Source organism: Flavobacterium sp. FG68 (genome assembly GCF_057808895.1).
In genome coordinates this window covers 1-57,671 of sequence record NZ_JBMDIY010000020.1, presented here as the reverse complement: position 1 = coordinate 57,671, position 57,671 = coordinate 1, and the positions used below count along the sequence as shown (strand labels likewise).

The 57,671-nt window shown below is 32.2% G+C and carries 52 protein-coding genes (1 of these 52 running past the window's edge); 20 read left to right on the top strand and 32 right to left on the bottom strand.

Features of this window, described 5'->3' with window-relative positions; all coding sequences use genetic code 11:
* The 10 genes from ACODSB_RS14005 to ACODSB_RS13960 form a co-directional block, all read right to left on the bottom strand.
* Nucleotides 1-457, bottom strand: the 5' portion of a protein-coding gene (locus tag ACODSB_RS14005; RefSeq protein ID WP_488937507.1) for a sodium:solute symporter family protein. The gene continues 1,274 nt to the left of window position 1, outside the view; only the first 457 of its 1,731 coding nucleotides appear in the window; it begins with the start codon at nucleotides 455-457; its stop codon lies off the left edge, out of view.
* A 121-nt stretch (nucleotides 458-578) separates the two neighbouring features.
* Nucleotides 579-3,113, bottom strand: a complete 2,535-nt coding sequence (locus ACODSB_RS14000; protein WP_488937506.1) for a PIG-L family deacetylase — start codon at nucleotides 3,111-3,113, stop codon at nucleotides 579-581.
* A 162-nt stretch (nucleotides 3,114-3,275) separates the two neighbouring features.
* Entirely contained in the window at nucleotides 3,276-3,800 is a 525-nt protein-coding gene (locus ACODSB_RS13995; RefSeq protein ID WP_180861893.1) for a hypothetical protein, read from the bottom strand.
* Nucleotides 3,801-3,995: 195 nt separating this feature from the next.
* Entirely contained in the window at nucleotides 3,996-5,825 is a 1,830-nt protein-coding gene (locus ACODSB_RS13990) for a hypothetical protein (protein WP_488937505.1), read from the bottom strand.
* 86 nt (nucleotides 5,826-5,911) lie between these two features.
* Complete coding sequence (locus tag ACODSB_RS13985) at nucleotides 5,912-7,012, bottom strand: AI-2E family transporter (protein WP_488937504.1); 1,101 nt, start codon at nucleotides 7,010-7,012, stop codon at nucleotides 5,912-5,914.
* A gap of 111 nt (nucleotides 7,013-7,123) precedes the next feature.
* Entirely contained in the window at nucleotides 7,124-7,654 is a 531-nt protein-coding gene (locus tag ACODSB_RS13980) for a mechanosensitive ion channel domain-containing protein (RefSeq protein ID WP_488937503.1), read from the bottom strand.
* Nucleotides 7,655-7,664: 10 nt separating this feature from the next.
* A complete protein-coding gene (locus tag ACODSB_RS13975; protein ID WP_488937502.1) occupies nucleotides 7,665-8,249 on the bottom strand; it encodes a Maf-like protein in 585 nt (194 codons plus the stop codon).
* Nucleotides 8,242-9,177, bottom strand: coding sequence for a geranylgeranylglycerol-phosphate geranylgeranyltransferase (locus ACODSB_RS13970; RefSeq protein WP_488937501.1), 936 nt, complete (start codon nucleotides 9,175-9,177; stop codon nucleotides 8,242-8,244). Before ACODSB_RS13970 ends, ACODSB_RS13975 begins: the two co-directional genes overlap by 8 nt.
* A gap of 154 nt (nucleotides 9,178-9,331) precedes the next feature.
* Nucleotides 9,332-9,859 carry a KdsC family phosphatase gene (locus tag ACODSB_RS13965; protein ID WP_180861885.1) on the bottom strand — a complete coding sequence of 176 codons (528 nt, stop codon included), beginning with the start codon at nucleotides 9,857-9,859 and terminating at the stop codon, nucleotides 9,332-9,334.
* On the bottom strand, nucleotides 9,843-10,604 hold the full coding sequence (locus ACODSB_RS13960) for a Rossmann-like and DUF2520 domain-containing protein (RefSeq protein ID WP_488937500.1): 762 nt from the start codon (nucleotides 10,602-10,604) through the stop codon (nucleotides 9,843-9,845). Before ACODSB_RS13960 ends, ACODSB_RS13965 begins: the two co-directional genes overlap by 17 nt.
* A gap of 270 nt (nucleotides 10,605-10,874) precedes the next feature.
* Between ACODSB_RS13960 and ACODSB_RS13955 the strand changes: the two genes are divergently transcribed.
* Nucleotides 10,875-14,084: a cytochrome c biogenesis protein gene (locus ACODSB_RS13955; RefSeq protein WP_488937499.1), complete on the top strand. Its 3,210-nt coding sequence runs from the start codon at nucleotides 10,875-10,877 to the stop codon at nucleotides 14,082-14,084.
* A 468-nt stretch (nucleotides 14,085-14,552) separates the two neighbouring features.
* On the opposite strand, the gene ACODSB_RS13950 is transcribed toward ACODSB_RS13955, so the two are convergent.
* From ACODSB_RS13950 to ACODSB_RS13935, 4 genes are all read right to left on the bottom strand, one after another.
* Complete coding sequence (locus tag ACODSB_RS13950; RefSeq protein ID WP_488937498.1) at nucleotides 14,553-14,870, bottom strand: DUF3667 domain-containing protein; 318 nt, start codon at nucleotides 14,868-14,870, stop codon at nucleotides 14,553-14,555.
* Nucleotides 14,871-14,879: 9 nt separating this feature from the next.
* Nucleotides 14,880-15,263: a DoxX family protein gene (locus ACODSB_RS13945; protein WP_488937497.1), complete on the bottom strand. Its 384-nt coding sequence runs from the start codon at nucleotides 15,261-15,263 to the stop codon at nucleotides 14,880-14,882.
* A gap of 88 nt (nucleotides 15,264-15,351) precedes the next feature.
* Nucleotides 15,352-16,140 (bottom strand): anti-sigma factor, encoded by a 789-nt coding sequence (locus ACODSB_RS13940; RefSeq protein ID WP_488937496.1) that lies wholly within the window; start codon nucleotides 16,138-16,140, stop codon nucleotides 15,352-15,354.
* Nucleotides 16,140-16,670 (bottom strand): RNA polymerase sigma factor, encoded by a 531-nt coding sequence (locus ACODSB_RS13935; protein WP_053473258.1) that lies wholly within the window; start codon nucleotides 16,668-16,670, stop codon nucleotides 16,140-16,142. Before ACODSB_RS13935 ends, ACODSB_RS13940 begins: the two co-directional genes overlap by 1 nt.
* A 736-nt stretch (nucleotides 16,671-17,406) precedes the next feature.
* Between ACODSB_RS13935 and ACODSB_RS13930 the strand changes: the two genes are divergently transcribed.
* Nucleotides 17,407-17,994, top strand: coding sequence for a glutathione peroxidase (locus ACODSB_RS13930; protein ID WP_488937495.1), 588 nt, complete (start codon nucleotides 17,407-17,409; stop codon nucleotides 17,992-17,994).
* Between the two features lie 185 nt (nucleotides 17,995-18,179).
* On the opposite strand, the gene ACODSB_RS13925 is transcribed toward ACODSB_RS13930, so the two are convergent.
* Nucleotides 18,180-18,677: a GNAT family N-acetyltransferase gene (locus tag ACODSB_RS13925; protein ID WP_180861865.1), complete on the bottom strand. Its 498-nt coding sequence runs from the start codon at nucleotides 18,675-18,677 to the stop codon at nucleotides 18,180-18,182.
* A 70-nt stretch (nucleotides 18,678-18,747) separates the two neighbouring features.
* On the bottom strand, nucleotides 18,748-19,923 hold the full coding sequence (locus ACODSB_RS13920) for a thioredoxin family protein (protein WP_488937494.1): 1,176 nt from the start codon (nucleotides 19,921-19,923) through the stop codon (nucleotides 18,748-18,750).
* A 175-nt stretch (nucleotides 19,924-20,098) separates the two neighbouring features.
* Here ACODSB_RS13920 and menD point away from each other — a divergent pair, with 175 nt between their 5' ends.
* The 9 genes from menD to ACODSB_RS13875 all read left to right on the top strand — a co-directional run bounded on the left by menD (nucleotide 20,099) and on the right by ACODSB_RS13875 (nucleotide 29,579).
* Entirely contained in the window at nucleotides 20,099-21,763 is a 1,665-nt protein-coding gene (gene menD, locus ACODSB_RS13915) for a 2-succinyl-5-enolpyruvyl-6-hydroxy-3-cyclohexene-1-carboxylic-acid synthase (RefSeq protein WP_488937493.1), read from the top strand.
* A 92-nt stretch (nucleotides 21,764-21,855) separates the two neighbouring features.
* Entirely contained in the window at nucleotides 21,856-22,197 is a 342-nt protein-coding gene (locus tag ACODSB_RS13910) for a DUF2853 family protein (RefSeq protein WP_488937492.1), read from the top strand.
* Nucleotides 22,198-22,331: 134 nt separating this feature from the next.
* A complete protein-coding gene (locus tag ACODSB_RS13905; RefSeq protein ID WP_256634971.1) occupies nucleotides 22,332-23,189 on the top strand; it encodes a CvfB family protein in 858 nt (285 codons plus the stop codon).
* 785 nt (nucleotides 23,190-23,974) lie between these two features.
* Nucleotides 23,975-24,808 (top strand): 1,4-dihydroxy-2-naphthoyl-CoA synthase, encoded by an 834-nt coding sequence (locus ACODSB_RS13900; RefSeq protein WP_017498510.1) that lies wholly within the window; start codon nucleotides 23,975-23,977, stop codon nucleotides 24,806-24,808.
* 167 nt (nucleotides 24,809-24,975) lie between these two features.
* Nucleotides 24,976-25,938 (top strand): 1,4-dihydroxy-2-naphthoate octaprenyltransferase, encoded by a 963-nt coding sequence (gene menA, locus ACODSB_RS13895; RefSeq protein WP_488937491.1) that lies wholly within the window; start codon nucleotides 24,976-24,978, stop codon nucleotides 25,936-25,938.
* A 28-nt stretch (nucleotides 25,939-25,966) separates the two neighbouring features.
* Complete coding sequence (locus ACODSB_RS13890; protein WP_053473249.1) at nucleotides 25,967-26,644, top strand: metal-dependent hydrolase; 678 nt, start codon at nucleotides 25,967-25,969, stop codon at nucleotides 26,642-26,644.
* A gap of 32 nt (nucleotides 26,645-26,676) precedes the next feature.
* Nucleotides 26,677-27,186, top strand: a complete 510-nt coding sequence (locus ACODSB_RS13885) for a DUF2199 domain-containing protein (protein ID WP_488937490.1) — start codon at nucleotides 26,677-26,679, stop codon at nucleotides 27,184-27,186.
* A 40-nt stretch (nucleotides 27,187-27,226) separates the two neighbouring features.
* Nucleotides 27,227-28,429 carry a tetratricopeptide repeat protein gene (locus tag ACODSB_RS13880; RefSeq protein ID WP_488937489.1) on the top strand — a complete coding sequence of 401 codons (1,203 nt, stop codon included), beginning with the start codon at nucleotides 27,227-27,229 and terminating at the stop codon, nucleotides 28,427-28,429.
* Between the two features lie 85 nt (nucleotides 28,430-28,514).
* The gene (locus tag ACODSB_RS13875) at nucleotides 28,515-29,579 is read left to right on the top strand and encodes an o-succinylbenzoate synthase (RefSeq protein ID WP_488937488.1); all 1,065 of its coding nucleotides are present in this window, start codon (nucleotides 28,515-28,517) and stop codon (nucleotides 29,577-29,579) included.
* Nucleotides 29,580-29,641: 62 nt separating this feature from the next.
* On the opposite strand, the gene ACODSB_RS13870 is transcribed toward ACODSB_RS13875, so the two are convergent.
* Nucleotides 29,642-30,196, bottom strand: coding sequence for a hypothetical protein (locus tag ACODSB_RS13870; RefSeq protein WP_180861853.1), 555 nt, complete (start codon nucleotides 30,194-30,196; stop codon nucleotides 29,642-29,644).
* A gap of 17 nt (nucleotides 30,197-30,213) precedes the next feature.
* Nucleotides 30,214-31,125: an OmpA family protein gene (locus ACODSB_RS13865; protein WP_488937487.1), complete on the bottom strand. Its 912-nt coding sequence runs from the start codon at nucleotides 31,123-31,125 to the stop codon at nucleotides 30,214-30,216.
* A 196-nt stretch (nucleotides 31,126-31,321) separates the two neighbouring features.
* Between ACODSB_RS13865 and ACODSB_RS13860 the strand changes: the two genes are divergently transcribed.
* Both ACODSB_RS13860 and ACODSB_RS13855 read left to right on the top strand, forming a co-directional pair.
* Nucleotides 31,322-31,798 (top strand): CYTH domain-containing protein, encoded by a 477-nt coding sequence (locus tag ACODSB_RS13860; RefSeq protein WP_488937486.1) that lies wholly within the window; start codon nucleotides 31,322-31,324, stop codon nucleotides 31,796-31,798.
* A 3-nt stretch (nucleotides 31,799-31,801) separates the two neighbouring features.
* Nucleotides 31,802-32,770, top strand: coding sequence for a YpdA family putative bacillithiol disulfide reductase (locus ACODSB_RS13855; protein WP_488937485.1), 969 nt, complete (start codon nucleotides 31,802-31,804; stop codon nucleotides 32,768-32,770).
* Between the two features lie 153 nt (nucleotides 32,771-32,923).
* Here the strand turns inward: ACODSB_RS13855 and ACODSB_RS13850 are convergent, their stop codons facing one another.
* Both ACODSB_RS13850 and msrA read right to left on the bottom strand, forming a co-directional pair.
* A complete protein-coding gene (locus ACODSB_RS13850; protein WP_488937484.1) occupies nucleotides 32,924-34,498 on the bottom strand; it encodes a protein adenylyltransferase SelO in 1,575 nt (524 codons plus the stop codon).
* Nucleotides 34,499-34,642: 144 nt separating this feature from the next.
* Nucleotides 34,643-35,179 (bottom strand): peptide-methionine (S)-S-oxide reductase MsrA, encoded by a 537-nt coding sequence (gene msrA / locus ACODSB_RS13845; RefSeq protein WP_488937483.1) that lies wholly within the window; start codon nucleotides 35,177-35,179, stop codon nucleotides 34,643-34,645.
* 185 nt (nucleotides 35,180-35,364) lie between these two features.
* Between msrA and ACODSB_RS13840 the strand changes: the two genes are divergently transcribed.
* A complete protein-coding gene (locus ACODSB_RS13840) occupies nucleotides 35,365-36,852 on the top strand; it encodes an aminotransferase class V-fold PLP-dependent enzyme (RefSeq protein ID WP_488937482.1) in 1,488 nt (495 codons plus the stop codon).
* A 338-nt stretch (nucleotides 36,853-37,190) separates the two neighbouring features.
* Here ACODSB_RS13840 and ACODSB_RS13835 read toward each other — a convergent pair whose 3' ends face one another.
* The 5 genes from ACODSB_RS13835 to ACODSB_RS13815 are packed head-to-tail and all read right to left on the bottom strand — an operon-like array spanning nucleotide 37,191 to nucleotide 40,086.
* Nucleotides 37,191-37,661: a nuclear transport factor 2 family protein gene (locus ACODSB_RS13835; protein WP_053473240.1), complete on the bottom strand. Its 471-nt coding sequence runs from the start codon at nucleotides 37,659-37,661 to the stop codon at nucleotides 37,191-37,193.
* 52 nt (nucleotides 37,662-37,713) lie between these two features.
* Nucleotides 37,714-38,238 (bottom strand): hypothetical protein, encoded by a 525-nt coding sequence (locus ACODSB_RS13830; protein WP_488937481.1) that lies wholly within the window; start codon nucleotides 38,236-38,238, stop codon nucleotides 37,714-37,716.
* A gap of 11 nt (nucleotides 38,239-38,249) precedes the next feature.
* A complete protein-coding gene (locus tag ACODSB_RS13825) occupies nucleotides 38,250-38,726 on the bottom strand; it encodes a hypothetical protein (RefSeq protein WP_053473263.1) in 477 nt (158 codons plus the stop codon).
* A 6-nt stretch (nucleotides 38,727-38,732) separates the two neighbouring features.
* Entirely contained in the window at nucleotides 38,733-39,410 is a 678-nt protein-coding gene (locus ACODSB_RS13820) for a peptidoglycan DD-metalloendopeptidase family protein (RefSeq protein WP_488937480.1), read from the bottom strand.
* 10 nt (nucleotides 39,411-39,420) lie between these two features.
* Nucleotides 39,421-40,086, bottom strand: coding sequence for a spermidine synthase (locus ACODSB_RS13815; RefSeq protein ID WP_488937479.1), 666 nt, complete (start codon nucleotides 40,084-40,086; stop codon nucleotides 39,421-39,423).
* 66 nt (nucleotides 40,087-40,152) lie between these two features.
* Here ACODSB_RS13815 and ACODSB_RS13810 point away from each other — a divergent pair, with 66 nt between their 5' ends.
* Entirely contained in the window at nucleotides 40,153-40,704 is a 552-nt protein-coding gene (locus tag ACODSB_RS13810) for a 1-acyl-sn-glycerol-3-phosphate acyltransferase (protein ID WP_488937478.1), read from the top strand.
* Nucleotides 40,705-40,787: 83 nt separating this feature from the next.
* On the opposite strand, the gene ACODSB_RS13805 is transcribed toward ACODSB_RS13810, so the two are convergent.
* Nucleotides 40,788-41,246, bottom strand: coding sequence for a helix-turn-helix transcriptional regulator (locus ACODSB_RS13805; RefSeq protein WP_488937477.1), 459 nt, complete (start codon nucleotides 41,244-41,246; stop codon nucleotides 40,788-40,790).
* 312 nt (nucleotides 41,247-41,558) lie between these two features.
* Between ACODSB_RS13805 and ACODSB_RS13800 the strand changes: the two genes are divergently transcribed.
* From ACODSB_RS13800 to ACODSB_RS13785, 4 genes are all read left to right on the top strand, one after another.
* The gene (locus ACODSB_RS13800; protein WP_488937476.1) at nucleotides 41,559-42,713 is read left to right on the top strand and encodes a M14 family metallopeptidase; all 1,155 of its coding nucleotides are present in this window, start codon (nucleotides 41,559-41,561) and stop codon (nucleotides 42,711-42,713) included.
* Nucleotides 42,714-42,790: 77 nt separating this feature from the next.
* Nucleotides 42,791-43,270 (top strand): Lrp/AsnC family transcriptional regulator, encoded by a 480-nt coding sequence (locus tag ACODSB_RS13795; RefSeq protein WP_008468989.1) that lies wholly within the window; start codon nucleotides 42,791-42,793, stop codon nucleotides 43,268-43,270.
* Nucleotides 43,271-43,363: 93 nt separating this feature from the next.
* Nucleotides 43,364-45,949 (top strand): phosphoenolpyruvate carboxylase, encoded by a 2,586-nt coding sequence (locus ACODSB_RS13790; RefSeq protein WP_488937475.1) that lies wholly within the window; start codon nucleotides 43,364-43,366, stop codon nucleotides 45,947-45,949.
* Nucleotides 45,950-45,979: 30 nt separating this feature from the next.
* Entirely contained in the window at nucleotides 45,980-46,495 is a 516-nt protein-coding gene (locus ACODSB_RS13785; RefSeq protein WP_256634956.1) for a DinB family protein, read from the top strand.
* A gap of 230 nt (nucleotides 46,496-46,725) precedes the next feature.
* Here the strand turns inward: ACODSB_RS13785 and recQ are convergent, their stop codons facing one another.
* From recQ to ACODSB_RS13755, 6 genes are all read right to left on the bottom strand, one after another.
* A complete protein-coding gene (gene recQ, locus ACODSB_RS13780) occupies nucleotides 46,726-48,846 on the bottom strand; it encodes a DNA helicase RecQ (protein WP_488937474.1) in 2,121 nt (706 codons plus the stop codon).
* 135 nt (nucleotides 48,847-48,981) lie between these two features.
* Nucleotides 48,982-49,392: a DNA primase gene (locus tag ACODSB_RS13775; protein WP_256634954.1), complete on the bottom strand. Its 411-nt coding sequence runs from the start codon at nucleotides 49,390-49,392 to the stop codon at nucleotides 48,982-48,984.
* 9 nt (nucleotides 49,393-49,401) lie between these two features.
* Entirely contained in the window at nucleotides 49,402-50,370 is a 969-nt protein-coding gene (locus ACODSB_RS13770) for a deoxyhypusine synthase family protein (RefSeq protein ID WP_056209248.1), read from the bottom strand.
* A gap of 109 nt (nucleotides 50,371-50,479) precedes the next feature.
* Nucleotides 50,480-51,883 carry a type III PLP-dependent enzyme domain-containing protein gene (locus tag ACODSB_RS13765; protein ID WP_053473228.1) on the bottom strand — a complete coding sequence of 468 codons (1,404 nt, stop codon included), beginning with the start codon at nucleotides 51,881-51,883 and terminating at the stop codon, nucleotides 50,480-50,482.
* A 299-nt stretch (nucleotides 51,884-52,182) separates the two neighbouring features.
* Complete coding sequence (aroB, locus tag ACODSB_RS13760) at nucleotides 52,183-53,250, bottom strand: 3-dehydroquinate synthase (RefSeq protein WP_488937473.1); 1,068 nt, start codon at nucleotides 53,248-53,250, stop codon at nucleotides 52,183-52,185.
* A gap of 203 nt (nucleotides 53,251-53,453) precedes the next feature.
* Complete coding sequence (locus ACODSB_RS13755) at nucleotides 53,454-55,580, bottom strand: O-antigen ligase family protein (protein ID WP_488937472.1); 2,127 nt, start codon at nucleotides 55,578-55,580, stop codon at nucleotides 53,454-53,456.
* Between the two features lie 660 nt (nucleotides 55,581-56,240).
* Here ACODSB_RS13755 and ACODSB_RS13750 point away from each other — a divergent pair.
* Nucleotides 56,241-57,410 (top strand): proline dehydrogenase family protein, encoded by a 1,170-nt coding sequence (locus tag ACODSB_RS13750; RefSeq protein WP_488937471.1) that lies wholly within the window; start codon nucleotides 56,241-56,243, stop codon nucleotides 57,408-57,410.
* Nucleotides 57,411-57,671 lie beyond the last annotated feature (261 nt).

Genomic DNA, 57,671 nt, shown 5'->3' with positions numbered 1-57,671 from the left:
TACCGGTTAAGTTCCAGCCCAAAAGTGCCGATAAAATAATGGCCGGAGCATAAATCGTCAATCCTGTTCCTAAACCTCTTTGAATTAAAAATAAAATAGCGGCAAGAGAACGAGTTTGTACATCAAATCGTTTTTCAAGAAACTCGTAAGCGGTAAAAACCTTGTTTTTATGATAAAGCGGAATAAAAGTCAAACAAATAACAACCATTGCAATTGGCAGTCCAAAATAGAACTGCACAAAACCCATTCCGTCATGATAAGCCTGCCCGGGAGTAGATAAAAAGGTAATTGCGCTGGCCTGAGTAGCCATTACTGAAAGTCCAACGGTGTACCAAGGCGTTTCGTTATTTCCTAAAATAAAATCTTCAACGTTTTTACTTCCTTTGGTTTTCCAGGAACCGTAACCAACAATGAATAAAAGTGTTACAATAAGTACGATCCAGTCAAATAGCTGCATAGGTTATGAATAAAATTGCATGATTAAGAAAAAAATCACAATGTAAATGAGGTTAGCAACTAAAACATAGGTGTAACTTTTTTTCCATTTTTTTGTTTTTTTTGCTTCCATATTTTTGAAATTATTGCTTTAAATCCTGTTTAGGAGCTTCAAGAGGTTGTTTTAGCGAAATGATATTCGACAGTAATCTGTAAGCGCCTGCAACACCTTCCGGCAGTTCTCTAAAAAAGCTTAGACCAGTGTAAATGTAATATCCTTTTCCATATGGAGCGACTAATAAAGCGCCATTTTTAGCAGATTCTCCTTTGTCGTGTGATGAAATAATAGGAGTGAAGGCAGGATCATATTCATCTGGATAATATAACCCTTGTTCTTGTGTCCAGCCTTCAAAATCTTTTGAGGTGATTTTATTCGGCGTATTTAAAACTGGGTGATTTGGTGCTAGGAAAGTGACTTTAGCGTTTTCCTCGGTCACACGGTCGTTTGATAATTTTAACGGATATGGTGCAATTTTATCGGTCACTAATTTGCTGCCGTATGTATTGTATTGCACAATCATGTTTTTACCGCTTTTTACAAAATTAAATAAGATATTTTGTTTGTTTGCCAAAGCGTTTACGGTATTGTAAGCACGAATTCCTGTAATAACGGTGCTGAAAGAATCTAATTTTTCTGGAGTAATTTCTTCTGGCTTTAAGATAGAAACTTTGTATCCCATTTGGGTTAAACTTTCCGGAACTTCGTCGCCGGCACCCATAATATAAGCGATAGCATCACCAGAAGTTTTCAAATCAATTCTAATACATTTTGATTCAGCCGGTTTTAAAACCATTTGTTTGGTAATATGGTTGAAATCGATAATAGTTTCGTCTCTGTCAAAACGTTTGTTGTCAACAACTGCAATACTTTTTGCTACAACTTCTTCTGGATTTACAGGCGGTGTAACTTCAAAATAAAAGATTTGTTCTGTTCCTTTTTTATCTAAAGTAAAGGCGATTTGTTTTGGAGAAACATTCCAGCTTTTTGGTAAATCTAATTGCAGATTTCCTTTTACATCATCTTTTCCGGCACGAACTTTTACCGGAACCATTTTGCTTTTTGTATCCCTAAAAATTAAAACTTTTTCTAAAATAGAAGTCGTAACTTCTGGAACTATATCCAGGAAATTATACATTTCGCCTTTTACGCCGTCATTGTATTTGTAAACTACAGTGCGCTCAAACGGAATTTCGACATTATTGATTTTGATATTAAAAATCACTTTTACTTCTCTAATAATATCGGGAATACCAATATTTTGCTGATTTGAAACGGTGTACATTCCAACTGTTGCTTTTTCTTTTAACCAATATGGCTGCGTGTATTCAATATTATCAGGAAGCTGTAATTGCAGACTGATTTTTTGATCGTTATTGTCTCTTAAAACGCTGTTTTGAGCTGTTGTTTTATTGTCTGGCAATGTTGTAACGCTTGTCAATTGCATTTCAACAGCACATCTGTTAATAGCTTCTAAACTCAAACGAATACTGCTTCCCGGAGTTGCTTCTTGTTCACTTGCAACGGCTTCAAGATATAAACCGGAACATGAAGCAATGATATTTTTTATGGCTGTCGATTTTAGATTTTTCCAATGTGCATCGTCTAAAGCCTGAATCATAGTGTAAGCTTTCACTAAATCCGGAATACTTGCTGACGGATTGCTGAAATTGTATTTGTCAATAATTGAAGTAATTAAATCTCCAACAGGTTTTCCGTTTTTAACACGGTTCCAGCTAGTATCGATTCCGTCAAATAAATTATCGCGGTCTTTTGGCGTATCTCCATTAATAAGTTCAAGATATTCTGTTTCTAAACCACGAACTCCGGTACTTCCAAAACCTTGTGACTGGTGGCGGCTTCGGCTTAAAGCAGCAATTTCCTGATTTGATTTTCCAATTCCGGTATAATATACACCCGTTTCTAACTTGGTAAATTTAGATTTATTAGCGGCATCAAATTTTTCCTGACTCCCGTAAAACCACCAAGACGGATTAAAAAACTGACGTTTTACCTGCCAAGGCGAAACAAATTTCAACTGCTCGGGATAAACTTTAGGATCGTTTGTTAGTTTAAAACTCTCCACGCTCAACATGGCAGATGATGTATGATGTCCGTGCGTAGTTCCCGGAGAACGGTGATCAAATCTATTGATAATGATATCCGGCTGAAAATTTCTGATTGTCCACACCACATCGGCTAGGACTTTATCTTTATCCCAAATTTCTAAGGTTTCGTTTGGATTTTTAGAAAAACCAAAATCATTTGCTCTTGAAAAAAATTGTTCTCCGCCGTCTATTTTTCGGGCTTCAATTAATTCCTGAGTTCTAATTACACCAAGTAATTCACGCAATTGCGGACCAATTAAGTTTTGACCGCCGTCACCGCGTGTTAAGGATAAATAACCGGTTCTCGCATTTACTTCATTTGCTAAATACGAAATCATTCGGGTATTTTCGTCATCAGGATGTGCTGCAACGTACAATACAGAACCTAAAAAGTTTAGTTTTTTAATTTGATTGTAAATTTCGACTGCGTTAGGTTTTTGCGGCTGTTGTGCAAATAAGGTTTGAAAACTTATAAAAAATAAAAGAAGTATTTGAACTTGTATTTTTCGCATGGTGTAGTGAAATGGTTTTGAAATGTGTTCCAAAAATACTAATTAAATCTTGGAACAAAATTTAAATGAAATGTTAATGGTAATTTTTGGATATTATTTAGCTGATTTTTAAAATAGAAAAAGAGCGTATTAAAACTTAATACGCTCTTAAATATTTAGATATTATCTTCTTCCGTGACCATGACCATGACCGTGATCATCATCATCATGTCTATCATGCCCGTGGTGTTTGTCATGCTTGTCGTGCTTATCATAATGTCTGTGATCTCTGTGCTCATAACGACGCTCGTTGTAACCATAAACCGGTCTTGGTCTGTAAGGTCTTTGCGGTGCACCGTGATATCCTTTATAATATTTTACTCTGTGACGATCGAAGTATGTATAAGGAGTTCTTCCGTGATAATCTGTTAAAACAACTTTATAGCCTCCGTATAAATCATAATTTCTGTATTGTCTTGGTAAATAAGTTGCTCTAACCCATCTTCCTCCTCCAAAATAAATGAACTGTGATGCACGTACATCATAATAAGCTTCAATATCTGGAAGATAATAATATTCCATTTCAGCATATCCGGCTGGTCCCCAAGCAGGAGGTGTTCCTATATTAACGTTAACTGATACCTGAGCTTGTGTGGCATTTGCAACCAAAAGAAATAATCCGGCGATTGCTATTTTAATTGTTTTCATTTTTTCTAAAGTTTAATGTTAATCTTTGTTTAAAGATTTTCATATATCGTGCCAAAAATAAAAATACAATTGTATTTCATCGGAGAAAATATACTTTTTAACGATTAAACTGTAGTTAAATATTCTGTAAAATATTGATTTTTAAAGTGTTTTGCAGAATGAAAAATTTCTAAAAAAAATCTAAATATTTTTTCATTATCGATAATCAACAATTCTTGGTTTGGCAAGTTCAAAACTCTGTAAACCATAATCGGTTGTTTCAAATGTATTGGTTTTGAAAACACTATCACCCTGATAAGGAATACTTGGGTAATATGACAGTGACAGCTGGAAATTACTAAAAACCAAATAATCATTGCTTATTAATAAGCCTAATGTAATTTTTGAATACGGTTTGCTGTCGAACATGGCATTTTTTGGACTTCCTAAAAACGCTATCGTATAATTAAAAAACGGATTTAAACGAAATCCCCAAAGTGCATAAGGAGAATACGTTTGTGTCTGCAGGGATAAAAGAGTTTTACTAGTTCCATATAAAGCGGCGTTGAATCCCGCGAGACCATTTCGTTCGTTTATATTGAGTTCATCACCAATAATTTCCTCCCGATTTGCACCAATTACAACTCTTGGGTTTACGAATTGTCGCAGTTTCCAGGTTCCCAAATTAAAGAGTTTTGTAAAATAATTTGATTCAAATAAATATGCGGTTTGATACGTTTTGGATTGATGAAAATAGGTTCCGGCTTCAAAATTCATACTTAAAAAACCTAATCGGTAATAATTTCCAAAAGAAAACTGCGCACCGGCATAAGGTCTCCAAATCTGATTTTTATATTGATATCCAAAGGTAATTCCGTAAATACGCCCAATTGGAACGTCTTCGGTCTGGCCATTTCTAAAAATATAATTGTCTTTAATAAATTTTCGTCTGTTTAATCCAATGCCCATTAAAAGCAGTTTTTCATCTGAATAAAAATTAGTTGGATCATATAAGGAATCTGGAGATTCGCTGTAATTCACATTTAAAAAACGTGCCGATGTAATTAAATTGGTAATGGCTTCATTATCATCTTCATAAACTTTTGTGGCTTTACCCACCCAAAAATCCTGAAAATTATTCTTAAAACTCTGAAATGCATAACTCATATCAGGAGCCTGTAGGGAATCTTTTCTAAAGTTCTGTCCAACAAAAACACCGCCTGCCCATTTAGTTAAAGGCGAATAGAAATCTCTTTCAATATCAATACTTTTAGTATAATTATTGTCTAAATCCATGTTGTAATGGAGCGTAGTTCCTATATAGGTGTTTTTTATATTGGGAACCGTATACGTAATATCATTGCCATTTGCACCATCATCAAACCGATTGGTGAAACGATATTCTAACTGTTGTCCTGTACCAAAAAAATCTTTTTCTTTAAATCCCACACCAACTCTGCTGCTCGATATTGAAAACCTCGGAATAGTACTCCAGGAATCTAAAACCCGAATCGTAACATCAACAGAATCTGATGCCGGACTGGCTAATTCATTAGAAATTCTAACTGCCGTAACATATCTCTGTGAACGAATTAAACGTTCTGTTTCTTGTATTTTATAAGAATCATAAGGAGTATTTCTTTTAAACAAAAGAAGATTGTAAATTGCTATTTTTTTTGTTTTTAAGTGCAGTTTGTTTCCGGTTCGTTCTCCCCAGTTTTTTGGCTGCACGGTAGTATCTGTAATAGAATGCCCAAAAGGATCAAGCGTTACAATATTTATTTTTCGAATGATTTTTCCGTTGAAACTTTGAGTATCACTAGGCTCAATAACTTCTCTTTTTTTAGCTTTTTTTGATCGAAAAAGAAGTTTATGTAAGGTTTGGGTGAACTTATTTTTCTTCGAAAAGTTTTTTATTTTAGTATAAATCTCTGTACTGTCCTTTTTAGGAGGATTGTCTTTCTTAGTTTTATCTGTCTGCGCACAAATACTTTGAAAACAAAAGCATAACAAAATAAAAATAACTATTTTTTTACTTGATAACATTCAGATGGATTTAAACTTATTTTAAAGGCTATTATTCTATGAATTTAAGATAAATAACACGATTTTTTTTAAAATCAACAGATTATTTACTCTTGTACTTTTGCTTTGCGAATTCTCCAGGCAAATTTTCTCGGAATGTGATTTCCCATTAAATAGCCCCAGGGTTCCAGCGATTCTATTCGGTCAAAAATAATTTTCAAAATGGCTAAAAGCGGAATTGCCAGAAACATTCCCGAAATTCCGGCCGCAGCACCACCTACAATAATTCCCATAATGGATACAAAAGCGTTTATTTCTACTTTTGAATTAATAATTAAAGGCACAAGAAGATTATTGTCAATTAACTGAACAATTACATTGACTATTAAAATCCCAACAATTACTGATGTTTCTCCTGAACCTGTCAATGAAGCCAAAACGGTAATAACTCCTGCAACTAAAATTCCGATGTAAGGAACCAGATTTAAAATTCCCGTTATCAGTCCTAATAAAATGAAATATTTAATACCAATAATCCAAAGTCCTAAACTGGTCAAGACAGAAACTATAATCATTTCCAATATCAAACTCACGATATAATTGTTTATCGAAACTTTGATTTGTGATAGAATATCTTTTAAAGCAGCATGATTTTCTTTGTTTATTAATTTGGCCAAAAACAGTTTGAAATGTTCTTTATATATCAAAAACAAAAACGTATAAATTACAATAATAGTGCTGTCTAGCAGAAGGTCGCTTATAGATATTATGGCTGAGCCTAAAGTAGCATTTCCGTTTTTTACAGAGTCTTTTGTAACGGTGTCCAAATATTTTTTCTGTTCGCCAATACTTATTTGAAAATTTTCTCTGATAAACTTATGAATTTCAATTATAAAGGAGTTTGCATTTTTCTTAATTGTATCAAAATCACTTGCCATATTAGTAACCTGATAAGAGATAAAAATAAGAATCCCGCCAATGAATGCCAGAAAAATTAAAACACAAATTATAGCCGCAAGATGTCTTGGAAACTTAAATTTTGTGTTTAAAAAGGTGAAAATGGGCAATAGTAAAACCGCAAATAAAAAGGCTAACAAAACGGGCGTAAGAATATCTTTGGTGATGCAAAAAATATAAGCAAATGAAATTAAACTTACTAAGATACACGCAAGTTTTGTATAAAACGGCAACTTTATGGGATGGATCATTTTTGATGAAATTTTTAAATAATGTATAATTGGTTAAGCAAATATTATAATTTCTTTAAATTATAGCGTTTTAGCTTTTTAGTTATACGTTATAAAATTCCCATTCAAAAATTAATCAAAAAATTCTTTCTCTTCGTAGTGTGCCGGCATGATTGAAATTCCCTTTTGCAAAAGCAGATTGTTAGGGAAAATAATCTTTTCGCCTTCTTTTGTTCTCAGGCTGATATGAAAGGTATTAATGTCTTCTATTTCAGCTTCAATAGGAAAATCTTTATCGTGAATTTTTATGGTGTCGCCAATTCTGAAAGGAAAGGAGAAGAACAAAATCATTCCCGAAGTAATATTGCTCAAAATCGACCATTGTGCAAACATTGCAACGCCAATAACGGTTGCAATCGAGGAAACGGTTAAAAAAATATCCTCAGTATTAACTCCCCAAATCACAATTAAACTAAGCGTTACCAAAATATTCATAAATATATGAGTGTATTTGATAGCCAAATTAGTACGATGTTCTAATAAATGACTTGTAGAAGCAAAACGTCGAATTAATTTGGCAACAATCATTCTTAAAGCGATTAAAGCAATAATAAGAATAAAGGTTGCAAATAATTCCTGAGTATATTCTTTAAAAGAAAACATAAATAAATTTTTACACTAAAGTACTCAAATATTCGTAAACTTTAGCCGTTGGAAGCCCCATAACATTGGTATAAGAACCTTCGACTTTTGTAACTGCCATAAAACCAAACCATTCCTGAATACCGTAAGCTCCGGCTTTATCATAAGGTTTATAGTTTTCGATATAATACAAAATCGCTTCATCAGATAAATCTTTGAAAGTAACTTTTGTAATATCGTGCAAAAGAGTAGAAGCAGTATTAGTTTGAAAACAAACGGACGTTATCACTTCGTGCGTTGTACCCGACATTGATTTAATCATTTGAAAAGCATCTTCAGCACTTTTTGGTTTCCCTAAAGCTCTATTTTCATGCCAAACAATAGTGTCGCTTGTTACTAATATTTCGTTTTCTTTTAATTCGTCTTTTAAAGCATCAGCTTTTAACTGCGCCAAAAAATCGGTTATTTCAACTGCTTTTAATTCTGGCGGATAAATTTCTTCTACATCTTTTAAGCGAATTTCAAAATCAAGATCTAAATCCTTAAAAAACTGCTGACGACGCGGCGATCCAGATGCCAGAATGATTTTGTAATTTTTAAGTTTTTCTTTAAGCATGGGTTTGAAGGTATTGATGATTTAAACTGATAATAAGGATAGATAAAATTCCGAAGAATAAAATTAATTTCAAAACAGTACTTAAATGGTGAAAATCCTTTTTGGTTTTGGCACTGAATATTTTTACTATAAAATATAATAAAGGCGCCAGAACAAAAACGAATGTATAAAACGTAACTATCAAAAGATTGTTATCAAAGAAATATTTTTTAATGTAAAGCAGACATAAAATAAATGGAATTATAGCAAATCCCAATGCAATTTTTGCAGCACGGTTTTTTCCAATGGCAATTGGTAAAGTATTCATTCCTTGATTGTAATCGCCATCCATGTCTTCAATATCTTTAACTATCTCGCGTACAAAATTGATCATAAAAGCAAAAAGCGCATAATCTGTCAAAATAGAAAAGAAACTCGCCATTTGTGCCTTATTTTCTAAAGTCGTAGCTGGAAAAAGATCAAAAACACCAATAATTAAAACGCTTATAGCAAGTAAAGCCGCTACTACAAAATTCCCTAAAATCATAATTGATTTTAAAGTTGTAGCATAAAAATAAAGTAGGGAAGCAATTAGAATAAAAAGCGAAGCAAATGTTGGTCTTAAAATAATATTCGCCAAAATAAATCCAATTGCAACGCCGGTAACATTAAGTCCAATGTAAATATTAAAAGCCGCCGTTTCAGAAATTCCTTTGCCAATTACAACATTCTGAGGTTTGTTAATAGTATCTGTTGCAACATCATAAATATTGTTAATGACATAACCCGCTGCTGCCAGTAAAACGGTGCTTAAAACTAAAAGTCCGTATTGCCAGTCTGCTAAAGCCAGCGGAATATCCTGCTGTTTTAAAAAAGCATAACGAAATAAAACCTGCATAAAAGCAAGCATAAGTAGATTTTTATATCGAATTAGTTTTAAATATTTCATTTCTTAAGGTTCTAAGTTGCTGAGATGCTAAGATTCTAAGTTTTTTTTTAAGGTTCAAAGGGGCAAAGAGACAGAGGTGCAAAGGTTTTTCTTTTGAAATTTTAAAGACTTAGAAAATAATCTAAAATCTAAAATCACAAATCTAAAATTACCTCTAGTCGTGCTGTCCATTAAAATGTTCCATCCATTTTCCCTGTACTTTCATTACTTGCTCGATCACGTCGCGTGCAGCGCCTTTTCCGCCTTTTACGTGCGAAATGTAACGGCAGATATTCTTGATTTCCGGGACTGCGTCTTGCGGGCAGGCTGGTAAACTTACTAATTTCATTACATGATAATCCGGAATATCGTCGCCCATATACAAAACCTGTTCTGGTTTAATATTGTAAGTTTTAGTATATTCTTCGAACGTTTTCACTTTATCAGGAGTTCCTAAATGAATATCTGTGATTCCTAAATTTTTAAGTCTTACGCGAACGCCTTCGTTGCTTCCGCCAGAAATAATGCAGACATGGTAACCGCTTTCTACAGCCGCTTTCATAGCATAACCGTCACGAATATTCATCGTACGAAGAATTTCTCCTTCTGTGGTTACAAAAACCGAACTGTCTGTAAGTACGCCATCAACATCAAAAATAAATGTTGTAATGTCGTTCATCATTTCTTTATAACTTTTTGCCATTATGCTGTATAGATTGTGTTAGTATTTTATAAATGTTTTTTTGATTTTCGTTTGTGATAAAATTCAGGTGCGCATCGGTTGTGACAGAATCGTGGCGCTTTGCCGGACCTGTTTGAGCGTCAATTGGATCTAAAGTTTTTATCTTTTCGGCAGTTTCCTGAATCAAAGGTTTTAAAACTTCGAAAGAAACTTGGTGTTCTTCGCAGATTTCGTGACCAATTTGGTATAAATGATTCGTGAAATTATTGACAAAAACGGCTGCAACATGCAAAGCTTTTCTCTGCTCTGAACTTATAGAGAAAACCGCATTTGAAATGCTTTTTCCCGTTTCTTCTAAAATTTTATAATCATCCTGATTTTCAGTTTCCAAACAAATCGGAATTACTGAAAAATCAACATCTTTGCTTTTAGAAAATGTTTGTAACGGATAAAAAACGCCTTTTCTGTTTTTAGGATCTAAAACATCGATAGAAGTTGTGCCGGAAGTATGAACAACTAATTGGTTTTCAAATGGCAATTGACTTGAAACTTCAGCAATAGCATTATCGGAAACTGAAATGATATATAAATCTGATTCTTTTAAATCTGCAAATTCGGTTACGATTTTATCTGAATCGAGAAGATGACTAAAAGCTTCTTTTTTTCTCGAAAAAGCCTGCACAATTTCAACAAGAGAACTTGCAGAAAAAGCTTTTATTAAATGCTGTGCGACGTTTCCGGAACCAATAATTGTTATTCGAATCATAATCGCAAAATTAACATTATTTTTTCTAAAGAAAATATGGTGTAAGAAAGTTTGCCCACAGATTACACAGATTAAACTGATTTGTACGGATTTATGTTTTATTTATTGGCAAAAAATAAAAGAAATCTAAAAAATAATCCGTTTAATCTGTGTAATCTGTGGCCCAAAACACAATCCTATTATTTGGTTTTTATTAACAAATAACATTTACCTCAAATCAACATTTTTAAGTATTTTTGTGCCACTTTTATACAATGTAATTCCTTAAAAATGGATAAAAAAATATTCTCTTTTTTGTTTTCTACACGATTAATGGCCGTTCTTTTTTTGACATTCGCAATTGCAATGGGTGTTGGAACTTTTATCGAAAGTAAATACAATACCGATACAGCCAGAATTTTAATATACAATACCTGGTGGTTTGAAGCCATAATGTTCATTTTCATGATTAATTTCTTCGGAAACATTAAACGTTATCAATTATTGAGAAAAGAAAAATGGGCCACTTTTTTACTGCACATTGCCTTTGTTTTTATCATTTTAGGAGCTTTTATTACACGTTATATCAGTTATGAAGGAATGATGCCAATTCGCGAAGGCGCATCAGAAAATCAGATTTATTCAGATAAAACATTCATCACCATTTTTGTTGATGGTGAATATAAAGGAGAAATGAAACGCAGGGTTTTTGAAAAAAGCCTTTTACTTTCTCCGGTTACTAATAATGATTTCTCTGTTTCAGGAAAATTTGACGAAACTCCGTTTGAAGTTTCATATTCAAAATATATAATGGGAGCAAAGGAAGTGGTTAAACCAGATCCTAACGGAACTTTATATCTTAAATTAGTGGAAGCGGGTGCTGGCGGACGTGAAGAACATTTCCTGAAAGAAGGTGAAGTTCAAAACATTCACAATGTTTTATTTGCTTTAAATAAACCAACGCAAGGTGCTATTAATATTAATACAACTGGCGAAAAATACACAATTCAAACTCCTTTTGAAGGGGAATTTATGCGAATGGCAGATCAGTTAAAAGGAAAAGTTACTAAAGATAATGTTCAGCCTTTAATGATGCGTTCTTTATATAGCATTGGAGATATTAGAATTGTTTTCCCGGATCCTGCAATGAAAGGAAAAGTGGATTATGAATCTAGTAATGATTTCAAAGCAAAATCTCATACAGATGCTTTAGTTGTAAAAGTTAAAGCTGAAGGGCAGGAAAAAGAAGTAATGGTAATGGGCTCTAAAGGAAGTATTGGAGAACCAAAAACGGTAAAAATTGGTAAAATCGAATACTCTATATTCTACGGAAGTAAAGCGTATGTTTTACCTTTTCGAGTAAAATTGAATGACTTTATCGCAACAAAATATCCGGGAACAGAAAAAAGTTATTCTGCTTTTGAAAGTAAAGTTACCGTTCAGGATTCTACAGAAACTTTTGATGCCGATATTTATATGAACCACGTTTTAGACCATAAAGGATATCGTTTCTTTCAATCTTCATTTGATCCGGATGAAAAAGGAACTGTTTTATCTGTAAACCATGATTTTTGGGGAACTTCTATCACGTATTTAGGATATTTTATGTTATTCTTTGGTTTAATGGCAATTATGTTCACCAAACATTCTCGTTTTGCTGACTTAAAGCGTAAACTGGAAAATGTGAAAAAGAAAAAAGAAAAGCTAATTACCATTTTAGTTTTAATGATTAGTTTGAGCGGTTTCGCACAGCAAAATCCTCATGTACATTCACACGAACATGACCACAATCATACTGCAGATCCAAATGATCACGCTAATCACGTAGTTGCACCACCGAGTCAAAAACAATTAGATTCGTTGTTGACGATTTATAAAGCTCCGGAGGCGCATGCAGCAAAATTTGGTCGTTTGATTATTCAGGATGCCGGAGGAAGAATGAAACCGATTAATACGTTTTCATCTGAATTACTTCGAAAAGTAAGCCACAGTGATACTTATAATGGAATGAACTCTGACCAAGTATTTTTGTCCATGACACAATATGCTCAGGTTTGGATTCAGATTCCGCTTATTTATATTAAATCAGGAAACGACAGTATTCGTAAGATTATTGGTATTGACAAAGAAGCAAAATTTGCTCCGTTTGTAAAATTCTTCGATGAAAACGGAAATTATAAATTGTCACCTTATTTAGATGCTGCTTATAAAGCAGGAAATCCGAACCAGTTTGAGAAAGATTATATTGAAACAGATAAAAAAGTAAACTTGATGGAATCTGCTTTAAGCGGCAGTATTTTGAGAATTTTTCCTGTTCCAAACGACCCTAACCATAAATGGGTTTCTTATTTAGAGCGCAATAACAAAGGTTTTAAAGGAATGGATTCTACTTACGTAAATCAAATTCTTCCCTTATATTTTAGTGCCTTAAATAATGGTTCTATTTCTAAAAACTGGGATACGGCCGATCAATTGGTCGAAAGTATAAATGGTTTTCAAAAGAAATTTGGCGCAAAAGTTCGTCCAAGCGAACAAAAAATTGATGCCGAAATTGCTTATAATAAATATGATGTTCTTCAAAAACTACCGTATTGGTATATCACAGCAGCACTATTTATGTTTGTTTTTGTGATTATCAATATTTTCTTTGAGAAAAAATGGCTTCGTATAACCGTAAATGCTTTTCATATTATAGTTGGATTGTTATTTGCGCTTCACACATTAGCATTAATAGCACGTTGGTATATTTCTGGTCACGCTCCGTGGAGTAATGCGTACGAAGCAATTGTATATGTAGCTTGGTCAACAATGTTCTTTGGTTTGGCTTTTGACAGAAAATCAAAATTAACGGTAGCTTCATCTGCTTTCGTTACAGCTATGATTTTAATGGCGGCATACATGAACTGGATTGATCCGGAAATTGCAAATTTACAGCCCGTTCTTAATTCATATTGGTTAATGATTCACGTTGCAGTTATTGTAGCAAGTTATGGCCCAACTGCATTAGGGATGATTTTAGGTTTTGTGGCGTTACTATTGATTTTGTTTACAACTGAGAAAAACAAAGCTAAAATGGAACTGAACATTAAAGAGATAACTTATATCAACGAAATGGCAGTAACTATTGGCTTGATTATGCTGACTATTGGTAACTTCTTAGGCGGTCAATGGGCAAACGAAAGCTGGGGTCGTTACTGGGGATGGGATCCAAAAGAAACCTGGGCTTTAATCTCGATTATGATTTATGCTTTTGTAATTCACGCTCGTTTTGTTCCTGCTTTACGCGGAAAATGGTTCTTCAATTTAATGACTATGTTTGCCTTTATTTCGATTTTATTTACATATTATGGCGTAAACTTCCATTTAGTTGGTTTACACTCTTATGCAAGCGGAGAAGCGCATTCATTAAACTGGGTTTATTATTCAATAGCAACAATTGCAGTAATTGGTGCTGTGACTTATCCGAAATATCGAAAATATTATAAAAGCAAAAAAAAGTAGTTTTTTAATATAATGAAAGAGGCTGCCTCAACTTTTGAGGCAGCCTCTTTCATTATAATTATTTTATTTTTGTTATTTATTAGTCACTTTTTGATATTCAATATATCATTCCATAGGAATGTTTCGTAGGTAGAAAAAAATAAAGATCATCCACATTTACGTTCCATAGGAACGTTTGATGGATCAGGTTATCAAAAAACAATGCCAAAATCAAACGTTCCTACGGAACGTAAACCATTATAACAATATAATTTTCTACCAATGAAATGTTCCTCCAGAACAAGGAAAAATATAAAATAAAAAAGAGACTGTCTCGACTTTTGAGACAGCCCCTTTTATTGGATCAAAACCTTGTTTTATCATTCCATAGGAATGTTTCGTAGATAGAAAAAAGTAAAGATAAGCCACATTTTACGTTCCGTAGGAACGTTTGATAGGGCAGATTATTAAAAAAAATATCAAATCAAACTATTCAGTATACGGATATAAATTGATATGAAAATAATGATACATAAAACCGTAAAGCGTTGCCAACACAACAACAAGCGAAAGCGGTTTAAAATGCCTGACACGTTTTCCTTCAATAAATTCCCGAATAGAATGTCCCGGTCTGGAAAATAACTGTTTTAAGGAATATAAAATTCCCTTGTCAAAATGCAATAATCCGTGTTGAATATCGTGCCATAAAAAATGTGCATTTATTGTATGAGTTTCGGCACTTTGCCCGCAATTATTGCAGTAATGACCTGTATAAACCTGATGACAGTTTTTGCAAGTTATTTCCATATTGATACATTATTTAGAATTTAACTTAAACCCGTTTGGATACATTATCGCCAATAAAACGCAAATCAATAAAAAGTTATATTCAACACCATTTCTTCCGCCGCCCACAACAAACCAGCCTTCCTGAAAATGAACCAGAACAATTCCCATAATCAAAATAAAAATGGTTACAAATCCTGCTGGCTTTACATATTTATTTAACAGTAAAAGTATAGCGGCGACAATGTGAGATAATTTAATAGACCAGGCCAGAAAAACGCCAAAAGGAGCAAAGCCAATCTGGTTTAGATACAAATTTCCAAAATCGTTAATTCCATTATTAAAAATTCCGAAAACCGAATGCGTCAGCAGAATTATTGCAGTGGCAATTCTTAAAAGTAAAGTTCCGTTCATGGTTTAGGATAGTTTTGTTTTTGGTTAAATAAAAAAGCGCATATTAAAAGTAATTAATATGCGCTTTAAATTTATAAATATTTTAGGTTTAAACTTTTCCTAAAGTATATAGTTGTTCCATTGTAGGCGTTGGGCTTCCGCCGGCAGGCTCTAAAGTAATTCCAAATGCTTCTGCCGAATCTGTCTGGCTTACAGCAAAGATTTTTTGTGAATTTCCTTCAAAATTATCCAGTAAACCAATACTTGTTGGCGTTAATACCGGACTTAATTTTAAAGACCAAACCTGATAAACCATTCCTTTTGGCGGAGTTGGTAAACCTGCAGCATCAATATAAGTCGTTTTTGTCTGCTGGTTCCAGTACACTTTTGCAAAAGATGTTGGAGAAACTGCCTGACCGCCAAGTGTTACGCCAGTATTTTTAATATCTTTTACAATAGTTAAGTTTTTCTCCGTTTGTTTATTCTGCTGATCTAGAAAAGCATAATTTCTTTCGATTTTATTTTTCTCAGTTCCAACTTTAGAAATTGTTTCTTTTGATTTAGTTAATTCTAAAGTTTGGTATCCAAAACCTAACAATAATAAAACTGCCGCTGCCCAGCCCACATATTGAGTCCAGTTTGATGCAGGTTTTAGTTCGACAACTTTACCATGTTTAAGTTCTAAACGAGCTTTAATTTTTTCGAAATTCTCAACAGAGTGGAAAGGGGAGAAGCTTGATGAAAGTGCCACAATAGCTCTTTCAATCGCAATTATTTCGTCGTCTACTTCCTTGTTGTTTTTTGCCAGTTCGGCAATTTCCAGATTTTCCTTTTCGGTTAATAAACCGTAAACATAAAGTTCTAGAGTTCCTGATTCAATATATTCTTGTGCTTCCATTATATTTTTAAATAATTTCTTAAATCGTTAATACAGTTTCTGTTTTGAGTTTTGATAGTTCCCAGTGGCAGTGCCAATTCTTCTGAAGCTTCTTGCTGGGTATATCCTTTGAAAAATAATAAATCAATAATCTCTATACATTTTGGTTTCAGTTTCTTTACGAACTCCTGAATTCCAATTGTATCAATTCTATTAATTAATTTATTACTGTCATCTAACAGATTTACGAAATTATCCGAGGAAAGGTTTTTTTGGCTGTTATTAAAATTTTTGGATCTCAGCTTGTCAATCGACGTATTCCTAGCTATATTAAGGATCCAGGTGTAAAATCGGCCTTTACTTTCGTTATAAGAATCGATGTTTTTCCAGATTTTTACAAAAACTTCCTGCAAAACGTCTTCGGCTTCTTCACGATTTTTGATTAAAACATTAATGACTGAAAATAAACTTTTTGAGTACATATCGTACAAGTGGGTAAAAGCTCTTTCGTCTTTTTTGTAAATTAAAACTAATAATTCTTCTTGACTCATAGATTTGGATTTAAAGCTTAAATATAATTTTATCGAAATTTTCTTATAACGTGAGATAAAGATAATTTATTTTTTTGTGAAAAAAATATTTTTTTTTGTAGTTAAAACCTTAGATAAATAAAGGCTTCAGATAAAATTTAGAAAAAAAGTGCAATTTTTTTTACTTTTTTTAAATCCAAAAATAAACCCTTTTCGTATATAACATTATAGATGGAAAAATGAAAAAGGGAAAGATTAAGCAATTAGTAAAATTGTTTTTTTTAAAGTTAAAAATTATGCGCGGGATAGAAAAATTTAAAATATTAATTGTGGGTTTAACAACCGTTTTATCGCTGATAAATTTTACCAATAAAGATTTTAAAAATGAAATCGTTCAAAATGAACTAAATAAAAATATTGAATAGTTGATGTCCTCGGACTTCCAACTGAAAATCAAAAACACTAATAGTAATCACGCATGCTAAACGAACTGAAATTTCCACTATAAACGCCATAGATAATTGAATTAGTGCGATTAAGATTAAAGATTTTCATTATAACCGGGGCATCAACTATAATTTAAAAATATAAAAGAGACAAATAATTAATTCATGGTTTGATTTGTTTGTATGGGGGGAAGCCCGGCGTCTGATTAACGCCGGGCTTCATTTTTTATTTAACTTATTATTAATAAAAATAAAAGCGGCAAAAATATTCAGAAATACAGATTTTAATTAATTTTATAAAAAATTATACAATGAAAAAAATACTATTTATAGCATGCAGTGCCTTACTTTTATTAAGCGCACCAACTCAGGCTCAAACAAGCACAAACAAATTATCTAAATCAGATAAAGCTATGGCAAAAGAAAATATTTATCAGTTTAAAGTGGAAGATTTATCAGGTAATACTTTTGATTTTGCTTCTTTAAAAGGCAAAAAAGTCCTAATTGTAAATACAGCATCAAAATGCGGATTAACTCCTCAATACAAAGATCTTGAAGCGGTTTACAAACAATACAAAGACAAAGGTTTTGTAATTGTAGGTTTCCCGGCAAACAATTTTGCATTTCAGGAACCTGGAACAAACAAAGAAATCGAAACTTTCTGCCAGCAAAATTACGGTGTAACTTTCCCTATGATGGATAAAGTTTCTGTAAAAGGCGATAATATGTGCGAGGTTTATAAATTCCTGACTCAAAAATCTAAAAATGGTTTACAGGATTCTGAAGTAGAGTGGAATTTCCAAAAATACCTAATCAACGAAAAAGGAGAATTGGTAAAAGTAATTAAGCCAAAAACTTTAGTTACAGATCCAGAAGTTATCAATTGGATTAAAAGTTAATTTAGAACTTTAGATAAAAAAATCCCCAAATTTGAATTTCAAATTTGGGGATTTTTTTTGAGGTTCAAAGTGGCAAAGTTACAAAGGGACAAAGGTTTTTCTCAAAATGACAAAAAAGCGAAAAGAAAAAAATCCGTACTAATCCGCGTCTTTGCGATAGCGAATCCGTAAAATCCGCGTGCAATCTACGCCAATATAAGCTGCATAAAAACCAAATCCAGCCAATGATCAAACTTATATCCAACTTCACGAATCGTCCCGATTGCTACAAATCCAAATTTTTCATGAAAAGCAATACTTCCCGCATTGTCAGCATCGATAGCACCAATCATAACGTGATAACCTTGTTCTTTAGCCAAACGAATTAATTCAGTTAATAATTTAGAGCCAATTCCTTTTCCGATAACATTATCAACCACATAAACAGAATGCTCAACAGTATATTGATAGCCAATTTTTTCACGAAACTGACCATAACTCCCAAAACCAACAACTTCGCCATCTAAATCTGCTACAACAATAGGAAGGTTTTTAGCTTTTTTATCTTCAAACCATTTTGTTTGTACTTCAAGAGTTTGAATATCATAACTATAATTTGCCGTTGTATGCAGGATAGAATGATTTACAATGTCAAGAATTTTCCCTAAATCGTTTGTGGTTGCAGGTCTAAGAATAAGGCTCATGGTTTTAATCTTTTTAAAGTTTCACGTTACAAAAAAAGTATTAGTGAAATTCGTGTTTATTATTTTAAGTTTATTTAGAATTTAGTTCAGCCAGTAAAGTATCAATATCTTTGGTGTTCCAGCCCATTTCTTTACCAATAGCTTTGGCATCTTTAGCATATTTTAATGCCTGTTTTTTGTCTTTTATTTTATTATAAAGTCGGGCAATGAGTAAATTTCCATCGTAAGAATCCGTTAATTCTAAAGAATGCTTTACCCAAGAAATTGATTTTTTCAAACTTTCGGCATCACTAATATGTTTTAAATAAGTCTGCCCGATATCTTTTAAGAAACTAGCATCATTCCAGACTAATTTTTCAGTATCTTCCAGAGTCACTTTTTTGTAGAAATCCCATTTTTCAGTACGTTCTGCCAGCGTTAAATCAAATTTAAAAACAAGAGAATCTGTTTTTTGTAATTGAATCGATTTGGCAACTTCTCTTTGTTTGTAATAATTTATAGTATCAAGATTATCCACAAGCGGACGAAGTAATTCGTTTACAATACTTTCGACTTTACGATCAACACGGTTTTGCGAAGCCACAGCAGCAAATTCTTTTTGATGTTTTAAAACATATTGAAATTCTCTCGAATTAATATCAGTAACACCATTGGCAATTACGCGCCAATTAGTTTCGGAAACCAATTGAGAATCTGATTGTGTCTGCAGATATATATGAGTTGGTATCGATAATTCTGTTCTGTCTTTTCCTTTTTTTAATGTATTCAAATAAGTAAAGAATTTTGTTGAATTACTAGGATCAGCCAGAAAATCTTTTTCTAAATATGGAAGCTGTAATTTAGGATTTAAAGCATAATTAGCTTCCGCCAGAAAATCTTCTTTTTTCATTTCGCCTTTTAAAGCATACAAAAGAGTTTCATTGGCATCTAAAAACAAAAATGCCGGAAGTGAAGTTGTTTTAAACTTATTTTTAAGCGCCATTCCTTCTTCTTTTTCAATGTTTTTCCAAACGCAGATGTAATTTTTATTTAAAAAATCCATCACATTCTGATCGCTGAAAACTTCTTTTTTCATTTGGTTACAATGCGGACACCAATCTGCATACAGCATTACAAAAACAGGTTTGCCTTGTGTTTTAGCATTTTCCAGAGCCGTTTTGTACGTTATTCCGTCAACAGCAAATTGATTTTGAGAGGTTACAGTTTGCAGTGAAACGAAAAGAAAAAGTAAATATAAATAACGCATAAAGGGTTAATTTTAATAAAGAAATTCTGTTTTACAAATATATTCCCTTTTTACAAAATCAGTCTTAATATCTTCCTAATATATAAGTTAAATAAAGCGCGAAGTTTGTAACTTTGTATTCGCAAAAGAAAATTTTAAGCAATATATTTTCTTTAAAAATTATACACCATTTAGAATGATTTACCCCAAAATAGCGCTTGCACAAAGCATTATCGAGATTTGTTCAGCAAAAGGAATTCATAATATTATAATTTCTCCAGGTTCACGAAATGCACCTTTGACGATTGGTTTCGCACAAAATCCAAATTTTAAATGTTACAGTATTGCCGACGAGCGCTGTGCCGGGTTCTTTGCTTTAGGAATTGCAATGCAAACCAAAAAGCCTACGGCAGTTGTTTGTACGTCAGGTTCGGCATTATTGAATTATTATCCGGCTGTAGCCGAAGCATTTTACAGTCAGATTCCGTTAATAGTAATTTCTGCAGATCGTCCGCAGAGTAAAATTGATATTGGCGATGGGCAAACCATTCGTCAGGAAAATGTCTACTTAAATCATTCTGTTTTTAATGCCAATTTAACCCAAGATGCTTCGGTAGAAAATGACTTAAAAATCAATAAAGCTATAGAAACAGCCATTCTTCAAAAAGGTCCGGTTCATATCAATGCACCATTTGAAGAACCATTATATGAAACGGTTTCAGAACTTTCTGTAGAGCCAAAAATTACAACTCCGGAAGAAGAAATTCCAACCAAAATTATTGATAACATTGAAGAAATTGTTTCTATTTGGAATTCGGCAAAAAGAAAACTAATTCTTATTGGCGGAATAAATGATGTTAATTCTGTAGATAAGGAAATTCTGGAAAACTTTGCAAATGATCCATCGATTGTTGTACTTACAGAAACGACTTCAAACATACATCATCCGAGTTTTATTAATAGTATAGATACTTTAATTACTCCATTTGACGATTCTGATTTTAAAGAATTGGAAGCCCAGGTTTTAATCACTTTTGGAGGTATGATTGTATCCAAACGAATTAAAGCTTTTTTACGAAAGTATAAACCTGCACATCACTGGCATATAGATACTTTACGTGCTTATGATACATTCAATGCTTTAAGTAAACATTTTGTAATGGAACCAAATGATTTTTTCAAAGATCTGCTTCCAAAAACAGAATTTAAAGCAAGCAATTACTTTTCGAAAATCGATAAAATTTACAGTTTAAGAAATAAAAGAAAAGAAGAATATTTAAAGAAAATTCCATTTTCAGATTTTAAAGTTTTTGAAAAAGTAATCGAATCACTTCCTAAAAATATCCAATTACAAATTAGTAACAGTTCGGCAATTCGTTATGCGCAATTAATTGAAATTGATCCGTCAATTGAAGTATTTTGCAACAGAGGAACAAGCGGAATTGACGGAAGCACTTCAACGGCAGTTGGATCAGCCGTTGGGAGCGGAAAACAAACCGTTTTTATAACAGGCGATATCAGCTTTTTATACGACAGCAACGCTTTATGGAACTCTTATATTCCTAAAAACTTCAAAATTATTATTATCAATAATGGAGGAGGAGGAATCTTCAGGATTTTACCCGGACACGAAGAAAAGCCTGTTTTTAATACTTATTTTGAAACTTCACATCAATTAACCGCAGAACATTTGGCAAAAATGTATGGCTGTAATTATTACAAAGCCAGCAATGTAGAAGATCTAAATGAGAATCTAGATAAACTTTATAATGAAAATGAAGCACCTGGAATATTGGAAGTATTTACTCCAACTGCAGAAAATGATCTAATTTTAAAACAATACTTTAAAGAGCTTGTTTAATTTTTGTAAGTTAAATTGTGTTAAATATTTGTTTTGACTCATAATAATATTTAGATTTGGCTGCATAAATAGTAACCAATATTAAATTTATTATGAGTAAAAGAGAAGAATTAATTCAGAAGTATGCAGCAGATTTAAAAGAGAAATGCGGAGTAACTCCAAATATGGATTTGTTGACAAAAGTAACCATTGGATGCGGGCCTGCAATTTATAATGCTGATGCGTCTACAGTAGCTGGAAATCAAGATTCAGAGATACACACCGTTAAAAATAATTTTCTGATAAAAAAATTAGGTTTAGCAGATACTCCGGCTTTAGATGAAGCTATTCATGCAGTTTTAGAAAAATACGGTAAATCAAACAAACATAAATACAGAGCTGTTGTATACTATTTATTGACAATTCACTTTAAAAAAGAAAGTGTTTATAAATAACAAGTAAAAGTCAAAATTGGCGCTTTTTTCTTTTTATATACCTTAATCCAAAACATTTTTCATTTACGATTTCAAACTTCGTACATTTGCACCTTAGAAGCTTTGATGCTTTTCAAATTAGAATCTTAAGAAAAATGCTTGAAATAGGAAAATACAATACACTAACTATATTACGTGATACAAAAGTTGGTCTTTTTTTAGGGAATCCTGAAAAAGATCCAGACGGAATTCACGATGTTTTATTACCAAATAAATATGTTCCAAATGAATTTGAAATAGGTGAAGAACTTGTCGTTTTTGTTTATTTAGATCATGAACAACGCCCTGTGGCCACTACACTTGAACCTTATATTTTATTGAATGAGTTTGCACTTTTAAGAGTAAACTACATCAATAATGTTGGTGCTTTTATGGATTGGGGAATGGAAAAAGATATTCTAGTTCCGTTTAAAGAGCAGGCGCGTCCAATGGAAAAGGGAAAACGCTACCTAGTTTACCTTTATAAAGATGAGAAAACCAATCGTTTAGTAGCTTCAAGTAAGTTGAACCAATTTTTAAATAACGATCAGCTTACAGTTGAAAAAGGAGAAGAAGTTGATTTGATCGTTTCTCATATTACAGAATTGGGAATAAATGTGATTATCAACGAACAGCATAAAGGTCTTTTATACAAAGATGAAGTTTATGACGATTCGATAAGAACCGGAGACAGAATGCGCGGTTACATTAAAACCATTCGTCCTGATAATAAAATTGATGTTGCATTGCAAATTCAGGGTTATCAGAGTATTGAACCAAATGCAGAAAAGATTTTAGATGAATTAAGAGCCAACCGCGGTTTTTTACGTTTAAATGATAATTCGCACCCAGAAGACATAAAAACCGTTTTAAAAATGAGTAAAAAAACTTTTAAAAAGGCTGTAGGAGCTTTATATAAAGAGAAACTCATTGAAATTAAAGAAGATGGAATTTATCTTGTAAAGGATAATTAAATTCCAATATTTTAAATTCCAAATTCCAATGTTATACGCATACATTGGAATTTGGAATTTTTATTTTTGGAATTTAATTAACCCTATATAACAAGAAAGGCTGCTCATTACAAGCAGCCTTTCCCTTTTTATTCTAGTTTTAAAAAAAATTGTAATTAAAAAAAAACAGAAATAAAATAATTCGAATTCATCTTGAAAGTAAGCAGCTTTACGAATTTTAGAAACTACTTTCTTGATGGTATGTCTTTAAACAATTATTGCGTTTATCTTAAAAGCAAAAATTTAATTTCACGGCTAATCCATTTGGTTTAATAAAATAACTTATAGAAAGTTTTAGTTAGCATTTTTTCCTCTTTTCGTAATCAATTTGATACTAATTACAAAACAATTCTAGCGTTTAACCTTAGGTGTTACTATCTCCTTTTTGAAATTTTGACAAACGAGTAAATCATTTGCTCATTTCTAATAGGTTTACTATTTAAAACCATTAAAAAATGAGCGACAAATTTTTTAAATTTTCTCAAAAAAATCATTTTTTAGGTTAATAAATCAGTGAAAGAAAATCAATCTTATGTCAACAAAATATTTGTATCTTGTTGATTTATAGGGTGTAAAATTACTCATTATTTTTTAATACTAATGTTAAAAAGTGTTATTTTTTGTACAGGGAGTCCAATTGTTAACATTGAATGAAAAAATAGCTGTTACTTAAACAAAATTGAATAGGGAAAAATGTAAAAAATGGTTTATTTTTACACTATAATTTTTAAATAAAACAAACAGAAATGGATTGGATTACAGCCAGAGAATTTGAAGATATAACCTATAAAAAATGTAATGGAGTTGCCAGAATTGCTTTTAACAGACCAAATGTTAGAAATGCTTTCAGACCTAAAACAACTTCAGAATTATACCAGGCTTTTTATGACGCGCAAGAAGACACTTCAATTGGAGTAGTTTTACTTTCTGCAGAAGGGCCATCGACAAAAGATGGTGTTTACTCGTTTTGCAGCGGTGGTGATCAAAATGCGCGTGGACATCAGGGATATGTTGGAGAAGATGGTCAGCATCGTTTAAATATTCTTGAAGTACAGCGTTTAATTCGTTTTATGCCAAAAGTAGTTATTGCAGTTGTTCCGGGCTGGGCTGTTGGAGGCGGACACAGTTTACACGTAGTTTGCGATATGACTCTGGCAAGTAAAGAACACGCTATTTTTAAACAAACAGATGCTGATGTTACCAGCTTTGATGGTGGTTACGGGTCTGCTTATTTAGCTAAAATGGTTGGGCAGAAAAAAGCTCGTGAAATTTTCTTTTTAGGAAGAAATTATTCAGCTCAGGAAGCTATGGATATGGGAATGGTAAATGCTGTAATTCCTCATGACGAATTAGAAGCTACTGCATACGAATGGGCACAGGAAATTCTTCAAAAATCTCCAACTTCTATCAAAATGCTAAAATTCGCCATGAACTTAACTGACGACGGAATGGTTGGGCAACAGGTTTTTGCTGGAGAAGCAACACGTTTAGCCTATATGACAGAAGAAGCTAAAGAAGGAAGAAATGCCTTTTTAGAAAAAAGAAAACCAAACTTTGGAGAAAATAAATGGTTACCATAAATAATTTTAGATTTTAGATTGCAGATTTTAGATTTTTTGAATCTGAAAATGACATCTAAACTCTAGATTAAAAAAATAATATTATTTAGATTACAGATTTTAGATTTTTTAAATTATAAAGAATCCAACAATCTAAAATCTAAACTCTAAAAATCTAAAATAAAAATATGAAACACTGGATTGAAGCCGCTAGACTGCGCACATTGCCTTTATCAGTTTCCGGAATTATAGTTGGAAGTATTTACGCACTTTCAAACCCAACAGAAACGATTAATACGCCAACAGAAGTTTTTAGTTGGAAAATTTTTGGTTTCGCACTTTTAACAACACTTGGTCTTCAGGTACTTTCTAATTTTGCAAATGATTATGGAGACGGAGTAAAAGGTACAGATAATGCAGATCGCGTTGGTCCGCAGCGCGCCATTCAAAGTGGTGCAATTACGCCGCAAGCCATGAAAAAAGCCATAATAATTACTTCTTTGCTGACTTTATTATCAGCAATTATTTTAATTTATTTTGCTTTTGGTCAGGATAATTTTGGTTATTCTATCTTTTTCTTATTATTAGGAATCGCAGCAATTGTTTCGGCAATTCGTTATACAGTTGGAAATTCAGCTTACGGATACAGAGGATTTGGCGATTTATTTGTTTTCATTTTCTTCGGATTAGTAAGCACATTAGGCGTTAACTTTTTGTATTCAAAAGAAGTAGATCCGCTTTTAATCCTTCCCGCAGTTGCAATAGGATTATTGAGCGTTGGGGTTTTAAACCTTAACAATATGCGCGACGAAGAATCAGACAGAAAATCGGGTAAAAACACAATTGTAGTGCAAATTGGCGGTGCAAAAGCTAAAATTTATCACTTTTCAATAATCATTACAGCAATGGTTTTGGTTGTTATTTTTGCGATTTTAAGCGATTATAATTTCGACCAATATTTGTTTTTACTGGCTTACATTCCTTTAACTAAACATTTAATTACTGTTTATAAAAATCAAAACCCTAAGCTTTTAGATCCGGAATTAAAAAAAGTAGCATTAAGCACATTTTTACTTTCTATATTATTGACAATTTGTATGATTTCATTGATTTCAGATATTATTGTTAACCTTTTCCTTGGAGGAAGATAATTCAAGTTCAACTTTAAACTTAAAAAAAATGAAAATTACATTTTACGGACACGCATCTTTAGGGATCGAAGTAGGAGGAAAACACATTCTTGTTGACCCATTTATTTCAGGAAATCCACAGGCTGCAGCCATCGACATAAATACATTAAAAGCTGATTATATCTTATTAACTCACGCACACAGTGATCACGTTTTAGATGTAGATACAATTGCTAAAAATACCAATGCAGTAATTGTTTCAAATGCTGAAATTACAAGTTACTACGCAAAAAAAGGTTTTAATGCACACCCAATGAATCACGGTGGAAGCTGGAAATTTGATTTCGGGAGAGTAAAATATGTAAACGCAATTCACTCCAGTTCTTTTCCTGATGGAACTTACGGAGGAAATCCCGGAGGATTTGTAATTGAAGGCGAACACAAAAATATTTACATTGCCGGAGATACAGCACTTACATTTGATATGAAATTGATTCCGCTTCGTACAAAATTAGATTTAGCTATTCTTCCAATTGGAAACAATTTTACAATGGATGTTGAAGATGCCATAATCGCATCTGACTTTGTAGAATGCGATAAAATTCTAGGGTATCACTTTGATACTTTTGGTTATATCGAAATCAACCACGAAGAATCAATCCGCAAATTCTTTGATAAAGGAAAAGATTTGATGCTTTTAAATATCGGAGAATCTATAGAACTATAATATTTTATAAAATTCAATAGTTTTTATCTCATATGAGTGATATAAAATTTACTTGTGATTGCTGTGGAGAAGAGCATGAAAGTTGGCCCGCAATAACTTATAATTCTCCTAGCAATTATAGCGATCTATCAATTAAAGAAAAAGAAGATATTGCAGTCATCGACGAAGATTTTTGCGTAATAAAATATCATGATCAGGTAGATAGATTTATCAGATGTGTTCTTGTTCAAAAAGTTAATGATCATTGTCAAGATTTAGAATATGGTTTTTGGGTTTCATTAAGCGAGAAGAGTTTTGAAGATTATTTAGAAAATTTTGATAATCAGATTGAAGAAAGAAAATATTTTGGATGGCTTTGTAACTACATACCGCAATATGAGTTTTCAAATAGTATTCCAACGACTGTTGTGACAAAAACAGGAAATCTTAGACCAGAAATCTTTCCTCATGATGATTTCGATCATGCTTTTGTAAAAGATTATTATCAAGGAATTACAAAAGCAGAAGCTGAAAAAAGAATTAAAGCTATACTTAACAAATAGGCTTGAAATTTGCATGAGATCTTTAACTAAATTTTCTAAAATGAATTTAAAAAAAATTGTTCTATTTGTTTTAATTACAACTTCATACAGCGCCTTTGCTCAAAAAGACGGCTATTGGGACAAAGAACGTGCAACAACAAAAGAAATCCTGGTTTCTGCAGGTGACAGAATTGTAATAAAAACAGAAGATTTACCCGTAGGAACAACTGAAATTGTATACAGAATTACACTTCTGGACAAAAATCAGCAAATGGCCAATAGTTTGGTTTCTCTGCTAAAAGCAATTCCAGATCCATACGGAATTGGACAAGGTTCTGCCGGAGCTGTTTTTTTAATGTCTAAAATTTCCGGAGATGATCAATGCACATATTCCTTGTTTACTTCAAATGAAAATGCTAAAAAATACGTTAGCGACGGAAAAGTTGATTTAGCTTGTTATTCTCAGTCAGAACCTGTTAGCAAAGACGCAAAGAGAATTTCATTAGACAAAAATTCCTGTTTAAAAGAAAATACCAAAACAATTTGGTTCGGTTTTGAAAGCAAAAATTGGTTTTTAAGCCAAAAAGTAGTTTTAGAAGTCGTGCCTTGGGTTGATGTAAAGTTAAACCGTGGGTGGAATCAGGATAATAAAAATGAGATTATTAGTTTGTGCAAAACATCAACAATGGCTCAAAAAATGGCCAATTCTGATGATTTTTGTGTCTGCATACTAGATAAAATCATGAAAGAATATCGTTATGCTGAATTTCAAAAATTACTTGCTGTAGAAAAAACAAAAGTTTACAAAGACTTTGGAAATGCCTGCTATAAAGACGCTGACATTTCTAAAAATGTTTATAATGATTTAAGAAATCAGATTGCCACTTTAATAAAACAGCAAAAATACAACGAAGCAATTCAGAAATTGAATATAATCATCAACGACGGAAAAGCTACGGCATTAGATTACAGTTCAATTGGTTATTGCTATATCCTGACAAAACAATATGCAAAAGCATTAAAGTTTTTGCAGGAAGGTGAAAAATTAGATGATACCGAGTTATTGGTAAAACTAAACTTAGCACACGTTTATTTAGTGAGCAATAATTACGGTGACGCAAAAACAATCTATAAAAAATATCAAGATCAAAACGTTACAGACAGCCTAAGCTGGAAAGACAAAACAAAATCTGATTTTGCCCTTTTTGAAAAAGCAGGTTTACCCTCAAAAGACTTCGAAAAAATCCTAAAATTATTTAACTAAGTTACTAAGTTGCTGAGATACTAAGATTCTAAGTTTTTTAGTTTCTCAGCATCTTAGGGTCTTAGAATCTTAGCATCTAAAAAAAATGAAAGCGACTTACCACAAATACATGCTTGAGTTTAAGCGTCCGTCTGGGACGTCTCGCGGTGTTATGACCGAAAAAGAAACCTGGTTTATTATTCTTGAAGAAAATGGTAAAAAAGGAATAGGTGAGTGCGGAATACTTCGTGGCTTAAGTGCTGATGATCGTGATGATTATGAAGAAAAACTAAAATGGGCTTGCGAGAATATTCATTTAGGAGAAAAAGCGTTATGGGAATCTTTATTGGAATTTCCTTCGATTCAATTTGGGATTGAAATGGCTTTTTTATCTCTAAAAAACGAGAATCCATATTTACTTTTTCCTTCTGATTTTACTAATAATATCCAATCAATTGAAATAAATGGTTTGGTATGGATGGGCGAGCCGGCTTTTATGAAACAGCAGATTGAAGAAAAATTAGCAGACGGATTCAGCTGTATTAAACTTAAAATTGGAGCAATAGATTTTCAAAAAGAATTAGAATTATTAGAATTTATCCGCAGTCATTTTTTAGCAGAAGAAATAGAAATTAGAGTTGATGCAAATGGAGCTTTTGCATTGAATGAAGCTTTAGATAAACTCAATCAATTAAATAAATTTCAATTACATAGTATCGAACAGCCTATTAAAAAAGGAAACATTCAGGCTATGGCAGATTTATGTAAAATAACTCCTTTTCCAATTGCTTTAGACGAAGAATTGATTGGCATATTTACATTCGAAGAAAAAGAAAAATTACTGCAGGAAATCAAACCTCAATATATTATTTTAAAACCTAGTTTTATTGGTGGTTTTAGAGGAACGCAGGAATGGATAACATTAGCAGATAAATACAATATTGGCTGGTGGATTACCTCTGCATTAGAAAGCAATATCGGATTAAATGCAATAGCACAATGGACATTTCTTCAAAATACAAAAATGCCGCAAGGATTAGGCACCGGAGCACTTTACACCAATAATTTCAATTCTCCGCTAGAAGTTTTAAAAGGAAAATTATGGTACAATTCATCTACAGACTGGGATTCAGTAATTTTAGAAAAGGTACAAAGTAACAAAGATTCATAGGGTTAAAAAGCACGATATAAAACCTCTGAACCTTTGCCACTCTGAACCTTTAAACCTATATTTTACTCTTTCCCGCCAAGTAAATTTTCCTGCCATTCTTTTAATTCCTGCCATTTACCCTGATAAGCAAATAAAGCCTGTTTCGCCCACGTACTAGGGTTATGAATTGAGTAGTTTTCTCCTCCGGAATCCAGAATGGACTGTAATCTTTCTGTTGATGTTTCCGAAAGATCTTTCCATGTTTTAATTCCGGAGTCGTTAAGTAAAGCTTCTATTTTTGGACCAATTCCTTCAACAATTTTTAAATCGTCCTGTTTTATTTTTTTGCCTAATACATTTGCGGCCAGCGCACTATCAAACAAAACAGCTGGAGTTTCTGCAACAAATGATTTAGGTACAGATGCAGAAGCTTTAGCATGTGCAGCCGCCAGATCTGCTTCCAGAGAAGCTATTTTTGTATTTAAATTTTTCGTATTTGCTTTACAGGCATCAAGATCTGCTTGTAATGATGCGGCTAAAGAATCATCTTCTTTTGAGTTCAATTTTCCTAGTAAGTAACCTAAAATTCCACAGATTATACCCACTAAAATCGGTATTAAGATACATGGTAAATTCATAATAAGTATATTTTTGATTATTTGATGGTAACTACGGTTCTTCTATTGCTGGCCTTTCCTTCGGTTGTAGCATTATCCCCAATTGGTTCATCCGGGCCTTTTGATTCAGTAGCAATTCTGGAAGCTTCAATTCCGTTTTTGATTAAATAATTTTTAGAAAAATCGGCTCTTTTTTGTGCCAGATCTATATTTAAATCTCTATTGCCTACATTATCACTATGCCCCACAACTAAAACAGAAGTATTTTTTACATTTTTTAAATATTTAATAATATCAGTCACTTTTTGCTGTTCTTCTTCATTTAAATTAAAGCTTGATTTATTAGTATTAAAATGAAGAATTAAAGGATTGGCATTAATTTTTTCTTTCAGCGCAGCCCAATCATCAGTGGCTGTAGAAGCTGTATTAATCGTTTCAAACTCGTATTCAACAGGGCCAATGAGTGTATCAGCATTTGTTTTCCAGCTATTGATAATTTCTCCTTTTGCGTCTAATTGAGAAGAAGCCAAACCTTTTGAAACAAAATAATTTTTGACATCATTTGCTCGGGCTAATCCAAGATTTTCAAATTTTGTTGTGTTGGTTTCGTCAGAAGTTGCGTAACCAGTAATGGTAACTTTTTGTTTCTTGTTCGAAACTAAAAAAGTTTTAAGTTTTTCAATTCCAATTGAAATTGAATCACTTATAGGCTGAACTGCAGCAGGATTATTTTTTAAAAATTTAAAATTATAATTCGTTCTAAATTCAAATCCGGAACCATTTATGATAAAAGGAACAAAATTATCATTCTTAATTGACGTAGGAGGAACTTTTTCGACAGCAGCATTTGGCTGCGCCGTATCGCAATTGCAGCAAAACTTTATATACAAAATTGTACCTAAAATTATGACCAGAGCGATCCCTAATAGATAAAGTACTTTTTTAGACATGATTTGATGAATTAAGGTTCTATCAAAATTAACGAAAATTAATATAGTTAATATGTTAATAATCAATGAAATTGGTTTCATTTTAGACCAAAAAAAACTGGAATTTGAAACGAATTTTATAAATGGATTTTTAAAAATGAAATTCCACGACTGAATTAAAATGAGTAAATTGCAGTAAAATAAATTAAGACTCAAAATGCTCGAAATAGAAAGAAAGTTTCTTGTAAAATCAGACGATTTTAAAGAACAGGCATTTGCAAAAAATCAAATTGCACAAGGTTATTTAAGTTCAATTGCCGAGAGAACGGTTCGTGTTAGAATTAAAGGAGATAAAGCTTTTTTAACTATAAAAGGAATTGGCCACCAAGGAGGAATGTCTCGTTTTGAATGGGAAAATCAAATTCCGCTTGATGAAGCTGCAGAACTATTGAAATTATGCGAAAAAGGCAAAATTGAGAAAACGCGTTATGAAATTAAATTCGGAAATCATGTTTATGAAGTGGATGAATTTTATGGAGAAAATGAAGGATTAACAATGGCAGAAATTGAACTGCAGTCTGAAGATGAAAGTTTCGAAAAACCGGATTGGCTGGGAGAAGAAGTAACAAATGACGAAAGATATTATAATGCTTATTTGAGCAAATATCCTTTTAAAAACTGGGGAAAAGAATAATTTATGGCAGACCAATATGATTTAATTATTGTGGGAGGCGGGCCAATAGGTCTGGCTTGTGCGATAGAAGCTCAAAAGAAAAACTTATGTTATTTAATTATAGAAAAAGGCGCGATTGTAAATAGCATTTTCAATTATCCATTGTACATGACTTTTTTCTCCACTGCCGAAAGACTTGAAATAGGAGATATTCCGTTTAACTGTTTAGCACCAAAACCTGGTCGTCAGGAAGCATTAGAATATTACCGAAATATCCATCGTTATTTTAATTTCAATATTAATTTATTTGAAAAAGTAACTGAGATTAAAAAAACTGGAAATTCTCTTTTTGAAATTTCTACAGATAAGAGTTCATACAAATCGAAAAACGTAGTTATTGCAACTGGTTTTTATGACATTCCAATTCATATGAATATTAAAGGCGAGGAATTGCCAAAAGTTCGTCACTATTATAAAGAAGCGCACGAATATGCTTTTCGAAATATTATAGTTGTTGGCGCTAACAATTCATCTGTTGATGCGGCCTTAGAATGCTGGCGAAAAGGAGCGAATGTAACAATGGTAATTCGTAAAAATGAAATCAATAATCGAGTAAAATATTGGGTTAAACCCGATATCGAAAACCGAATTGCGGAAGGAAGCATTAAAGCTTATTTTGAATCTAATATTACAGAAATCCGTGATAATGAAGTTGAAATTGAAACTCCAAACGGAAAAGTGACAATCGAAAATGATTTTGTTTTGGCTTTAACAGGTTATAAACCAGATTTAAATTTTCTGGAAAATATAGGAATTGAGCTTTCAAACGATGAGTTGAAAATTCCAACGTATAATCCTGAAACTATGGAAACAAATGTTGAAGGTTTATTTCTTGCAGGCGTTGTCTGCGGAGGAATGCAGACGCATAAATGGTTTATCGAAAACTCAAGAATCCATGCAAAGATGATTGTGGATTATATTACTTCGAAATAAAGGTTTGCCACGAATTACACTAATTTTCACGAATTAATATTTTTGTCAGTTCGAGCGAAGTCGAGAACACACTCGCATTTCAAATTCGATAGATGCGACAGTTTAAAAAAATAATTCGTGAAAATTAGTGTAATCCGTGGCAAAAAAAACTTTTTAAGAACTACAAGAAAGCATAGAACAACCCACTTTAGATCGAGCCCAATCTGGTCGTTTTGCGAACCATTTTTCGTATTCCGGCTGTTCTTCGTATGGCTTTTGTAATAATATATAAAGTTCGTTTATCAACGAATAGTCTTCTTTATCAGCAGCATCAATAGCTAATTGTGCCATATAATTTCGAAGAACATATTTCGGATTAATTAAATTCATTTTTTGAGAACGTTCTTCATCCGATAATTCTTCAGTATTCAATCTATCCAAATAAACTGCAAACCATTTTTTCCAGGCATCTAAAATATCTCCCGAAACTTCTTCGATTTTATAAAACGAATATTGAATTTTTTCTATCGCTTTTTCTACAGAATCAGATTTTTTAACGTAACTTAAATTTCTAAAAAAAATCGTCATATCCGTTTCTGTCAATTGTAAAGTCGCTTCAAGATTATCAGTTAAATCATTATCAATTTGAGCAGAAGTTGAAATAAACAATCCTAGTTTATTTAGAAACATTTCTTTATAATCTAAAATAAAATCATCCATAAATGATTCTAAGATTTTTTCTAATTCTTCAGTTTCATTAATCAAAGGATAAATCGCATTCGCCAATTGATATAAATTCCAATGCGCAACTTGCGGCTGATTCCCAAATCGGTATCTTTTATTTTGACTGTCTGTTGTGTTTGGTGTCCAATTTGGATCGTAATTTTCAAGCCAACCATAAGGCCCGTAATCAATTGTGATTCCGTGAATTGACATATTATCAGTATTCATTACGCCGTGAACAAAACCAACTCGCTGCCAGTGCAAAATCATTTCGCGTGTTGTATCGGCTACTTTTTTAAAGAACTGCAAATATTGTTCTTTTGGTTCGCCAGTAATTTCAGGGAAATAATGTTTGATATTATATTCTACAAATTGCTTTAAGTTTTTAAGTTCGTTTCTGGCAGCCAGCATTTCAAAACTTCCAAAACGAATAAACGAAGGCGCAACACGACATACAATCGCACCATTTTCATAAGCAGGATTTCCGTTGTATAAAACGTCACGTAAAACCTGATCTCCGGAAAGAATTAACGAAAGAGATCGGGTACTGGGAACACCTAAATGATACATGGCTTCGGCACATAAATATTCTCTTATAGACGAACGCAAAACTGCCAAACCATCAGCAGTTCTGGAGTATGGTGTTTTTCCCGCACCTTTTAATTGAAGGGTAAAAAACTGATTGTCATTTTCAACTTCAGTTAAATTAATGGCACGGCCGTCGCCCAATTGTCCAGCCCAGTTTCCGAATTGATGTCCGGCGTAACACATTGCATAAGGCTTTGTTTCAGGAAGAATTTCTTTTCCTGAAAAAACATTCAAAAATTCCTCAGACTGAATTTCGTCTTTTGAAATCCCAACCAATACAGCCACTTCTTCAGAAGCATGAATTAATTTTGGATTTGAAGGTTTTGTTGGATTTACATACGAAAAAGCAGTATTTCTAACTTGACGAATTTCATTTGTCAAGTCTGTATCTGCAGGCAATTCAGCAGTAAATCGATTATTTATTTTTAAATTTTTCATTTGAGTTTTTTATAATTGGCCCACAGATTACACAGATTACACGGATAAAACAGATTAAACGGATTTTTTTAAATCTGTGTAGATTCTTATTCACAAAGAATATACAAAAATCCTTTTAATCCGTACAATCTGTGGCCAAAAAAATTATACGCTAACTAATTTATCAGCATACATTTTTTTAAGTTTTTGAACTTTTGGATCGATTACAAGCTGGCAATATCTTGCTTCCTGATTGTTGTTGTAATAATCCTGATGATAATCTTCGGCTTCATAAAACACTTCAAAAGGCTTTAGCTGCGTTACAATCGGATCTGCATAAACAGGCTGAGCTTCTTCAAAAACCTTTTCTGCGATTTCTTTTTGTGATTCGTTATGATATAAAACTATCGAACGATACTGCGTTCCGTTGTCGCCGCCCTGACGATTTAAAGTTGTAGGATCGTGGCTTGTCATGAAAACAGTTAGTAAATCATGATATGAAATAATGTCAGAATCAAAAGTAACCTGAATAACTTCTGCGTGACCAGTTCGTCCTGTACATACTTCGCGGTATGCCGGATTCTTTATAAAACCATCTGAAAATCCAGATTTTATTGTCTCAACTCCTTTTAAACGCTGAATTACAGCTTCTACACACCAAAAACATCCACCACCGAAAGTGGCTTTTGATAAATTTTCCATAAATGTAAAAATAGCTTAAAGTTTACATGCCCTATTAACCTGATAGAATATTGTGATAATTTATCTAAAAAACAGCTATTAAACTAAAGATATTAAAAGTTTTCTTAAAGTTTGAAGTTTAGAATTGATAAATTCTCAATTTTAGAAAAAAGCAATATATTTGCAGTTAAACACAGGCACAACAAATGAATACCAAAAATAGTACCATCAGTCTAGAAACTTATTTCCAGGATTTTAGACAGCATATTGTTGGCATAGATCAGGAATTTATGTCACCTTTTGGCAAAAAAAATATTGTTTATACCGATTGGACTGCCAGCGGAAGGCTGTACAGACCAATTGAGGAGAAACTTTTGAATCAATTTGGACCGTTTGTTGCCAATACACATACTGAAACTACCGTGTCTGGTACTGCCATGACAAAGGCATATCATCATGCAAGACATATTATTAAGCGTCATACAAACGCAAGTGAAGATGATGTCTTAATTACAGATGGAACGGGAATGACTGGGGTTATCAATAAATTCCAGCGTATTTTAGGTTTGAAAATTCCTGAAAATCTTAAAAATTTCACCACAGTTCCGGCTGAAAAAAAACCTATTGTTTTTATCTCTCACATGGAACATCATTCTAATCAAACTTCTTGGTTAGAAACAATTGCAGACGTTGAGATTATTCCATCTTGTGAAAAAGGGCTGTTTTGTCTGGATAATTTAGAATTGTTATTACAGAAATACAGTGACAGAACGATAAAAATTGCATCGATTACTTCTTGCTCAAATGTTACGGGTATAAAAACGCCTTTTCATGAAGCCGCAAAATTAATGCATCAATATAATGGAGTTTGCTTTGTAGATTTTGCCTGTTCTGGCCCTTATGTTGAAATTGACATGCATCCTGCAGATTCGGAATCTTATCTGGATGCGATTTTCTTTTCTCCGCATAAATTTCTTGGCGGCCCTGGAACTTCGGGGGTTTTGATTTTTAATAAAAAATTATACAATAATATGATTCCGGATTGTCCGGGTGGAGGAACGGTTAGCTGGACAAATCCGTGGGGCGAACATAAATATATTGATAATATCGAGGATCGTGAAGATGGCGGAACTCCGGGATTTCTTCAGGTTATTAAAACTGCTTTGGCAATTGAGCTGAAGGAAGAAATGGGAATTGAAAACATTTTGCAACGCGAACACGAAATTGTAGATTTTGTTTTTAGTCAGTTAGATCCTGTTGAAAACATTAAAATTTTAGCGGGTCAGCATAAAAACCGTTTGGGTGTAATCTCCTTTTTTATTGAAGATCTGCATTTTAATTTGGGTGTAAAATTATTGAATGACAAATTCGGGGTTCAAACTCGCGGCGGATGCAGTTGTGCCGGAACTTACGGTCATTATTTATTGCACGTAGATCAGGAAACTTCGAATAAACTGGTAAATGAAATTACGATTGGTGATTTAATCAAAAAACCGGGATGGATTAGAATGTCGATTCACCCAACTACGACAGATGAAGAAATTGCTTTTGTTTGTAATAGTATTATAGACTTGGCTAAAAACCATAAAACCTGGGCTTTAGATTATTCTTATAATAAAGACACTAATGAATTTGTTCATAAAAACGCTACTTCATTTGAAGATGAATTGGTGAAGAGTTGGTTTAAATCGTAGTATTTTTTTTTAACGCAAAGTTCGCTAAGGAATTTTCGCAAAGTGCGCGAAGGTTTTTCTTTGTAAAAGTTTTTTAAGGTCTCAAAGTTTCGTTTGAGAATATCAATTATAAAAATAAGCCCGAAAGTTTTAAAAACTCTCGGGCTTATTTACTTTACTTTATGCGTATATTTTAAAAACCAGCTTTGCGAACTTAAAAAAACTTGTTTTTATACTAAAAATTTTTGTGCACTTTGCGAAAATTCCTTAGCGAACTTTGCGTTAAAATTAAATCAGCAACTTCGCGCACTTTGCGAAAAAAACTTAGCGAACTTTGCGTTAAAAAAAGCTTTTCTAGATTACTTAGATTCCTGGAATTTTTTAAGGGAAAGTAAAGCTTGTTCTTGGATCTTTTTATGGAAAAATCCTGTCCAGCCTAATAAATATCCGGTTGGACCAAAGGCTTGTTTTGACCATTTCCAAACATCAAAATTATCGGTGTGTTTGATGATTAAGCCATCTTGAAAAACAAATTCGGCAGAAATTCTATTAATTACATTCCGATTTGTTTTGCTGAAATTATAAGTTGCAACCCATTTTGCAGAACCGGTAAATTCATCGGCTTTTACATCAAAGAATTCAATTTTAAGACTTCCTTTGCTTCTTATAATCAGCATTTCCCACATTTTTGAAACTTGTTCTTCTTTTAATAAACCAAAGGCCGGGTCAATAAAATGTATTTTTGGATGATAACATTCAGCCATTGTTTTAAAATCAGAATTGGCAAAAGCAGTATAGAACTTTGTAATTAAAGCTTCGTTGGGAGTCATAAATTTGAAAATTAGGTTATAAATATAAGATTTATTATATAAAATATTGTATTTACAAAACACTAATTTCTTTTGCGGTGTCGTAACTCTTTTTAGATTTATCGTAAACCGTTGAAAAATATTTTTTTTTGTTGTGCGCCGTAAAATATCCGGTTTCGTTTCCAAAAGTATTGGAACCTCCGTTTATAATAAATCGAACAGCGTAAATATCATTTTTTTTTAGTTTGGCAAATTCAGCAGGAGTAAAGTAATAATACGAAGTTGTTTTTCCTTCAGACGATTCTTTTACGTTTTTGTCTGTGCAGGCAATAACATCGGCATTAGCCAAATCTACGTAAAGACCTCCGGCAATTCTCGCTTTATCATTTGAAGTTGCAATTGTGATTTTTAAAATGCCGCCTTTATCTGTTTTTGCAATCTGAATGTTGGCTTCGCCCGTAAAAGCATATTTTTCGCAGATAAAAGTATATTCCTGCGTTGCCGGAAAAGGCTGAGATCCTTTTACACTCATGGTTTGCTGCGCATTTGCAAAGATTGAAATAAGCAGTAATAAAAGAAGAGGCAATTTTAATTTCATATATATTTACTTTATTGTTCGGCTGCTTTTGCGTCAAACTTTTCATCCCAATCCATTGATTTAATGGCAGATATTAAGTTCTCTTCATTTACAAAAATGCGAAGTTCTTTATTGGCTACTTTTTTACTGTATAAAGCGTGATAACGGTAAATTACTTCATTTTTGGTTTTGTAAACGCCATCTAATTTTAAATCAATAAAACTTCCATAATATTGTCTAAATCTGGTACAGGTTTTAGTCAATCGTTCTTCGGTCGTATTTTCTCTAACAGACTGAGTAACTTCGGTTTCATTAAAAGGTTTAAACTTTGATGTATTACAGGTTTCTAAAACTCTTTTGCCTAATTCATACGCTTTTCTCTGCTGCTCTGAACTAATATCGGCGTTAGAAACTTTTTTAATTTTTAAATCTTCCGTATCTCTACTTACAGTTTTCGATTTACATCCAATTAATAACAACAAACATATAATCAATCCCGCTTTCTTCATAATCATTTAAGTTATTTTTAATAATAAGTTTGGGTCGGGGCAATTTTCTATATAAAAATTTAAATCATTTGTATTGCAGACACCGGGATAATCGCCCCATTTGTCTTCTAAGTTTTTTATAATCTGAAAGTGAACATGAGGAGCATAATCTCCGTTAACAGTTGAATTTCCTAAAGTTGCAATTTGTTCACCTTTCTTAAAAATTGTCCCAACGGTAAGGTTTTCTATACTTTCTAACGATAAATGTCCGTATAAAGTATAAAATTTCTCGTTTTCTACTTCATGTTCTAATATTATGGTTGGCCCGTAATCTCCTAAACCTTGGTTATTTTGAAAACTGTGAACCTTTCCGTCAAGCGGAGCTAAAACTGGAGTATCAACTTTTGCCCATAAATCAAGACCAATGTGAATATTTCTTTCCGGAACAGAATCATTTTTAAAAATAGTACTCCTTTTATATAAGTTACGGCCTTCGATATAACCGCCATAGGCAACTTCGGCATTATTATCTGCCAGATAACCAAAAATAAAACGTTCAAATTCTGTAGACGTTTCGGGTTTGCTTTCGACTAAATCAGTATTGGTTATGGATAAATCTAAAGGAAGGTATTTTGAAAAATCAATTGAGGCATCGATTACTTTAGTAGGTGGTAAGGCTTTTAATATAGATACAAGGGATTTCATAAAATTAAATTTAGGCTACTTTTTCGATTATTATTAATTCATTATGAACTTCAATGCGGGGCAGCATTTTTGAAGTAAATAATTGTGCGTTTATTTCGGTAATGTATTTTCTGTTTCGAACATTATGCGCTTCATCGAGAATCATGGTGTTGAATAAAATGAAGCCCTGATCTTTGAGAAGAAAACAAACTCGTTCGCTAAAAAACTTTTCGAACAAAAAGTTTGGCATATTAGTATCTTCAAAAATATCAATAATTATTAAATCGTAGCGATCTTTTGTTTTTAAAACAAACTCAAAAGCGTCGTCAATGATAATTTCAAGCTGTTTGATCTCATTTAAGTTAAAATACTGATTGGCAATTTGAATCATTTCAGCATCGATTTCGACTCCGGTAATTTTACCTTTATAATTAATTTCGTCAACAAGGGTTTTGATTACGCTGCCGCCGGCAACACCAAGAACCAGAATATGTTCCATTTGTAATACCTTGTCATAACCAATATTGCGAAGACCGTACCTTAATATACGTTGTAAACTTCCGTATGAATAATTTGTATTTTCAGAATCTAAAACCAATTCTCCATTTGCCCAGGTAACTTCGATCACTTTACTTCGTGCCGATTTTTTTTTGAAGATTTTAATGGGATATAGATAACTGAACAATTTTTGAATCATTTTGTAATGCTTTTACTCAAAAATACCATTTTAAATCTTTTATTTTGCAAGAAATATTAAATTTTAATGAAGAAAAGACTATACAAATTCATCTTTTTTAAGCTAATGGGCTGGAAGATAGTAGGAATAGAAAATGCTGAAGTGAAAAAATGTATTTTAATGGTTATGCCGCATACCAGTAATCACGATTTTTATATTGGTCTTTTTACCCGCGGTATTTCCGGCTTACAGATGAACTGGGTTGGGAAGAAAGAATTATTCAAATTTCCGTTTGGTTATTATTTTAGAAATGTTGGTGGTGAACCGCTTGACCGCACCGGAGGATTAAATAAAGTAGATTCTATCGCTGCTATTTTTGATCGTAAAGAAGTTTTTCGCTTGGCTGTTGCGCCAGAAGGAACACGAAAAGGTGTAACCGAAATTAAAACCGGATTTTATTATATAGCGCTTAAAGCGAATGTGCCAATAGTTCCCGTTGCTTTTGATTGGGGAAAGAAAGAAGTTAATTTAGGAAAGCCTTTTTATCCAACAGGAAATTATGAAGCCGATTGGGAAATTTTAAAAGAGCATTATAAAGGTGTTTTAGGAAAAATTCCTGAAAATGGAATTCAGATCTAATTTTTTGATGTTTTTCCAGATTTGTGAGAATCCCTTAAATGAAAATTATTTTAAAAAATTTTCAAATACGCGAAATTTTCGATCTATGGGACATACGCCTTAAAAGTTCCGTTTTTATAGAAAATTACAATTTTTTCAATTTCGTCTTCTTCAAAACTCAAATTTGATTTTTTGGTTTCGATCAAACTTTTAATCGGGGATTTATTTTCTTCTTTATTTAATGGAGTAAATAAATCTTCTCCAGAATAATTTTCATTTGATGAAGAAGGGGAGTCTGAATTTATATTTTGAAAATTCGGAACTGTTTCATTTTCTGATTTTGGAAAATTTCCTTTTCCAATTAGAATCCAATATAAATCTACTTCCGGAAAAACATCTAAAATTTTCATGACAAAATCAAGACTTGGCTTGTTTCTTCCAGAGAGCAGGTGAGACATACTGGAACGCTGCACACCAATTTTATCTGCAAATGAAGAGGCATTTAGTGCGTAATAATCCAGTATAATTTCCAGTCTTTTTACAAAATCATCGATGTTTACCATTGTAAATTCTAATTTAAATCATACGTGTTTACAAATGTAACTAAAAAGATTTGATAATACAATTTTACAGTTGTAAATCGTTCAAATTAAGGATTTATGATGCAATTTTAACTTCATATGACACTACATAACTCATTGAAATATAATATATTGATATTTTATACTTAAAGTAATAACAATTGTTAACTGGATTTTGTTTAAATCCTTAAAACTCATTAATAAATCTGTTTACATTTCTAAATTCTCTTTATTTTTTATTGTTTACAATTGTAAAAATAAAGATGTTTACTTTTGTAAACTAATCAAAACACAATGAATTTAGAAGAATTATTTAACCAATACAAAGAGCAATCAATTGAAGGCAGATACCTGACTTTAGATCATATTCAGCCTTTATTAGATAAATTAAATACTGATAATCAAGTTAAGGTTATTGGAAAATCTGTTTTAGGAGAACCTATATATAGTTACGAAATTGGAACCGGAAAAACACGTATCTATTTATGGTCTCAAATGCATGGAAATGAAAGCACAACAACTAAAGCGCTTTTTGACTTTATTAATGTATTAAACAGCAAATCTGATTTTGCCGAAAAAATGCTTTCAACATTTACATTTTATGCTATTCCAATATTAAATCCTGACGGTGCAAGACTTTATACACGTGAAAATGCGAATAAAATTGACTTAAATCGCGATTCTCAAAACCTTACACAGCCAGAAAGTAATGTTTTAAGAGAAGTTTTTGAGAGTTTTAAGCCTCATTACTGCTTTAATCTGCATGATCAGCGTACTATTTTTGGCGCTGGCGATACTGGTAAGCCTGCAACTGTCTCTTTTTTAGCTCCGTCTTATAATGAAGAAAGAGAAGTGAATGAAAACAGACAAAAAGCGATTAACTTAATTGCCGGAATTAACGATGAATTGCAAAAATATATTCCCGGACAAGTAGGAAGATTTGACGATTCATTCAATATAAACTGTATAGGAGATACTTTTCAGTTTTTAGGAGTTCCTACCATATTGTTTGAAGCAGGTCATTTTCCTAACGATTATGAAAGGGAAATTACAAGAAAATACATATTTTTCTCACTAATTTCGGGCTTTAAACTCATAAGCGAAAACGATTTAGTTGTCAATAGAAATTCTGATTATTTGAATATTTCACAAAATAAAGTCGTTTTTTATGATTTTATGTATAAAAATATCAAAATAAATTATGATGGTATCGAAATTATTACGAATTTTGTCGCACAATACAAAGAAGAATTGATTGAAAATAAGATTCATTTTAATGCTTATATAGTAGAAGCAGGCGAATTGGAAAATTATTTTGGTCATTATGAATACGACGGAAATGAAGCTGTTTATTCTGATGATTATCTTAATATTCCGAAAATGAACCAAAAAGCAGATTTTTATTTAAATAAAAATACTAAATTTGTTAACGGGTTGATAAAAAGTTAATTTTTATGTGAATTTGTTGTTTTTTATATATATTTTTATACTTTGTAATAGCAATTAGTAATATTAATTAAAGAATTATGAGTAAATTTCGTTTAGATGAAGTAGATCACCAGATTTTAGATATGTTAATAGACAATACGAGAGTTCCGTTTACTGACATTGCAAAAAAACTATTGATTTCTGCTGGTACAGTACACGTTAGAGTAAAAAAGATGGAGGATGCCGGTATCATCATGGGGTCTTCATTAGCCTTAGATTACGATAAATTAGGTTATTCATTTATTGCTTATGTTGGGGTATTCCTTAATAATACATCACAAACTAAATTTGTATTAGAGCGTATCAATCAAATTCCATTCGTAACAGTTGCTTCTGTAACGACAGGAAAATTCAACATCTTTTGTAAAATCAGAGCAAAAGATACAAAACATGCAAAAGAAGTTATCTTTATGATTGACGATATCGATGGTGTTTACAGAACTGAAACTATGATTTCATTAGAGGAAAGTATTAACGATAAGAAGCGTTTGATGCATACTATTTTCAAAAACATGTAAGAATCCCTCTTGAATGCTATATTAAAATATAACCTCAAGTTTATTCTTGGGGTTTTTTTATGACCAATTAACCAACCAACTATAAAAGAATTTATGTACACGTTGCCAAAAATAGAGCGTTTTAACAAAGACGTTCTCTCTAAATACCATATTTACAATAGTGTTTTCATAACATTACCATTTGACTCTATTGATAATACAGGTGTTTTACTGCCGTTATTTACAGAAACCTGCGAAACGGGATTTAAAAAACAGGAAACTCCAAAAGAAATTTTTGATTTCTTTTCAAATAAGTTCCTGAATAATGCTTCAGAGACGGAAAAAATCGACTTAATGTTTCGATTTATCCAATATATAGAACGTCAGATTGTATTGTTTGACGCTATTGAAGATGCTGCTTTTCCTGAAGTTAACAATATGGAAGGAAGAGGATCTTTGCGTGATATCAAAGAAAAATCAGATGCAAAAGAAAAAGACGACGAATTAGTTAATTTTTTAGAAAATTTCAATGTTCGTACGGTTTTAACAGCGCATCCAACTCAGTTTTATCCTGGTCCTGTTTTAGGAATTATAAACGATTTGACCGAAGCAATTCGCCAAAATGATTTATTACAAATCAAACAATTATTAGCACAGCTGGGAAAAACGCCTTTTATTCAGCATGAAAAACCAAATCCTTACGATGAAGCCGTTAGTTTAATTTGGTATCTTGAAAATGTATTCTATGCTACAGCGGGAGAAATTGTACATTATTTACAAAAAAATATCAATGACGGAAATCAAATTCAGAATCAATTAATAAAATTAGGATTCTGGCCGGGAGGTGACCGTGACGGAAATCCATTCGTTACAACAGAGATTACACTGAAAGTTGCAGATCGTTTACGAACTTCAATTCTGAAGTGTTATTATGTTGAAATGAGAAACTTAAAAAGAAAGTTAACTTTCTCAGGTGTAGATACTTTGGTATCAGATCTTGAACATAAACTTTACCGTTCAGTATTTTATTCGAAAGGAGAAATTTTCATCACTTTAGATGAATTATTAACGCAGCTTAATACAATTCGAACTATAATTATTGAAAAACATCAGTCATTATATTTAGACGAATTAGAAGCTCTTTTAGTAAAAATCAATTTATTCGGATTCCATTTTGCAACTTTAGATATTCGTCAGAATAGTAAAATTCACAATGCTGTATTTAAAGATGTTGTGAATTATTACTTGAATTCTGGTTCAGATACTTTTCCGAAAAATTACTATGAATTGACAGAAGATCAAAAAATTGATGTTTTATCAAAAATAAAAGGAGATTTGAATCCTGCTGATTTTGAAAACGAAATTACAAGATCGACTTTAGAATCTGTTCAGGCAATTAAAACCATTCAGGAAAACAATGGGGAAGAAGGTGCCAATCGTTACATTATTAGTAATAACGAAAGTGCGCTAAACGTAATGGAAACTTTTGCGATGATTCGTTTGAATAATTGGGAAAATCCAACGGTTGACATTATTCCGCTTTTTGAGTCTGTAGATGATTTACAAAATGCTCATCAAATTATGGAGCAATTGTATACCAATCCTGAATATTCTAAGCATTTAAAATCAAGAGGAAATGAACAGACCATTATGCTTGGTTTTTCTGACGGTACAAAAGACGGTGGTTATTTAATGGCTAACTGGAGTATTTATCAGGCTAAAATTTCGTTGACTGAAATTTCAAGAAAATACGGAATCAAAGCTATTTTCTTTGACGGACGCGGCGGGCCTCCTGCACGTGGTGGTGGTAAAACACACAAATTTTACGCTTCTTTAGGTCCAAAAATTGAAAATAAAGAAATTCAGATCACGGTACAAGGGCAAACGATTAGTTCTAATTTTGGAACTTTAGATTCTTGCCGTTTTAATATTGAAAACCTATTAAGTGCTGGTGTAACCAATCAGGTTTTTGGTAAAGAAAAGAATGAGTTAACTCCAGAAGAAACTCAAATCCTGACGCAATTAGCTAATTTGGGTTATGATAAATATTTAAGTTTTAAGAATCACCCGAAATTTATTCCTTATTTGGAAAAAATGAGTACGTTGAAATATTATTCTAAAACAAACATTGGAAGCCGCCCATCAAAAAGAAGCAAATCTGAATCATTAGATTTTGCAGATCTAAGAGCGATTCCATTTGTAGGTTCCTGGAGTCAGTTAAAACAAAACGTACCGGGATTTTTTGGAGTTGGAACAGCTTTGAAACATTTTGAAGAATCAGGTCAATGGGATAAAGTAAGTGATTTGTATCACAATTCATTATTCTTTAAAACGTTGTTGGAGAACAGTATGATGTCATTGGCAAAATCATTTTTACCATTAACGGCATACATGAGAAAAGATCCTGAATTTGGTGAATTCTGGCAGATTATCTATGATGAATTTTCTGAGACAAAACGTCTTTTATTAAAAATTGCAGGTCATAAAACCTTAATGGAAAACTATCCTGATGGTATAGCATCAATTCAAATAAGAGAGCGTATTGTATTGCCGTTGTTGACAATACAACAATACGCATTGTTAAAAATTAATGAATTGCACAAAGAAAATTCTGCGAATGAGGAGCTAATCAAAGTATACGAAAAAATCGTAACGAGATCTCTTTTCGGAAACACAAATGCAAGTAGAAATTCAGCTTAATCGTAATTTGTAAACTTTAAAATTATAAAAATGATTGCAAGTCAGTTACTAGAAAATGAATATTCGGGTCATTTTGGCACTTATATCAGAGAAGCCGGCGATGGAAAATTAATCGAAGAATTAGAAATCTCTCTTCATGATTTTATCCGATTTGTTCAAAATATTCCAATGGATAAATTTGATTATCGCTATGCAGAAGGGAAGTGGACAATTAAGGATATCATTCAGCATATTATAGATACTGAACGTATTTTTGCTTATCGTGCTTTGAGATTTTCAAGAAACGATAAAACGCCTTTGCCAAGTTTTGAAGAAGATGATTACGCAAATAATACAGAATCAAATAAAAGAAGTATTCAGGATTTGTTAACTGAACTTTCTGCTTTAAGACATTCAACTTTATTGTTTTACAAAAGTTTATCTGAAGATCAGCTTAAAAGACTTGGAACGGCTTCTGGTAATCAAATTTCTGTTCGAGCTTTGGGTTTTGTGATAATTGGGCATCAAAAACATCATCAAAAAGTTTTTGAAGAAAGATATTTGTAAAAGCTAAAATTATAAAAACTAAAAAAATCCTGTGAAGTAAATTCACAGGATTTTTTGCTTTTGTCATTTCGAGAAACGAGAAATCGCACTAGAAACTCGACAAAGATTACGATTCACCATAAGGAAATACTTGTGCGATTTCTCCTTTCGTCGAAATGACAAAAAAATCGCATTAATCCACGCCTTCGCGATAGCGAATCCGTAAAATCCGCGTGCCATCTACGCGAATATTATTTACCAATTAAATGCTTTCTCTCTAAAAATGCCAATCCAAATCGAATTTTATCATAAGACATTTTTTCTTCAAAGAATTCAAAATAAGGTCTTAAAGCGCTAGGATTTTCTAATTCTAATTGAGCTTTTTCAATCTCAATGATTTCTTTATCAGAAACAAACTGGCTTAAATCAAAATCGTTTCCATCAACATATAATTTCGCTAAATGAGAAACAATTGTGGTTTCACCCAAATTTCTTTGTCCAGCGATTTCTTCAATCGAAAGTCCATTTTGAAATAACTCTAAAGTTTTAGCATACGTGCTTTCTTTTTTGTCTTTTTTAACGACAGATTTATTTCTTTGAAACTCAATAATCGCCTTAATGAATTCTGCTCCATATTTTTCGAGTTTTGCTTTTCCAACACCTTCCACGGCAAGAAAATCTTCATCGCTCATTGGTCTTAAAATTTCCATATGTCTTAGCGAAGCGTCGCTGAAAATGACGTATGCCGGAACTTCTTCTTCCTGAGCAATTTCGTAACGTAATTTTCGAAGTGTTTCAAAAAGAGAATTTTTGGCAGCTGTTTTTGCTTTCTCTTGTTTTACTTCATTTTTATCAATTACTTTTTTAACAACCGTTGTCAGTTTTACTTTTTCTCCTTCAAACAAAACTTTTTTCGCAAAAGGCGTCAATAAAATTTTGTTATGCTGATGAAACGCAATTTCGCAATATCCTAGATTAATAAGCTGAATGAGGTATTGATTCCAATCGTACCAGGAAATATCGGCACCAATTCCGTACGTTTTTAGCGTTTGATAATTTTTTTCGTAGATATATGCGTTTTTTGAGCCTCTCAAAAAGTCAACAATCACAGCTAAAGGTTCAGATTCCTGTAATCTGGTAATAGCCGAAAGTGCTTTTTGCGCGAGAATCGTTCCATCAAAAAATGTTGGCGGATTTTTGCAAATATCGCAATTACCGCAATTCTCTGTAACGAGTTCTCCAAAATAAGAAAGAAGAATTTTTCGCCTGCAGCTTACTGCGTCTGCATATTGCTTCATTCGTTCTAATTTGGCAAGCTGAACATCAGAATTTAATCCTTCAGAAGCAAATTTTTGAAGCTGAATCACATCTGCATAACTTTCAAATAAAACTGTTTCAGCTGGTAATCCATCGCGGCCTGCACGCCCAATTTCCTGATAATAGCCTTCAATATTTTTAGGCAAATTATAATGAATTACCCAGCGAACATTTGATTTGTCGATTCCCATTCCAAATGCAATTGTAGCACATACAACCTGACAATCATCATTTATAAACTGATCCTGAGTTTTTGCTCGTGTTGTATTATCTAAACCTGCGTGATAGGCTTTTGCTACAATTCCGTTTTTAGATAATTTCTCTGCAAGTTCTTCTGTAGTTTTTCTGCTTAAGCAATAAATAATTCCTGATTCGTTAGGTTTATTCTCGACAAAATCAATAATTTGTTTTACACGATCTAAAGCTGGTCGCACTTCAAGACTTAAATTTGCGCGATCAAAAGAGGCAACAAAAGTTTTTGGGCTTTTTAAATTTAGCTGTTTGGTTATATCTGCACGTGTTGCTTTATCGGCTGTTGCAGTCAAAGCTAAAACTGGAGTAGAAGGGAAGCGGTTTTTTAAATATCCTAAATTGGTGTAGGCTGGTCTAAAATCATGACCCCAAGAAGAAATACAATGCGCTTCGTCAATTGCAATTAAACTGATTGTTAATTCGTTAAAAACATTATCTAAGTAAGATAAACTCTCCGGAGCAATATAAACGAGTTTAAAATTATTTGATTTTAAATTATCGATGTAAAACTGCTGTTCTTCAGATGATTGACTGCTGTTGATGTAACATGCGGCAATTCCGTTTGTTTTCAAACTGTCAACCTGATCTTTCATCAAGGCAATTAAAGGCGAAATAACTATAGTTATTCCGGGTAATATAAGTGCCGGCAGCTGAAAACAGATAGATTTTCCACCACCGGTAGGCATAATAGCTAATGTATCCTGTCCGGATAAAATAGTTTTTATTATCGTTTCCTGATTTGGCCTGAATTTTTCAAATCCGAAATTTTCTTTCAGTTTGGCGTGTAGTAATTCTGATTTCATATTGGCGAATAATTTATATTTTAAATATATTTCTTAAAATATAAATATAGTAATTTTCTTATAATTTGTTTGTATGGATAAATAAAAAAGGAACTCAAAATAGAGTTCCTTTGTCTTTATTTTAAAAGTAAATGATTAATCTTCGTCGTCCTCATCTTCGTCATCATCAGCTATATCGTCTGGATCTCTGTCTTCATCGTCATCATCTCCACCGTCAACGTCTGGTTTATCAAGATTGTCATCATCGTCATCGTCATCTGCAGCATCATCATCAAGATCAAGACCTTTAACTGGCTCGATTGTATCAACATCAAGATCGATATCGTCATCTTCATCATAATTTTCGATTCTGTCAGCAAGTTTAGTACTGATTTTTACTAAATAAATAGTGTCTTCAGTACGAACTTCAACAGCTTCTACTAATTCGTTTTTAGCGTTTCTAAAACGGATAACATCCGAATCATCATAACCATCAGGAAATTTTTCAACCAAAAGGTTTAAAATTTCGTTTGTCAGTTTGGCGTAGTCTACTATAACTCTTTTCATAAAAATATCCTATAAATCTAATAAATATGCAAAAATTAATGGTGCAACAATTGTAGCATCCGACTCTATAATAAATTTAGGGGTTTTGATATCTAATTTACCCCATGTGATTTTTTCATTTGGAACTGCCCCTGAATAAGAACCGTAACTTGTTGTTGAATCAGAGATTTGGCAGAAATAGCTCCAGAAAGGAACATCATGCATTTCCATATCCTGGTATAACATTGGCACAACGCAAATAGGGAAATCTCCAGCGATACCACCACCAATTTGGAAGAATCCAATACCATTTTGGCTGTTTTTTGAATACCAGTCAGCAAGGAAAGTCATGTATTCTATACCAGATTTCATTGTAGATGCTTTCAATTCACCTTTAATTACGTATGATGCAAAAATATTACCCATTGTACTATCTTCCCATCCCGGAACAATAATAGGTAAATTTTTCTCAGCAGCAGCATACATCCAGCTGTCTTTTAAGTCAATTTCATAATATTCTTCTAAAACGCCTGATAATAACATTTTGTACATGAATTCATGTGGAAAATAACGTTCTCCTTTATCATCAGCATCTTTCCAAATTTTATAGATGTGTTTTTGTAAACGTCTAAAAGCCTCATGCTCAGGAATACAAGTATCTGTAACACGGTTTAATCCTCTTTCCAGTAAAGCCCATTCGTCTTCTGGTGTCAAATCACGGTAATTAGGAACTCTTTCGTAGTGAGAGTGAGCTACTAAATTCATGATATCTTCTTCTAGATTGGCTCCAGTACATGAAATAATTTGTACTTTATCTTGTCTAATTATTTCCGCAAAAATTTTACCAATTTCTGCTGTACTCATTGCACCAGCCATACTCACCAACATTTTAGATCCATTTGCTAATTGTTGTTCGTATTCTTTGGCTGCATCTACCAGTGAAGCAGAATTAAAGTGTAAATAATGTTTTTCAATAAACTGACTGATTGGTCCTTTCATTTTGTTTTTTGTTTTTTTGTTTTTTTTGAATTAAAAGTTTTTAACCTTTTGGATATATGCAAATTAATAATTTTCTAATTATTAACCTTAATTAATTTACAGTTTTTTTTTACAATTTTTTCTTGTAACCTAATATTTTTAATACGTCGTCTGAAGTCTGTTGTTCAGAGAAAACTTCTGTTGCAAGAATTCCATTTTCATCGCGATCTATCAAAATATGTTTAGGCTGCGGAATCAAACAGTGGTGCAAACCTCCGTAACCTCCAATTGTTTCCTGATATGCTCCAGTATTAAAGAAACCAATATACAATGGCTTTTCTTTGTTGTATTTAGGCAGATAAATGGCGTTCATATTTTGTTCTGAATTGTAATAATCATCACTATCACAAGTCAATCCACCTAACAGAACCCGCTCGTAAGTATCATTCCAGCGATTAATCGCCAGCATAATAAAACGTTTATTGATAGCCCAGGTATCTGGAAGAGTAGTAATGAAAGAAGAATCGATCATGTTCCATTTTTCTCTATCATTTTGTTGTTTTTGATACAAAATCTGATAGATTGCTCCACCGCTTTCACCTACAGTAAACGATCCAAATTCAGTAAATATGTTTGGAACATCAACTTCGGCTTCATCACAAGCTATTTTAATTTGATTGATAATTTCATCAATCATATATTGATAATCATATTCAAATGCCAGCGAGTTTTTAATTGGGAAACCGCCTCCAATGTTCAAACCATCAAGAGTAGGGCATTCCTTTTTAAGTGCAATGTATACTTTAATACATTTTACAAGCTCGTTCCAGTAATATGAAGTATCGTTTATTCCGGTATTAATGAAAAAGTGAAGCATTTTAAGCTCTAATTTATCATTTTCCTGAATTTGTTTTTTGTAAAACGATACGATGTTTTTATAACCAATTCCTAATCTTGATGTATAAAACTCAAATTTAGGTTCTTCTTCGGCAGCAATACGGATTCCAATTTTGAATTTTCCTTTGATTTCTCCCTGAAGTAAATCAAGTTCTTCGTAATTGTCAATAATCGGAATAGTATTTTTATGTCCGTTATTAATTAACCTCGCAATATTATTGATGTATTCGTCTCTTTTAAAACCGTTACAAATTACATAAGTACTTTTGTTGATTTTACCATTTTCTAATAAATTCTCAACAATATTAACATCAAAAGCAGATGATGTTTCAATATGAATGTTGTTTTTGAAAGCTTCATTCATAATGTATTCAAAATGAGAGCTTTTTGTACAATAACAATAGTAATATTTTGCTTCGTATTTATTCTTTTCCATTGCGTTTCTGAACCAGGCTTTTGCCTTATTGATGTTTTCAGAAATTTGAGGTAAATAAGTAAACTTTAATGGAGTACCATATTGTTCAACCAATTTCATCAAATCGATGTTATGAAACTGAAGGTTGTCTTTGCTTAGTTTAAATTCCTCTTGAGGGAAGTAATAGGTTTGATTTATTAGGTCCGAATATTTTGTATTCATTTATATTTCAATATTTTAAGTAGTAATTATTAAATTTAGTGATTTTCTTCTAAATTTAAAATTCAAACTCTAATATTAGCAAATATAATTTGCAGTTTTTCGTGTTCTGCTTTCGAACATTGGAAAACATCAAAACAAAACGGGCTTTTACTATTATAAAAACGATTCAACATTCTAAGTAAAGAACTGTTGAGGCGGTTTCTGTAAGAGCTGAATTGTCTTTGTTTATTGTTTGTTTTCATTGTGGCAAATGTAAAAAATAATATATACCAAAAGCAATGCTTTTAATTAAAAAAAGTTTAAGATTTATAATCTTGAAACGCAGCTAGAATTAATTTATTTTCAACGGATTGGTTAATTTTTATCTTTCCGATTCCTTCAATTAAAGCAAATTGAATCAATCCGTATTCATTTTTTTTGTCATGAATAAGCAATTCCAGGATAGGATCGATGTCATTTTCTTCAAATTTTACATCGTCATAAATTGCTTTTATAGCCGTTTTTATTTCAGAATATTCTTCGGAAGTAATTAAATCTTTATGAAGGGAAATATAACTTTCTAAGATCATTCCCACAGCAATTGCTTCACCGTGTAATAAAGTTATTTTAGATTCACTCTCTAAAAAGTAGCTTTCGATGGCATGACCAAGAGTATGTCCGAAATTAAGTGCTTTACGGATATTTTTTTCTGTTGGGTCCTGAATTACGATTTCGTTCTTAATTTCAACCGAACGGTAAATTAATTGATCTAATGCATTATAATCAATAGCACCAAGATCAAGGAATTCTTTCCAGTAAGCTGCATCATAAATTAAACCGTGTTTCAGCATTTCTGCAAGTCCGGAACGCATCTCACTTTGTGGTAAAGTTTCAAGATATTCGGTATCGATTAAAACCATTTGCGGAACATTTATAACTCCAATCTGGTTTTTAAGGTTTCCTAAGTCAACTCCGGTTTTTCCTCCCACAGAAGCATCAACCATAGATAATAGGGTAGTAGGGATATTTATAAAATCAACTCCTCTTTTAAAAGTTGAAGCTACAAAACCGCCTAAATCTGTTACAACACCGCCTCCAAGATTGATTATAAGTGATTTTCTATCTGCACCAAGCTCTGTTAAAACATGCCAGATTTCAATAGAGGTTTCTATATTTTTATTGGCTTCTCCTGCTTCAAATTCAATAATTTCAATATTTAAGTCTGTTTCAATTACAGGTAAAAGTTTTGGCAGGCAATACTCATTTGTCTCAGTATCAACAATAATAAAAATATTTGAGTATTTATTTTCTTTTAAATGTTTATTTAAAGCTTCGTATGCATGTTGGTTAAAATGCACGAGATAATTGTTCGCTTGAATAGATTGCATAATTCTTCGGTTAATTGAAACCGCAAAATAAGGCATTTTTAACTAAAATATATTCAAATTTTGACCCTAATTTGTTTAAAAACGAATCATTCTAAATTAATGTTTAAAAGAACAGAAACTATTTACACATCTTAAGTAATTGTTGTGCATCAGAATAGTTTTTGCTTTTTGATATATTTAAATATTTACAGGCATTCACTTTGTCATTTTCTTTTAAATAACAAATTGCAAGGAAATATTCTGTTTTTCCGCCATTTAAGCCCGGATATTTTAAAGCATTCAATAAATAAATAATTGATTGCTTTTTTTGACTGGCCAACTTTTAAATAATAGAATCCAATATTTTGTGCAGCGTAAATACTTTTTGAATCAATTTTTAAAGCTTTTTGATAAGATTCCAAAGCTTCATCCATTTTTTTCTGTTCTTCAAAATTTTGTCCTTCCGTAATTAAATCGGCAATCAAAAGATCATTTTTGCGTTTTTTTAATGCTGCTTCATCTGCAAAATTATTATTTTGACTCGTAGCTATTAATTGTTTGGCTGCAGGATAATTTTTATCTTTTGATAAATTAAAATATTTAAGAGCATTCGTTTTATCATTTTCTTTTAAATAAGCAATACCTAAGAAAAACTCTGTCTTTCCACCATTTAAACCATGATATTTTAATGCTTCAAGTAAAGCATTTATTGCTTTTTTGTTTTGGCCTTGCTTTAAATAATTGAATCCTATATTTTGTGATACATAAATATTTTTAGGATCAATTTTTAATGCTTTTTCATAGGATTGGAGAGCATTATTCAAATTAGATTTATTCTCAAAATTCTGCCCTCCAGTTAGATAACTCGTAATTAAGAGTTGATTTTTTTGAGCTGTTAAAGTACTATCCTCAGGAAATTTTTTCAATCCCTGATCAATAAACTTAAGTAAATTTTGACAATTATAACCTGAAAATTTAAGCCCGCGGGCTGCAAGATCCCATGTTTGAGGCATTGGTCTGTATTGAGAAAATAATGTATGTTGTTTTACAATTTCAGTTGTATCTCTTTTTGAAATAGCAAAATTAATTGAAGTCTTAAATATGTCATAATTTCTTGGACGCAGATAGAATGCCTGCTTTATATAAATATAAGCACTGTCAATATTGCCTTTATGCTTAGATATAACTTGTTTGTAAAACTCAATACGTCCGGCATAGCCATTAATTTTACTTGCTTTTGAAAAACATTTTAAAGCTTTATCATATTGTTTTTCACGAACATAATAAATTCCGGCATATTCATAAAATGACTCTGAACTGCTAAAAGTATTTGGATACGCAGGCATTTTATTTACTACCTGATCTCCTGTAAGAAATCCTTTTAGGTTCACATTTATATTGTCACGGGCAATTAAGTACTCTAAATTTGATGCTTTATAAATTATAAAAGCAGAATAGCTCGTTAGTATTGATACAACAATTATAATTGGAGCTATAATTTTTAGTGAAAATATTTCATTTGGTAATGCTATTTGATTTGTTTCGGAATTAGTTAAGGTCAAGGCTAAAATTAAACTCAAAAATATTGCCATCGTAGGTCTGTACATTGGGAAATTAAAGAATGAATCTATTCCGTATACAATTAAAAGCAATAAGGCTAACAGAGCAATTGTTTGGGATTCTTTGTTTTTTGGTTTTAGAATTCTTTTTAGATTTATAATAAAGACACCAATAAATATTGAAAGATAAATTAAGCCGTTTATTATTCCTGTTTCGGCTAAAATTTCAATAAAATCATTATGCGCGTGTAAAGAAACCGTCGAATCGTTTGAAGTTGTTCTTTCGTAAGGAATTGATTCAACTTGGTAATTCCCTAAACCAATTCCCATAATTGGATTATTTTTACTGATTTGGATTGCATTTTTCCAAAATATTAATCTAGCTTTTGAAGATTCATCTTTTGTATTTATCTGGCTTACTCTATTTTCTAAGGAAACATATCTCCCTTTATGCTTTGATTTTTGAAATATTGAGTTTGCAAATAATATTGCAGTTAATATCGGAATTATTAAGAATAAAATTTTAGAAACCGTTGTTCTTTTAAATGAGAATTCTTTTAGGAGATAAATAATATAAATTAAATAGATCAGAAATAAGTTAATAAGCGGTGTTCTGGCTCCCGTTAAGAAAATAACTGAAGTGACCGAAAATAAGATAAAAACTAAAAACCACTTTTTGTATGTAGTAAAATGAGTTATGCCCAGCAATAAAAAAGGAACTTTAATAGTTAGACTGGCCGCCAAAATATTTATATTTCCTGTATTTCCTTTTATCCCACTTAATAAATCCATAATTGAAGCATGACGCGGAATAATAATAAAATGGCAAAGCTGTTGCCAGGATTGAATTAACGCACTAATGCTTACAATGAATATAATTTTATAAAGGAGATCTAATTTATTTTTTAAAAGAATAGAAAGGTTTATAAATAAGCAGAATACAATTACTATTTCTGTAAATTTTGTAAACACTAATGAGGTGTTTTTTGCAACAAAATAAGATATAGCACAAAAGAAAAGGAAGGCTAAATACAATTTAAAAATATAACTTCTCTTAAAAGTGGGCCAAATATCTGCAGCAATCAAAGAAGGATTATAGTAAAAATAAACAGTAATAATTACGTTAATTACTGAAAGGTATAAAAACTGTGGATTAATGATTTCTACACTTTTAAAATATGGCAAAAAGTCAATTATTAATAACGAAGAGATAAAAAGGAGAACTATAAAATTAGGAATAGAATATTTTCCTTTTACTTCACTTATAATACTATCAATTTATTGAGTATTCATACGTTTTCATTTTTTTGCAAAATTACGTAAAAATTAAAGTAAAATCCTACTTTCAAAACAAAGAATATTTTTAAGAGGTTTAAAGATATCAAAAAATATCATACGATTTCGTAAATAATATTCAAAACAGTCTATATCTTTGTACAAAAACTAAACTTAATGGAAAAAATATTCGATAACACTCAGGTTGCTTTTTCACTTAAAAGTGATACAGAACTTGACAGGGCTTATTTTCTTTTTAAAATGATTGATAGTGAGCCTTTAGTACGTATTGGAACTGCTGTTACAAATTTTGCAATCAAAGCACATCTTCCGGTTGAAGGATTGATTCGTGCAACGGTTTTTGATCATTTTTGCGGCGGAGTAAATGAAGATGACTGTTTAACCGTAGTAGATAAAATGTTTACCAAAGGCGTTTCATCTGTATTAGATTATTCAGTTGAAGGAAAAGAAGAAGAAGCACAGTTTGATGCTGCTTTAGAAATGACCTTAAAAACTATTGAATTTGCAAAAGAACGTTTAGCGATCCCGTTTGCAGTATTTAAGCCAACAGGTTTAGGCCGTTTTGAATTGTATGAGAAATTAGGAGAAAAACAAACTTTAAGTCCAGCAGAACAAGAAGAATGGAATAGAGTTGTAAATCGTTTTGATCAGGTTTGTAGTGAAGCCCACAAAAAAGACGTAGCATTATTAATTGACGGTGAAGAAAGCTGGATGCAGGATGCTGCCGACGAATTAGTTACTGATATGATGCGTAAATACAATAAAGAAAAAGCTATTGTATTTAACACTTTACAAATGTACCGTTGGGATCGTTTGGATTATTTGAAAAAATTGCATGAAGTTGCTAAGGCCGAAGGTTTCTTTATTGGAATGAAATTGGTTCGAGGCGCTTACATGGAAAAAGAAAACAAGAGAGCTGAAGAAAAAGGATATGTTTCGCCAATTTGCGTTTCTAAAGAGGCAACAGATATTAATTATGACGCTGCTGTTCACTATATGTTAGAGCATTTAGAAACAATGGCGATTTTTGCAGGAACTCATAACGAATTGAGTTCATACAAATTAATGGAAATGATGGTTGAAAAAGAAATTGCCAAAAACGACAAAAGAATCTGGTTTGGTCAATTATATGGTATGAGCGATAATATTAGCTACAACTTAGCTGAAAACGGTTATAATGTAGCAAAATATCTTCCGTTTGGGCCTGTAAAAGATGTTATGCCGTACTTAATTCGCCGTGCCGAAGAAAATACTTCGGTTGCTGGGCAAACAAGCCGCGAATTATCTATGATTAAAGCTGAACGTAAACGTAGAAAAGGGAAATAATAGTTTCCAGTCTCGGTTTACAGTTTACACATAAAAAAGCTCCAATTTTAATTGGGGCTTTTTTGTTATTTCAATTCTTTATCAAACTGGACTAAAGTCCAGCCCTACAATATGGATCGAGCCAGAGGCTCTTTTTATAGTTCCAAAGGAACAAATTATGTTGTAGAGTTGGGCTTTAGTCCAGTTTAACTAAATATGGATCGAGACAAAGGCTCTTAAGTAGTTCCGAAGGAACAAATTATATTGTAGAGCTGGACTTTA

What these genes read in the sequence shown, in the direction of transcription:
- ACODSB_RS14000 (WP_488937506.1), bottom strand. Translation starts at nt 3,113, where the DNA reads ATGCGAAAAATACAAGTTCAAATACTTCTTTTATTTTTTATAAGTTTT.
- ACODSB_RS13995 (WP_180861893.1), bottom strand. Translation starts at nt 3,800, where the DNA reads ATGAAAACAATTAAAATAGCAATCGCCGGATTATTTCTTTTGGTTGCA.
- ACODSB_RS13990 (WP_488937505.1), bottom strand. Translation starts at nt 5,825, where the DNA reads ATGTTATCAAGTAAAAAAATAGTTATTTTTATTTTGTTATGCTTTTGT.
- ACODSB_RS13985 (WP_488937504.1), bottom strand. Translation starts at nt 7,012, where the DNA reads ATGATCCATCCCATAAAGTTGCCGTTTTATACAAAACTTGCGTGTATC.
- ACODSB_RS13980 (WP_488937503.1), bottom strand. Translation starts at nt 7,654, where the DNA reads ATGTTTTCTTTTAAAGAATATACTCAGGAATTATTTGCAACCTTTATT.
- ACODSB_RS13975 (WP_488937502.1), bottom strand. Translation starts at nt 8,249, where the DNA reads ATGCTTAAAGAAAAACTTAAAAATTACAAAATCATTCTGGCATCTGGA.
- ACODSB_RS13970 (WP_488937501.1), bottom strand. Translation starts at nt 9,177, where the DNA reads ATGAAATATTTAAAACTAATTCGATATAAAAATCTACTTATGCTTGCT.
- ACODSB_RS13965 (WP_180861885.1), bottom strand. Translation starts at nt 9,859, where the DNA reads ATGGCAAAAAGTTATAAAGAAATGATGAACGACATTACAACATTTATT.
- ACODSB_RS13960 (WP_488937500.1), bottom strand. Translation starts at nt 10,604, where the DNA reads ATGATTCGAATAACAATTATTGGTTCCGGAAACGTCGCACAGCATTTA.
- ACODSB_RS13955 (WP_488937499.1), top strand. Translation starts at nt 10,875, where the DNA reads ATGGATAAAAAAATATTCTCTTTTTTGTTTTCTACACGATTAATGGCC.
- ACODSB_RS13950 (WP_488937498.1), bottom strand. Translation starts at nt 14,870, where the DNA reads ATGGAAATAACTTGCAAAAACTGTCATCAGGTTTATACAGGTCATTAC.
- ACODSB_RS13945 (WP_488937497.1), bottom strand. Translation starts at nt 15,263, where the DNA reads ATGAACGGAACTTTACTTTTAAGAATTGCCACTGCAATAATTCTGCTG.
- ACODSB_RS13940 (WP_488937496.1), bottom strand. Translation starts at nt 16,140, where the DNA reads ATGGAAGCACAAGAATATATTGAATCAGGAACTCTAGAACTTTATGTT.
- ACODSB_RS13935 (WP_053473258.1), bottom strand. Translation starts at nt 16,670, where the DNA reads ATGAGTCAAGAAGAATTATTAGTTTTAATTTACAAAAAAGACGAAAGA.
- ACODSB_RS13930 (WP_488937495.1), top strand. Translation starts at nt 17,407, where the DNA reads ATGAAAAAAATACTATTTATAGCATGCAGTGCCTTACTTTTATTAAGC.
- ACODSB_RS13925 (WP_180861865.1), bottom strand. Translation starts at nt 18,677, where the DNA reads ATGAGCCTTATTCTTAGACCTGCAACCACAAACGATTTAGGGAAAATT.
- ACODSB_RS13920 (WP_488937494.1), bottom strand. Translation starts at nt 19,923, where the DNA reads ATGCGTTATTTATATTTACTTTTTCTTTTCGTTTCACTGCAAACTGTA.
- menD (WP_488937493.1), top strand. Translation starts at nt 20,099, where the DNA reads ATGATTTACCCCAAAATAGCGCTTGCACAAAGCATTATCGAGATTTGT.
- ACODSB_RS13910 (WP_488937492.1), top strand. Translation starts at nt 21,856, where the DNA reads ATGAGTAAAAGAGAAGAATTAATTCAGAAGTATGCAGCAGATTTAAAA.
- ACODSB_RS13905 (WP_256634971.1), top strand. Translation starts at nt 22,332, where the DNA reads ATGCTTGAAATAGGAAAATACAATACACTAACTATATTACGTGATACA.
- ACODSB_RS13900 (WP_017498510.1), top strand. Translation starts at nt 23,975, where the DNA reads ATGGATTGGATTACAGCCAGAGAATTTGAAGATATAACCTATAAAAAA.
- menA (WP_488937491.1), top strand. Translation starts at nt 24,976, where the DNA reads ATGAAACACTGGATTGAAGCCGCTAGACTGCGCACATTGCCTTTATCA.
- ACODSB_RS13890 (WP_053473249.1), top strand. Translation starts at nt 25,967, where the DNA reads ATGAAAATTACATTTTACGGACACGCATCTTTAGGGATCGAAGTAGGA.
- ACODSB_RS13885 (WP_488937490.1), top strand. Translation starts at nt 26,677, where the DNA reads ATGAGTGATATAAAATTTACTTGTGATTGCTGTGGAGAAGAGCATGAA.
- ACODSB_RS13880 (WP_488937489.1), top strand. Translation starts at nt 27,227, where the DNA reads ATGAATTTAAAAAAAATTGTTCTATTTGTTTTAATTACAACTTCATAC.
- ACODSB_RS13875 (WP_488937488.1), top strand. Translation starts at nt 28,515, where the DNA reads ATGAAAGCGACTTACCACAAATACATGCTTGAGTTTAAGCGTCCGTCT.
- ACODSB_RS13870 (WP_180861853.1), bottom strand. Translation starts at nt 30,196, where the DNA reads ATGAATTTACCATGTATCTTAATACCGATTTTAGTGGGTATAATCTGT.
- ACODSB_RS13865 (WP_488937487.1), bottom strand. Translation starts at nt 31,125, where the DNA reads ATGTCTAAAAAAGTACTTTATCTATTAGGGATCGCTCTGGTCATAATT.
- ACODSB_RS13860 (WP_488937486.1), top strand. Translation starts at nt 31,322, where the DNA reads ATGCTCGAAATAGAAAGAAAGTTTCTTGTAAAATCAGACGATTTTAAA.
- ACODSB_RS13855 (WP_488937485.1), top strand. Translation starts at nt 31,802, where the DNA reads ATGGCAGACCAATATGATTTAATTATTGTGGGAGGCGGGCCAATAGGT.
- ACODSB_RS13850 (WP_488937484.1), bottom strand. Translation starts at nt 34,498, where the DNA reads ATGAAAAATTTAAAAATAAATAATCGATTTACTGCTGAATTGCCTGCA.
- msrA (WP_488937483.1), bottom strand. Translation starts at nt 35,179, where the DNA reads ATGGAAAATTTATCAAAAGCCACTTTCGGTGGTGGATGTTTTTGGTGT.
- ACODSB_RS13840 (WP_488937482.1), top strand. Translation starts at nt 35,365, where the DNA reads ATGAATACCAAAAATAGTACCATCAGTCTAGAAACTTATTTCCAGGAT.
- ACODSB_RS13835 (WP_053473240.1), bottom strand. Translation starts at nt 37,661, where the DNA reads ATGACTCCCAACGAAGCTTTAATTACAAAGTTCTATACTGCTTTTGCC.
- ACODSB_RS13830 (WP_488937481.1), bottom strand. Translation starts at nt 38,238, where the DNA reads ATGAAATTAAAATTGCCTCTTCTTTTATTACTGCTTATTTCAATCTTT.
- ACODSB_RS13825 (WP_053473263.1), bottom strand. Translation starts at nt 38,726, where the DNA reads ATGAAGAAAGCGGGATTGATTATATGTTTGTTGTTATTAATTGGATGT.
- ACODSB_RS13820 (WP_488937480.1), bottom strand. Translation starts at nt 39,410, where the DNA reads ATGAAATCCCTTGTATCTATATTAAAAGCCTTACCACCTACTAAAGTA.
- ACODSB_RS13815 (WP_488937479.1), bottom strand. Translation starts at nt 40,086, where the DNA reads ATGATTCAAAAATTGTTCAGTTATCTATATCCCATTAAAATCTTCAAA.
- ACODSB_RS13810 (WP_488937478.1), top strand. Translation starts at nt 40,153, where the DNA reads ATGAAGAAAAGACTATACAAATTCATCTTTTTTAAGCTAATGGGCTGG.
- ACODSB_RS13805 (WP_488937477.1), bottom strand. Translation starts at nt 41,246, where the DNA reads ATGGTAAACATCGATGATTTTGTAAAAAGACTGGAAATTATACTGGAT.
- ACODSB_RS13800 (WP_488937476.1), top strand. Translation starts at nt 41,559, where the DNA reads ATGAATTTAGAAGAATTATTTAACCAATACAAAGAGCAATCAATTGAA.
- ACODSB_RS13795 (WP_008468989.1), top strand. Translation starts at nt 42,791, where the DNA reads ATGAGTAAATTTCGTTTAGATGAAGTAGATCACCAGATTTTAGATATG.
- ACODSB_RS13790 (WP_488937475.1), top strand. Translation starts at nt 43,364, where the DNA reads ATGTACACGTTGCCAAAAATAGAGCGTTTTAACAAAGACGTTCTCTCT.
- ACODSB_RS13785 (WP_256634956.1), top strand. Translation starts at nt 45,980, where the DNA reads ATGATTGCAAGTCAGTTACTAGAAAATGAATATTCGGGTCATTTTGGC.
- recQ (WP_488937474.1), bottom strand. Translation starts at nt 48,846, where the DNA reads ATGAAATCAGAATTACTACACGCCAAACTGAAAGAAAATTTCGGATTT.
- ACODSB_RS13775 (WP_256634954.1), bottom strand. Translation starts at nt 49,392, where the DNA reads ATGAAAAGAGTTATAGTAGACTACGCCAAACTGACAAACGAAATTTTA.
- ACODSB_RS13770 (WP_056209248.1), bottom strand. Translation starts at nt 50,370, where the DNA reads ATGAAAGGACCAATCAGTCAGTTTATTGAAAAACATTATTTACACTTT.
- ACODSB_RS13765 (WP_053473228.1), bottom strand. Translation starts at nt 51,883, where the DNA reads ATGAATACAAAATATTCGGACCTAATAAATCAAACCTATTACTTCCCT.
- aroB (WP_488937473.1), bottom strand. Translation starts at nt 53,250, where the DNA reads ATGCAATCTATTCAAGCGAACAATTATCTCGTGCATTTTAACCAACAT.
- ACODSB_RS13755 (WP_488937472.1), bottom strand. Translation starts at nt 55,580, where the DNA reads ATGGATTTATTAAGTGGGATAAAAGGAAATACAGGAAATATAAATATT.
- ACODSB_RS13750 (WP_488937471.1), top strand. Translation starts at nt 56,241, where the DNA reads ATGGAAAAAATATTCGATAACACTCAGGTTGCTTTTTCACTTAAAAGT.